The 54,343-nt window shown below is 72.3% G+C and carries 49 protein-coding genes, 4 tRNA genes and 3 pseudogenes; 27 read left to right on the top strand and 29 right to left on the bottom strand.

Features of this window, described 5'->3' with window-relative positions; all coding sequences use genetic code 11:
• Positions 1-306 (bottom strand): annotated as a pseudogene (locus BIV25_RS53690) (phosphatase); the annotation flags it as partial.
• Positions 307-795: 489 nt separating this feature from the next.
• On the opposite strand from BIV25_RS53690, the gene BIV25_RS39080 reads away from it, so the two are divergent.
• Both BIV25_RS39080 and BIV25_RS39075 read left to right on the top strand, forming a co-directional pair.
• Complete coding sequence (locus tag BIV25_RS39080; RefSeq protein ID WP_071377303.1) at positions 796-1,461, top strand: bifunctional DNA primase/polymerase; 666 nt, start codon at positions 796-798, stop codon at positions 1,459-1,461.
• Between the two features lie 174 nt (positions 1,462-1,635).
• The gene (locus BIV25_RS39075; RefSeq protein ID WP_071377302.1) at positions 1,636-2,277 is read left to right on the top strand and encodes a hypothetical protein; all 642 of its coding nucleotides are present in this window, start codon (positions 1,636-1,638) and stop codon (positions 2,275-2,277) included.
• Positions 2,278-2,543: 266 nt separating this feature from the next.
• On the opposite strand, the gene BIV25_RS39070 is transcribed toward BIV25_RS39075, so the two are convergent.
• From BIV25_RS39070 to BIV25_RS39060, 3 genes are all read right to left on the bottom strand, one after another.
• The gene (locus tag BIV25_RS39070; protein WP_071377301.1) at positions 2,544-3,506 is read right to left on the bottom strand and encodes a DUF5926 family protein; all 963 of its coding nucleotides are present in this window, start codon (positions 3,504-3,506) and stop codon (positions 2,544-2,546) included.
• Between the two features lie 165 nt (positions 3,507-3,671).
• Positions 3,672-4,322 carry an ATP-binding protein gene (locus BIV25_RS39065; protein WP_079177169.1) on the bottom strand — a complete coding sequence of 217 codons (651 nt, stop codon included), beginning with the start codon at positions 4,320-4,322 and terminating at the stop codon, positions 3,672-3,674.
• A 62-nt stretch (positions 4,323-4,384) separates the two neighbouring features.
• Entirely contained in the window at positions 4,385-5,224 is an 840-nt protein-coding gene (locus BIV25_RS39060) for a glycerophosphodiester phosphodiesterase (RefSeq protein ID WP_071377299.1), read from the bottom strand.
• Between the two features lie 260 nt (positions 5,225-5,484).
• Here BIV25_RS39060 and BIV25_RS39055 point away from each other — a divergent pair, with 260 nt between their 5' ends.
• Together BIV25_RS39055 and BIV25_RS39050 are read left to right on the top strand one after the other, a co-directional pair.
• Positions 5,485-6,963, top strand: a complete 1,479-nt coding sequence (locus BIV25_RS39055; protein WP_071377298.1) for a S1C family serine protease — start codon at positions 5,485-5,487, stop codon at positions 6,961-6,963.
• A 240-nt stretch (positions 6,964-7,203) separates the two neighbouring features.
• Positions 7,204-7,290: transfer RNA gene (locus BIV25_RS39050), tRNA-Ser, on the top strand.
• Positions 7,291-7,357: 67 nt separating this feature from the next.
• On the opposite strand, the gene BIV25_RS39045 is transcribed toward BIV25_RS39050, so the two are convergent.
• Positions 7,358-8,230 carry a bifunctional DNA primase/polymerase gene (locus tag BIV25_RS39045; RefSeq protein WP_071377297.1) on the bottom strand — a complete coding sequence of 291 codons (873 nt, stop codon included), beginning with the start codon at positions 8,228-8,230 and terminating at the stop codon, positions 7,358-7,360.
• Positions 8,231-8,587: 357 nt separating this feature from the next.
• Between BIV25_RS39045 and BIV25_RS39040 the strand changes: the two genes are divergently transcribed.
• The 8 genes and pseudogenes from BIV25_RS39040 to BIV25_RS39005 all read left to right on the top strand — a co-directional run bounded on the left by BIV25_RS39040 (position 8,588) and on the right by BIV25_RS39005 (position 16,783).
• Positions 8,588-8,893 carry a hypothetical protein gene (locus tag BIV25_RS39040; RefSeq protein WP_071377296.1) on the top strand — a complete coding sequence of 102 codons (306 nt, stop codon included), beginning with the start codon at positions 8,588-8,590 and terminating at the stop codon, positions 8,891-8,893.
• A gap of 225 nt (positions 8,894-9,118) precedes the next feature.
• On the top strand, positions 9,119-10,297 hold the full coding sequence (locus BIV25_RS39035; RefSeq protein WP_071377295.1) for an acyl-CoA dehydrogenase family protein: 1,179 nt from the start codon (positions 9,119-9,121) through the stop codon (positions 10,295-10,297).
• Positions 10,294-11,271: a bifunctional MaoC family dehydratase N-terminal/OB-fold nucleic acid binding domain-containing protein gene (locus BIV25_RS39030; protein WP_071377294.1), complete on the top strand. Its 978-nt coding sequence runs from the start codon at positions 10,294-10,296 to the stop codon at positions 11,269-11,271. Before BIV25_RS39035 ends, BIV25_RS39030 begins: the two co-directional genes overlap by 4 nt.
• Position 11,272: 1 nt before the next feature.
• Positions 11,273-12,369, top strand: a pseudogene (locus BIV25_RS39025) (acyl-CoA dehydrogenase family protein).
• Positions 12,359-12,844 (top strand): MaoC family dehydratase, encoded by a 486-nt coding sequence (locus BIV25_RS39020; RefSeq protein WP_071377293.1) that lies wholly within the window; start codon positions 12,359-12,361, stop codon positions 12,842-12,844. Before BIV25_RS39025 ends, BIV25_RS39020 begins: the two are co-directional and overlap by 11 nt.
• Positions 12,841-14,007, top strand: a complete 1,167-nt coding sequence (locus BIV25_RS39015; RefSeq protein ID WP_071377292.1) for a lipid-transfer protein — start codon at positions 12,841-12,843, stop codon at positions 14,005-14,007. The genes BIV25_RS39020 and BIV25_RS39015 overlap by 4 nt, the downstream gene beginning before the upstream one ends.
• Positions 14,008-14,390: 383 nt before the next feature.
• Positions 14,391-14,984, top strand: coding sequence for a SigE family RNA polymerase sigma factor (locus BIV25_RS39010; RefSeq protein ID WP_071377291.1), 594 nt, complete (start codon positions 14,391-14,393; stop codon positions 14,982-14,984).
• Between the two features lie 143 nt (positions 14,985-15,127).
• Positions 15,128-16,783 carry a long-chain fatty acid--CoA ligase gene (locus BIV25_RS39005; RefSeq protein WP_071377290.1) on the top strand — a complete coding sequence of 552 codons (1,656 nt, stop codon included), beginning with the start codon at positions 15,128-15,130 and terminating at the stop codon, positions 16,781-16,783.
• Between the two features lie 75 nt (positions 16,784-16,858).
• Here the strand turns inward: BIV25_RS39005 and BIV25_RS39000 are convergent, their stop codons facing one another.
• On the bottom strand, positions 16,859-20,995 hold the full coding sequence (locus BIV25_RS39000) for a PAS domain-containing protein (RefSeq protein ID WP_079177168.1): 4,137 nt from the start codon (positions 20,993-20,995) through the stop codon (positions 16,859-16,861).
• A gap of 431 nt (positions 20,996-21,426) precedes the next feature.
• The gene (locus BIV25_RS38995) at positions 21,427-21,870 is read right to left on the bottom strand and encodes an SSI family serine proteinase inhibitor (RefSeq protein WP_071377289.1); all 444 of its coding nucleotides are present in this window, start codon (positions 21,868-21,870) and stop codon (positions 21,427-21,429) included.
• Between the two features lie 243 nt (positions 21,871-22,113).
• On the opposite strand from BIV25_RS38995, the gene BIV25_RS38990 reads away from it, so the two are divergent.
• From BIV25_RS38990 to BIV25_RS38980, 3 genes are all read left to right on the top strand, one after another.
• Positions 22,114-22,204 (top strand) — tRNA-Ser (locus tag BIV25_RS38990).
• A gap of 202 nt (positions 22,205-22,406) precedes the next feature.
• Positions 22,407-22,479 (top strand) — tRNA-Arg (locus BIV25_RS38985).
• Between the two features lie 371 nt (positions 22,480-22,850).
• Positions 22,851-23,891: a zinc-dependent alcohol dehydrogenase family protein gene (locus BIV25_RS38980; RefSeq protein ID WP_071377288.1), complete on the top strand. Its 1,041-nt coding sequence runs from the start codon at positions 22,851-22,853 to the stop codon at positions 23,889-23,891.
• Positions 23,892-23,957: 66 nt separating this feature from the next.
• On the opposite strand, the gene BIV25_RS38975 is transcribed toward BIV25_RS38980, so the two are convergent.
• Entirely contained in the window at positions 23,958-24,224 is a 267-nt protein-coding gene (locus BIV25_RS38975) for a hypothetical protein (RefSeq protein ID WP_071377287.1), read from the bottom strand.
• 148 nt (positions 24,225-24,372) lie between these two features.
• Complete coding sequence (locus BIV25_RS38970; RefSeq protein WP_071377286.1) at positions 24,373-25,407, bottom strand: sphingomyelin phosphodiesterase; 1,035 nt, start codon at positions 25,405-25,407, stop codon at positions 24,373-24,375.
• A gap of 297 nt (positions 25,408-25,704) precedes the next feature.
• Between BIV25_RS38970 and BIV25_RS38965 the strand changes: the two genes are divergently transcribed.
• The 8 genes from BIV25_RS38965 to BIV25_RS38930 all read left to right on the top strand — a co-directional run bounded on the left by BIV25_RS38965 (position 25,705) and on the right by BIV25_RS38930 (position 35,431).
• A complete protein-coding gene (locus BIV25_RS38965; protein WP_079177166.1) occupies positions 25,705-26,577 on the top strand; it encodes a DUF2797 domain-containing protein in 873 nt (290 codons plus the stop codon).
• Positions 26,578-26,678: 101 nt separating this feature from the next.
• Complete coding sequence (locus BIV25_RS38960; RefSeq protein ID WP_071377285.1) at positions 26,679-27,047, top strand: antibiotic biosynthesis monooxygenase; 369 nt, start codon at positions 26,679-26,681, stop codon at positions 27,045-27,047.
• A gap of 107 nt (positions 27,048-27,154) precedes the next feature.
• On the top strand, positions 27,155-27,895 hold the full coding sequence (locus BIV25_RS38955; protein ID WP_071377284.1) for a response regulator transcription factor: 741 nt from the start codon (positions 27,155-27,157) through the stop codon (positions 27,893-27,895).
• On the top strand, positions 27,892-29,589 hold the full coding sequence (locus tag BIV25_RS38950; RefSeq protein ID WP_177235573.1) for a cell wall metabolism sensor histidine kinase WalK: 1,698 nt from the start codon (positions 27,892-27,894) through the stop codon (positions 29,587-29,589). The genes BIV25_RS38955 and BIV25_RS38950 overlap by 4 nt, the downstream gene beginning before the upstream one ends.
• A 14-nt stretch (positions 29,590-29,603) precedes the next feature.
• A complete protein-coding gene (locus BIV25_RS38945; RefSeq protein ID WP_071377282.1) occupies positions 29,604-31,031 on the top strand; it encodes a bifunctional glycosyltransferase family 2/GtrA family protein in 1,428 nt (475 codons plus the stop codon).
• Positions 31,028-33,166 (top strand): glycosyltransferase family 39 protein, encoded by a 2,139-nt coding sequence (locus tag BIV25_RS38940; RefSeq protein WP_177235572.1) that lies wholly within the window; start codon positions 31,028-31,030, stop codon positions 33,164-33,166. The genes BIV25_RS38945 and BIV25_RS38940 overlap by 4 nt, the downstream gene beginning before the upstream one ends.
• A gap of 57 nt (positions 33,167-33,223) precedes the next feature.
• Positions 33,224-34,609 (top strand): MFS transporter, encoded by a 1,386-nt coding sequence (locus BIV25_RS38935; RefSeq protein ID WP_177235571.1) that lies wholly within the window; start codon positions 33,224-33,226, stop codon positions 34,607-34,609.
• A 60-nt stretch (positions 34,610-34,669) separates the two neighbouring features.
• On the top strand, positions 34,670-35,431 hold the full coding sequence (locus BIV25_RS38930) for a TetR/AcrR family transcriptional regulator (protein ID WP_177235575.1): 762 nt from the start codon (positions 34,670-34,672) through the stop codon (positions 35,429-35,431).
• A gap of 94 nt (positions 35,432-35,525) precedes the next feature.
• Here the strand turns inward: BIV25_RS38930 and BIV25_RS38925 are convergent, their stop codons facing one another.
• The 4 genes from BIV25_RS38925 to BIV25_RS38910 form a co-directional block, all read right to left on the bottom strand.
• On the bottom strand, positions 35,526-35,996 hold the full coding sequence (locus tag BIV25_RS38925) for a PPOX class F420-dependent oxidoreductase (RefSeq protein ID WP_071377280.1): 471 nt from the start codon (positions 35,994-35,996) through the stop codon (positions 35,526-35,528).
• 51 nt (positions 35,997-36,047) lie between these two features.
• Positions 36,048-36,869, bottom strand: coding sequence for a YceI family protein (locus BIV25_RS38920; RefSeq protein WP_071377279.1), 822 nt, complete (start codon positions 36,867-36,869; stop codon positions 36,048-36,050).
• A gap of 104 nt (positions 36,870-36,973) precedes the next feature.
• Positions 36,974-39,562, bottom strand: a complete 2,589-nt coding sequence (locus tag BIV25_RS38915) for an MFS transporter (RefSeq protein WP_107486602.1) — start codon at positions 39,560-39,562, stop codon at positions 36,974-36,976.
• Positions 39,563-39,575: 13 nt separating this feature from the next.
• Positions 39,576-40,076, bottom strand: coding sequence for a MarR family winged helix-turn-helix transcriptional regulator (locus BIV25_RS38910; protein WP_071377277.1), 501 nt, complete (start codon positions 40,074-40,076; stop codon positions 39,576-39,578).
• A gap of 216 nt (positions 40,077-40,292) precedes the next feature.
• Here BIV25_RS38910 and BIV25_RS38905 point away from each other — a divergent pair, with 216 nt between their 5' ends.
• On the top strand, positions 40,293-40,499 hold the full coding sequence (locus BIV25_RS38905) for a hypothetical protein (RefSeq protein WP_071377276.1): 207 nt from the start codon (positions 40,293-40,295) through the stop codon (positions 40,497-40,499).
• A 188-nt stretch (positions 40,500-40,687) separates the two neighbouring features.
• Here the strand turns inward: BIV25_RS38905 and BIV25_RS38900 are convergent, their stop codons facing one another.
• The 9 genes from BIV25_RS38900 to BIV25_RS38860 all read right to left on the bottom strand — a co-directional run bounded on the left by BIV25_RS38900 (position 40,688) and on the right by BIV25_RS38860 (position 46,265).
• Entirely contained in the window at positions 40,688-41,443 is a 756-nt protein-coding gene (locus BIV25_RS38900) for a hypothetical protein (protein ID WP_071377275.1), read from the bottom strand.
• A 49-nt stretch (positions 41,444-41,492) separates the two neighbouring features.
• The gene (locus BIV25_RS38895) at positions 41,493-42,431 is read right to left on the bottom strand and encodes an RNA polymerase sigma factor SigF (protein ID WP_071377274.1); all 939 of its coding nucleotides are present in this window, start codon (positions 42,429-42,431) and stop codon (positions 41,493-41,495) included.
• Positions 42,432-42,820: 389 nt separating this feature from the next.
• Positions 42,821-43,681, bottom strand: coding sequence for an RNA polymerase sigma factor SigF (locus BIV25_RS38890; protein WP_079173089.1), 861 nt, complete (start codon positions 43,679-43,681; stop codon positions 42,821-42,823).
• Between the two features lie 174 nt (positions 43,682-43,855).
• Positions 43,856-44,149, bottom strand: a complete 294-nt coding sequence (locus tag BIV25_RS38885; protein ID WP_071377272.1) for a Dabb family protein — start codon at positions 44,147-44,149, stop codon at positions 43,856-43,858.
• 10 nt (positions 44,150-44,159) lie between these two features.
• A complete protein-coding gene (locus BIV25_RS38880) occupies positions 44,160-44,339 on the bottom strand; it encodes a hypothetical protein (protein WP_071377271.1) in 180 nt (59 codons plus the stop codon).
• A 194-nt stretch (positions 44,340-44,533) separates the two neighbouring features.
• Positions 44,534-44,618, bottom strand: a tRNA-Ser gene (locus BIV25_RS38875).
• Positions 44,619-44,663: 45 nt separating this feature from the next.
• Positions 44,664-45,095, bottom strand: coding sequence for a tRNA adenosine(34) deaminase TadA (gene tadA, locus BIV25_RS38870; protein ID WP_071377270.1), 432 nt, complete (start codon positions 45,093-45,095; stop codon positions 44,664-44,666).
• A 65-nt stretch (positions 45,096-45,160) separates the two neighbouring features.
• On the bottom strand, positions 45,161-45,697 hold the full coding sequence (locus BIV25_RS38865; protein WP_071377269.1) for a hypothetical protein: 537 nt from the start codon (positions 45,695-45,697) through the stop codon (positions 45,161-45,163).
• 325 nt (positions 45,698-46,022) lie between these two features.
• Positions 46,023-46,265, bottom strand: coding sequence for a hypothetical protein (locus BIV25_RS38860; RefSeq protein ID WP_071377304.1), 243 nt, complete (start codon positions 46,263-46,265; stop codon positions 46,023-46,025).
• Between the two features lie 105 nt (positions 46,266-46,370).
• On the opposite strand from BIV25_RS38860, the gene upp reads away from it, so the two are divergent.
• The gene (upp, locus tag BIV25_RS38855; RefSeq protein WP_071377268.1) at positions 46,371-47,006 is read left to right on the top strand and encodes a uracil phosphoribosyltransferase; all 636 of its coding nucleotides are present in this window, start codon (positions 46,371-46,373) and stop codon (positions 47,004-47,006) included.
• A 36-nt stretch (positions 47,007-47,042) separates the two neighbouring features.
• Here upp and BIV25_RS38850 read toward each other — a convergent pair whose 3' ends face one another.
• From BIV25_RS38850 to BIV25_RS38825, 7 genes are all read right to left on the bottom strand, one after another.
• Positions 47,043-47,690: a LytR C-terminal domain-containing protein gene (locus BIV25_RS38850; RefSeq protein WP_256257103.1), complete on the bottom strand. Its 648-nt coding sequence runs from the start codon at positions 47,688-47,690 to the stop codon at positions 47,043-47,045.
• Positions 47,691-47,788: 98 nt separating this feature from the next.
• Positions 47,789-48,085 (bottom strand): type II toxin-antitoxin system VapB family antitoxin, encoded by a 297-nt coding sequence (locus tag BIV25_RS38845; RefSeq protein WP_004943146.1) that lies wholly within the window; start codon positions 48,083-48,085, stop codon positions 47,789-47,791.
• A 396-nt stretch (positions 48,086-48,481) separates the two neighbouring features.
• Positions 48,482-48,607 (bottom strand): hypothetical protein, encoded by a 126-nt coding sequence (locus BIV25_RS53680; RefSeq protein ID WP_256257102.1) that lies wholly within the window; start codon positions 48,605-48,607, stop codon positions 48,482-48,484.
• Between the two features lie 59 nt (positions 48,608-48,666).
• The gene (locus tag BIV25_RS51700; RefSeq protein WP_071377266.1) at positions 48,667-49,020 is read right to left on the bottom strand and encodes a hypothetical protein; all 354 of its coding nucleotides are present in this window, start codon (positions 49,018-49,020) and stop codon (positions 48,667-48,669) included.
• A gap of 294 nt (positions 49,021-49,314) precedes the next feature.
• Complete coding sequence (locus tag BIV25_RS38835) at positions 49,315-49,995, bottom strand: HdeD family acid-resistance protein (protein WP_071377265.1); 681 nt, start codon at positions 49,993-49,995, stop codon at positions 49,315-49,317.
• A 63-nt stretch (positions 49,996-50,058) separates the two neighbouring features.
• The gene (locus BIV25_RS38830) at positions 50,059-50,652 is read right to left on the bottom strand and encodes an HhH-GPD-type base excision DNA repair protein (protein WP_071377264.1); all 594 of its coding nucleotides are present in this window, start codon (positions 50,650-50,652) and stop codon (positions 50,059-50,061) included.
• A 247-nt stretch (positions 50,653-50,899) separates the two neighbouring features.
• Positions 50,900-52,381 carry an FG-GAP-like repeat-containing protein gene (locus BIV25_RS38825; protein WP_256257101.1) on the bottom strand — a complete coding sequence of 494 codons (1,482 nt, stop codon included), beginning with the start codon at positions 52,379-52,381 and terminating at the stop codon, positions 50,900-50,902.
• Positions 52,382-52,758: 377 nt separating this feature from the next.
• Between BIV25_RS38825 and BIV25_RS48375 the strand changes: the two are divergent.
• Positions 52,759-52,854 (top strand): annotated as a pseudogene (locus BIV25_RS48375) (dehydrogenase); the annotation flags it as partial.
• Positions 52,855-53,040: 186 nt separating this feature from the next.
• A partial coding sequence (locus tag BIV25_RS38820) for a copper resistance protein CopC (protein WP_079177170.1) occupies positions 53,041-54,343 on the top strand: 1,303 nt, incomplete at its 3' end.

Here is a 54,343-nt window from a genome sequence, read left to right as displayed (position 1 = left end):
GTCCTGGAGGAGGGTGCCGGGGGCGGGGACGCCGGGGGAATCGGCGGCGGGGGAGTCGGGCGCGGGGACGGGTGCGGCGTCCGGGGCGGAGGGGGCGTCCGGGGCGGGGGGAGTGGGCGCGACAGTGTGTGTGGACGTCGGAACCGTTGAATCGATTCCAGCCACTTTCGGAGGGTGCGGGGCACTCATGGTGTCCGGCTTCCAGACCGGTGCGTATTGCTCAAAAGCATCGCAAACCCCCATGTCATTCTGCGCCGCTAGCAGTGTCTCCACATGTACACGCACTCGTGAGGGGATGTCCAGCATTGTCCTGCGGGGATTCCTGGTGTCCATGAGACGGACGAGGTTTCCCCCGAACCCCTTGCCTTACTGCCAAGTTGGCTTAAAACTGCCTCGGGTATCGGTTCATTGCGGTCGACTGGCCTTGCTCCACAGAGCGTCACAGCGGTCGTGATGGGTACGTACTCGGAGAAGGCCAGGGGTGGCTGGGGGTCACCCGGAACCTGGCGACGGACCCGGGCGTCATAACCACCGACGGCCGAGCCCCATCCTCCCTGGCGGAGGCGGAGAGAAATACGCGCGACGGCAAAAACGCCATACTTCGCCACCCCTCACGCCGCAGCCGTGCTTATGACCGACGCACTACGGACGCGGCCCATGCTCGACCCTTTGGGGACCCCCCTGCCGTGCACGGGGGTGTGATGCGCCAATAGGTACGCACAGTGAAGTGATCGACACATGGTGTGATGTGGACCACGGTGTTGCCAGCGGTGCAACGGAAAGGAACGAGCGCTCATGCGCGAGATCCTCGGAAGGCGACGCAGGCTCCTGTCCAGGCGGAACGGCGGGGGACCTGAGCTGATCGACGCGGCCCTGACCTTCGCGACCGAGTGGCAGTGGCCGGTGCTCCCGGGTGTGGCCCCGGCCCCGCGGGGGCGCGCCCGCTGCGGCTGCCCCGACCCTGAGTGCGCGGTGCCCGGAGCGCACCCCTTCGACCCCGGCCTGCTCGCGGCCACCACCGACGCGCGCATGGTGCGCTGGTGGTGGACCAACCGGCCGAGCGCGCCGATCGTCCTCGCGACCGGGGGCAGGGCTCCCTGCGCCGTGAGCCTGCCGGCGCTCGCCGCCGCGCACGCGCTCGCCCTGCTCGACCGCCGGGGCATGCGCCTCGGCCCGGTGATCGCCTCGCCCACCCGCTGGGCGCTGCTGGTCAAGCCGTACTCCATGGAGCAACTGGGCGAGCTGCTCTACGCGAAGGACTTCGTCCCCGGCTCCCTGCGTTTCCACGGCGAGGGCGGATACCTCGCCCTGCCCCCGTCCGAGACCGGCGAGGGTGCCGTCCGCTGGGAGCGCGCTCCGCTGCCCGGCTCGGCCGCGCCCTGGGTGCCCGATGTGGAGGCGGTCGTCGACGCCGTGGTCGACGCCCTCACTCGTACGGGTGTGAGCGCGCCCGAGTTGTAGGGCTGTCGGCGCGGGTGCGTCGGACGGGCCGCGCTCGATCGTTATCTTCCGCACATGCTGCCAATTTCCGGGGGAAACCGACCTTCCGGGGGAAACCGACCGTCCGGGGAACACCGACGCCGCCCGCCACAGCGCGGCCGGCCCGACCCGCACACCTTCCGCCTGCTCGCCCTCATGGGCGTCGTGACGGCCGCCGTCGCGCTGCCGCTGGCCGTGGCGTCCGCCGGGCAGGTGGGCGAGAAGGCCCACCACGCGGCGGCCGACGAGCCGCACGACGCCGCACACCCGGCGGTGTCGGGACAGGACGACGCCCTACGACTGACCGGTGACGGGCGTGCGGACGGGGCCGGGCACGGAGGAGGGGGCGGGGACGCCAAGGTCCCCTCGCCCGATGTCTCTCCCCGGCTGCTCGGGCTCGGTCTCGCCACCGCCGCCCGCTGCGGCCCCGCGCTCACCTCCCCCGACGGCGTCGAGGCACAGACCTGCGTGCTGACCCAGGGAGCGGAGACCTGGGCGCGCACCTACTACCGCAACGCCACCGGCAAGCCGCTCGACTCCGTGCTGAGCCTGATGGGCCCGGGCGGCCACAGTCTCGAGATGCGCTGCGTCACCGGCGCCGACGACGAGCCCGCCACCTGCGAGACACCCCGTGAGCCCAGCCGGGGCGGGGCGGACGCCTACACGGCCGTCACCGAGTTCGCGAAGCACGGGGCCGACAGCGGCCTGCTGCTGCGCTCGGGCAGTGATCCGGTGAACTCCGGGGACGGATCCACGGGCGACGCCGCTGTCGACTCCGGGGGGCCGAAGGGGAGTTGACGCCCGGCTGTGGAACGTCCACCGCATGGGGACGGAGCGGCCGGGATCACGCGGGCATGGAAAGACCCGGTTGCTGGCGACGGGGGATGCACCAGCAACCGGGATACGGGAACGGTAACAAGAGATCGCCCGTTCGCAAATTCCGACTAGGGCATTCGGCCACCGATTTCCCTGCTGGGACGGTGAGTTGTGACAGGAGTCACCCGTACCGGAGACCATCGTCACGGCTGACCGACCGGTCAGCCGTGACGACCGTGAGGGGGACCTCAGCTGAGCGTGACCTGCCGGTTGGTCAGACCGCCGCGGGCCCGGCGCTCGTCCGGCGTGAGCGGTTCGGAGGTGGCGAGGGCCGCGGCGAGCCGCTCGGCGAACTCGGCGGCCGGCTTCTCCACGTCCTCGGCCGACATCCCGCTCGGCAGGTCCCAGACCGGCACCGTGAGCCCGTGAGCACGGAAGGAGCCCACGAGCCGGGTACCCTCGCCCAGGCTGGAGCGGCCCGCGGCGTGCAGCCGCGCGAGAGCGTCCAGAAGCTGCTCCTCGGGGTGCGGCATCACCCACCGCAGATGGTTCTTCTCCGGCGTCTCGCACCAGTACGCCGCGTCCACGCCGGACAGCTTCGCCGTCGGGATCGCGGCGGCGTTGGCCCGCTCCAGGGAGGCGGCCACGTCAGGAGCGGCGTTCTCCGCGTCCGGCACCCAGAACTCGAAGCCGCTGTGCACGACCGGCTCGAACGAGGCGTCGGCGACGAGCAGGTCCTGGAGCCGGGGGCTCTCGGCGGGGGCGCGGCGGCCCTGCACGGGCGTGCCCGGCTGTGCTTCGAGCGCCCGCAGGAGCGTGTCGGCGAGGTCGCGGCTGATGTCGCCGGACGCCGTGTCGTTCTGCAGGCCGAGCAGGATCGAGCCGTCGTCGCGGCGCAGCGCCGGCCAGGCCATCGGCAGCACCGTGGCGAGCGTGACCGACGGAACGCCCTCGGGCAGGCCGTCCTTGAGGGTCAGCTCGACCGTCGCGGCCGGGACCAGCTCGCGCAGCGCGACCCAGTCGCCCTCGCCCGCGAGGCCCTCGAAGGGGCGGTGCACCAGCTCGGTCACCGCGTGTGCGGCGGCCCGGCCGTGGCACGCCTTGTAGCGCCGGCCGCTGCCGCAGGGGCAGGGCTCGCGGGCGCCGACAACCGGGATCTCTCCGTCCGTGATCTGTGGCTTGGCCTTCGTCTGAGGTTGCTTCTTGGCCATCGTGGGTGTCTCCCGGTTACGGCTCTTCTCGTACGGGCGCGAGCCTAGCCGCTTCGGCCATCACCGACGGGAACCTGTGGACAACGCACGCGCGCTCGACGCCGGTGGTGTGAACCTGCGGAGGGCCAAAGGGACCTGACGGGCCGGATCCCGGCGGTCCGGAGCTCAGTCCAGATCGTCGAAGGCGTCCGCGAGGTCCAGGCCGGCCATCTCCATGTCCATGCCGGTGAGCACGGGGGCCGTGACGCGCGTAGCGAAACCGCCGTGCCGGCACCCGGCATCGGGATCGTGGACGTCCTCGTGGACCACCACCCAGACCGTCACCTCGCCCCGGATGTCGTCCCGCACGCCCCAGTCGTCGGCGAGGGCCGTGATGATGTTGAGCCCGCGGCCGCCGTGCGCCGTCACCGACGGCGTGGCCGGCGCCGGGCGGGTCGGACCGCCGCCGTCCGTCACCTCGACGGTGAGCCGCCCGCGCGGGTCGACGCGCCACGCGGCACGCACGTCGCCGTCACCGGCCGGTGCGTCACCGAGGGGCCGCCCGTGTCTGCAGGCATTGCTGAGCAGTTCCGAAAGGATCAGTACGGCGTCGTCGATGACCGTCTCCGACACGCCACCGCTGCGCAGCTGCGCGCGCATCCGGTGCCTTGCCTTCCCCACGCCCGCAGGGCCATGGGGTACGGCCATGCTCGACGACGTGGGCACCTCCTGTGCCACCACCAACGCCACCCCCGAGACCTCCTTCGCCCCACGCCACGGTGTGGATGCCCCCTGGACCTGTAGGGGAAACCGGCCAATCCCCTTCCGGTGACGCATTCGTAACGCTCATGCACGGAGCGGATGCGCCGGTGCACCCCCTGTGACGAAAGTGTCCGGAGTCACCCGCGGTTCAGCTGTCGCAGCACCGCGCGCGGGCGGTTGGTGATGATCGCGTCGATGCCGAGCTCCACGCAGAGATCGACGTCCTCGGGTTCGTTCACGGTCCAGACGTGCACTTGATGCCCGGCTCGTTTCAGTCGTTCCACGTACGCGGGGTGGTTGCGCACGATACGGATCGAGGGGCCCGCGATCCCCACGCCCGCGGGCAGCCTGCCGTCGCGCAGTCGCGGTGTGAGGAACTGCACGAGGTAGACCGTCGGCAGGGTCGGGGCGGCGGCACGCACGCGATGGAGCGAGCGTGCGGAGAAGCTCATGATCCGCACCGGGGACTCGGCGGCGGAGGCCGGCGCGTCCAGTCCGAACCGCTTCAGCAGCGTCAGCAGCCGTTCCTCGACCTGCCCGGCCCAGCGCGTGGGGTGCTTGGTCTCGATGGCCAGTTCAACCCGCCGCCCGACGTCCGCGACCAGTTCCAGCAGCCGCTCCAGGGTGAGTACGGACGTCTCCGCGCGGTCCTCCGGGCGGTGCTCCCAGTCGGGCTCCTCGGTGTCGGAGGTCCGGCCGCGCCAGGCCTCGCGGGTCTTGCGGGAGCCGAAGTCGAGGGTGGCGAGATCGGCCAGTTCCAGGGCGGAGACGGCGCCGCGGCCGTCGGAGGTACGGTTCACCCGGCGGTCGTGGACGCAGACCAGGTGGCCGTCGGCGGTCAGCCGTACGTCGCACTCGAGGGCGTCGGCGCCGTCCTCGATGGCCTTCTTGTAGGCGGCCAGGGTGTGTTCGGGCGCGTCCTCGGAGGCGCCCCGGTGGGCGACGACCTGGACGGAGCGCTGTGGTGCGTGGGTCACCGCGTCATCGTGCCACCGTCGGGGGGTGCTCGGGGTGGCGTGGGCATCCCTGATGACAAGTTATGTAACTTTTGTCGGAAAAACCTTATATAAAGACTGGCCCTGGACCCACAGCCACCGCTTATGGTGCTCTGACGGCCCGTGGGAAAAGCTGTCTCCATACAAACGGAACAGCGAAGACTGACCACAGCACCACGCAGAGCTGCCGAGCGTGACCGAGTGCGACCGACAACAACAGCCGTGGATCGAGGAGAAGAGCTGTGAGCACCGAGAACGAGGGCAACGAGGTACCCCCGGCCCCGTCCGCACCTCCCGTGCCGGTGGCCTCTTCCGCGGCTTCCCCGCAGAGCCCCGAGCCCGACGGGAACGCGCCGACCACTCCCCTCCCGCCGGTCCCCGGCGACGCCCCGGCCGGCCCGGCCGCCGAAGCGGGCGCCGGGCACCCCTCCGGCCCCGCCCCCGACGGCGCCTGGCCGCCCCCGCGGCCCGCCGCCCCGCCGCACCCCGAGACCCCGTCCTACGGCGACGCGGGCGCGGGCGCCGCCGGCGGCTTCGGCGGCCCGGGCGTCCCCGTCTGGGGCGCGGCCTACCAGCAGCCCGCCCCGAAGCCGCGCGGGCGCGGCGGTCTGATCGCCGCGGTCCTGGTCGCCGCGCTGGTCGCGGGCGGTCTGGGTGGCGGCCTCGGCTACACCCTGGCCAAGAACCACGACGACAGCGGCTCCACCACCGTCTCCGCCTCCGACAGCGGCGGCGCCACCCAGGTCAAGCGCGCGCCCGGCACGATCGCCAGTGTGGCCGCCAAGTCGCTGCCCAGCACCGTCACCATCGAGGCCGAGGGCACCAACGGCGACGGCGGCACCGGCACGGGCTTCGTGTTCGACAGGCAGGGCCACATCATCACCAACAACCACGTGGTGGCGGACTCGCTGGACGGGGGCAAGCTGACCGCGACGTTCCCGAACGGCAAGAAGTACGACGCCGAGGTCGTCGGCCACGCGCAGGGCTACGACGTGGCGGTGGTCAAGCTCAAGAACCCCCCGTCGGACCTTGAGCCCCTCCCGCTCGGCGACTCCGACAAGGTGGCCGTCGGCGACGAGACGATCGCCATCGGCGCCCCCTTCGGTCTGTCCAACACGGTGACGACCGGCATCATCAGCGCCAAGAACCGCCCGGTGGCCTCCAGCGACGGAAGCGCCAGCAGCAAGGCGTCGTACATGAGCGCCCTGCAGACCGACGCGCCGATCAACCCGGGCAACTCCGGCGGCCCGCTGCTGGACGGCTCGGGCGCGGTCATCGGCATCAACTCCGCGATCCAGTCGACCAACAGCGGCGGCGGCTTCGGCGGCTCCGGGCAGTCCGGCTCGATCGGCCTGGGCTTCGCCATCCCGATCAACCAGGCCAAGTACGTCGCGCAGCAGCTGATCAAGACCGGCAAGCCGGTCTACGCCAAGATCGGCGCGTCCGTCTCGCTGGAGGACTCCAGCGACGGCGCGAAGATCACCGACCAGGGCACGGCCGGTTCCGCCGCGGTCGAGTCGGGCGGCCCCGCCGACAAGGCGGGTCTGAAGCCCGGCGACGTGATCACCAAGCTGGACGACATGGTGATCGACAGCGGCCCGACCCTGATCGGCGACATCTGGACCCACAAGCCCGGCGACAAGGTGGCGATCACCTACAAGCGGGGCGGCCAGCAGCACACGGTGGACCTGACCCTGGGCGCCCGGGTGGGCGACAGCTGACCCACCGCCGACACCGGCACGCGCGCGTAAGGGGCGCCTCTCCACGGAGGGGCGCCCCTTCGCCGTTCACGAAGGACGGGGCCCGGCACGCACGCGCGTGCGTGCCGGTGGCCGCTGCCCCCGGGACACGCCCCCCGGGGCCCGTGACCGCCCTCCCGGGCCCTGTACCGGACCACGGCGCCCGCCGAACGCCCGCTCCCGGTACGCTGTTACCCGCTCCGTCCCAGGTGGACGGCGCGAGGAGGCGTGCCCGAGCGGCCGAAGGGAACGGTCTTGAAAACCGTCGTGGCAGCGATGTCACCGTGGGTTCAAATCCCACCGCCTCCGCACAGGTAGTGGATGTGCTGGTCAGAAGGGGTGTCCCGGTTCGGGGCGCCCCTTTTCCTTGCTCGGTTCACGGCCGGTGTCCCGTCATCCGGGCTGCCGAGGCGATCGTCGCACGGGCCTCGCGCTCGGTCAGGCCGGTGCTACGGGCCGCCTCGGTCAGGGCGTCCGCGAGGGCGGGACCGAGGCCGTTCTCGTAGGCGCGGCAGGCCGCCCAGAACAGGCGGGTGTTGCGCTGGCCCTCGTGGGCGGAGAGGACGAACTGGACCAGGCCGCGGCCGTGGTCGCCGGGGACGGCCGGGGCCGGGTGCGGGGTGCGCGGCGGGGGCAGGAGCAGGCGCAGGAGGGACGGCGGGCAGGGGGCGGGGGCCAGGTGTGCGGTGCCCGGCGCGGCGGTGTAGACGCCGTGGTCGGTGCGTGAGCCGGGGCCCACGAGGTAGCCGCCGGCGCCCCTGATGTCGATGCCGGGGGCGAGACGGCCGGCCGAGTTCGGTACGACGGCGTCCGGCGGGCCGGTGAGCCACAGATGGCGGCCGCCGCTCGGGGTCCGGACGACGACCGTCTCCGGAATCGTGAACAGATGCCGCAGGGCCAGTTCGCGCAGGGCGGCCGAGGAGTCCGTGCCGCACTTGGTGTCCAGGTCGACGCCGATCAGATGGTACGGGGGCAGCCCGCAGGCGATGCCGTAGCCGGTGGCCCAGGGTGCGGCGGCGAACAGTTCGCGGATGCGGGCGGGGTCGGTCGAGGCGTCGTACACGCCGTGGCCGAAGCGGCCGCACGCGCCGTGGCAGCGCGGTCCGGCCGGGTCGGGGTCGTCGCGGTGGGGGGAGCGCAGGGCCGGGAGTTTCGTCCGGGACAGGGGGATGACGGCCAGGCCGCGTTCGGCGGCGGACAGCGCGTGTGCGAGGGCCAGGGTCGTGGCCTGCCGGTCGGTGGTGGCCATGGATCCATGTTCGTACGTACGTTCGAAAAAGGGAAGGGGGCGCGTTCGGTGTGCGGGGCGAGCCGGGGGCGCGGCGGGCGTGCGGCGGAACGGTTCGCCCCTTGTGTCGCTTGGGGTGTGAAAGTCCAGCGCGCGCCTCCCGGGTGGAGAGGAGGCAAATCGTGGCGATAGAGGTTTATCGACTTGTCCTCACGCTTGAGTGCTAATCAGGGCATCCCGGGTGGTTCGCCGGGGATTCGGTGGGCAACTCTTGATGCGCGACGTCGTCCACGAAGTCGAGGCAGTCGGCCAACTGCCCTGACACCAGCTGTAGTTCATAAACTTCTGGCCTCTCGGGCCGCTTTCTGGAGGAACAAGATGGCAAGCATCCGTACCGCCCGCGTTGTCGCCGCCGTCGCTGCTCTCCCGCTCGCCGCCGCCCTGTTCAGCGGTGTCGCCGCCGCAGACAACGGCGCCATCGCGGGTCACGGATCGAACGCCGGTGTGGCGAGCGTCATCGGCAGCGGTGTCGGCCACGACAATTTCGGCAACTCCTCGACCACCCAGCAGAGCGCGGTCGGCAACGGCGCGTCGAACCAGAGCAACACCGCTCAGGTCAACGGTTCCGCCTTCACGGCCATCCGGCAGGAGAACGTGTCCGTCAACTTCGCCAACCTCTGGTGAGCCCGGGACGAGGTCCCTCCCGGTGAGGGCCCTCGTGGGGTGTGCTTCGGGGTCGTAACACGTCGCGCGGCGGCACTTCGGTGCCGCCGCGTCGGCGTTTTCCCGGGCCGCGCGGCGCCCGGGACCCCGGCCGTGGAGTCGTCGTCGGCGACCTTGACACCTCCCCCTATCTGACGGACAGTCAGAAAACTTCCCGGGAAGGTCCGCGAGGCAGGGAGGCCCGCCGTGCACCTCGCCCCCACGCAGCGACAGGAGAGCCTGCGCGCCGAACTGCGCGCCTATTTCCGCACCGTGCTGCCCGAACGCGGCGAACCCGCCGACCCCCGTGCCCTGTTGCGCCGCATCGGCGCCGACGGCTGGCTGGGGCTCGGCTGGCCGGTCGAGTACGGCGGCCAGGGCCGGGGCGCGGACGAGCAGTTCGTGTTCTTCGACGAGGCCCACCGGGCCGGCGCCCCGGTCTCCATGGTCACGCTCAACACCGTCGGGCCCACCCTCATGCGGTACGGCAGCGAGGAGCAGAAGGCCCGCTTCCTGCCCCGGATCCTCAGCGGCGAGGCCGACTTCGCGATCGGCTACACCGAGCCCTCGGCCGGCACCGACCTCGCCTCGCTGCGCACCCGGGCCGTGCGGGAGCGCGACGGCTGGCGCGTCGACGGGCAGAAGATCTACACCTCGGGCGCCCAGCACGCCGACTGGATCTGGCTCGCCTGCCGCACCGACCCCGAGGCGCCCCGGCACCGCGGCATCTCGATCCTCCTCGTCCCGACCGACGCTCCCGGGTTCTCCTGGGCGCCGATCGAGACGGTGGGCGGGCAGACGACCACGGCCACCTACTACGACGGCGTCCGTGTCCCCGCCGGGAACCTGGTCGGGACCGAGCACGAGGGCTGGTCGCTGATCACCGGCCAGCTCGACCACGAACGGGTCGCGCTCGCCGCGCTCGGCATGCAGGCCGAGGAGTGTCTCGAAGCCGCGCTCACCGCCGCCCGTACACCCGATCCGGTGAATCTGCGCCGCCGGATCGACGAGCCCTGGGTGCGTCTGCGGGCGGCCGAGGCGCATGCCCGTCTGGCGGCGAACCGCCTGCTCAGCTGGCGTTTGGTGGCGGACGTCGGGGCGGGCCGACTGGCTCCCGGCGAGGCGAGTGGCGTGAAATTCGCGGGAACTGAATCGACTGTCGCGACGTATCGCATGTGTCAGGAGATCGCGGGCGAGGCGGGACTGGTCCGCGCGGGTTCCCCGGGGGTCTTCGGGGACGGCGAGCTGGAGCGGCTGAACAGGGCGGCACAGATCAACACGTTCGGGGGCGGGGTGAGCGAGGTGCAGCGGGAGATCGTCGCGACGATGCGGCTCGGGATGGCACGGACGGCACGGGCGGCCGGGACGCGGAGGGAGCAGCGGTGAGCGCGGGGGTTCCGGAGGCGGACGAGCCGGGCGCGCGGCTCGCGGGGTACGAAGGGCGGGCGGCCACGGTCGCCGGCGTGGGCAAGGACCCGGTGAACCTGCCGATGATCCGGCACTGGTGCGAGGCGATGGGCGACACCAACCCCGGGTACGCGGGCCCGGACGCCGTCGCCCCGCCCACCATGCTTCAGGCGTGGACGATGGGCGGCCTGTCCGGACACGCGGGGCGCACGGGAGCCTACGACGAACTGGTCGGCCTGCTCGACGCGGCGGGCTGCACGTCCGTGGTGGCCACCGACTGCGAGCAGGAGTATCTGCGGCCCCTGCGCCCGGGCGACGAGGTGGCCTTCGACACGGTGATCGAGGCGGTGTCGGAGCGGAAGACGACGAAGCTGGGCACGGGCTACTTCGTGACGACCCGCACCGACGTCCGGGTCGCCGGCGAGCTGGTGGCCACGCACCGCTTCCGCATCCTCAAGTACGCCCCCGCGCGCCGGAAACCGCCCGCTCCACGCCCCCGGCGCCCCCGCCCGGTGGTCAACCGGGACAACGCGGGCTTCTGGGAGGGCGTGGCCGGCCACCGGCTGCTGATCCAGCGCTGCGCGGACTGCGGCACCCTGCGCCACCCCTGGCTGCCGGGCTGCAACGCCTGCGGCTGTCCGGAGTGGGACACGGTCGAGGCGAGCGGCGAGGGCACGGTCCACTCGTACGTGGTGATGCACCACCCGCCCTTCCCGGCCTTCGATCCGCCGTACGCGGTCGGCCTGATCCAACTCGCCGAGGGCGTGCGGATGGTGAGCAACGTGGTCGGGGTGCCGTACGACAAGGTGCGCATCGGGCTGCCGGTCCGGGTGGAGTTCCGCCGCTACGAGGACGACGGGGACGACGGGGACGACGGTGCTGTCGGGGGAGGCGGGGACAGCGAGGGCGCGCTGGTCCTGCCGGTCTTCCGGGTCGTCGAGGGCGAGGGCTGACATGGACTTCACACCCACCGAGGCCCAGGCCGGGGCCCGTGACCTGGCCGCGCGGATCTTCGGCGACCTCGCCCGCCCCGACCGGCTGAAGGCGGCCGGGACCGGCAGCGACCCGGAGCTGTGGAAGGCCCTGTGCGCGGCGGGCCTGGTCGGCGCGGTGACGGACCTGGGCCTGCTCGGGCTGGTGCTGCTCCTGGAGGAACAGGGGCGGACGACGGCCCAGGTGCCGTATGCGGCCAGCTGTGTGTACGGCCTGCTGGCCCTCACCGCGCACGGCAGCGACGAGCAGCGCGGCGCACTGCTCCCCGTGGTCGAGGACGGCTCGGCGGTGGTGGCCAGGGCGCTTCCCGCGCAGGGCGCGGTGCGGATCTCGCCGCGGGCCTCGGCGCGGGAGGGTGCGCGGGCCCCGGCGCGCGGTGAGCTGACCGGCACGGTCCCGGTGGTGCCGTGGCTGCGGGACGCCACCCATGTCCTGGTCGCCGACGCCGGCCGGGGGCTGTGGCTGGTCCCGCTCGGCCCGGGCACGGCCGTCACCCCGGTCGAGCTGACGGCGCCCTGGTCGGCGGGGAGGCTGACCCTCGACCGGGCACCCGCCGAGCCGGTGGGCGGCCCGGAGGCCTACGCCGACGTCCTCGCCACCGCGCGTACTGCCTTCGCCGGGCTGCAGGCCGGGGTGTGCGCGGGCTCGCTGGCGCGGGCCGTGGCGCATGTCGGCGCCCGGGAGCAGTTCGGGCGCCCGCTCGCCACCCGGCAGGCCGGCCAACTGCGCGCCGCCGACGCCCACATGGACACCGAGGCGATCCGGGTGACGGCCTACGAGACGGCCTGGCGGCGGGAGGCCGGGCTGCCGTACGCCACGCACGCGCTGAACCGCCGCCTGGTGGGCGTCCGAGGCGGGGCTGGGGGTCCCCCGCTCGAGCGAAGCCGAGAGTGGGGGAGGGTGGTCCCACGGGCCAGCATCTGCACGGCCGGGCGGGCGCCGACCTCGACCATCCGGTGCACCGGCACTTCCTGTGGGGCCGCCAGCTGGACGCGTATCTGGGCTGCGGGGCCGAAGTGCTCCAGGAACTGGGGGAGTTGATCGCACATGACGAGTGAGGTCGCGGCGGAGCCGCGGGTGGGTGCCGAGCTGCCACCGCTGGAGATCCCGGTCACGCGGACGCTGATCGTGGCGGGGGCGATCGCGTCCCGGGACTACCAGGACGTGCACCACGACGCCGAGCTGGCCCGGCAGAAGGGCTCGCCGGACATCTTCATGAACATCCTGACGACGAACGGCCTCGTCGGCAGATACATCACCGACCACTTCGGGCCGACGGCGGTGCTCCGCAAGGTCGCCATCCGGCTGGGCGCGCCCAACCACCCGGGGGACACGATGGTGTTGACCGGCCGGATCGAGGAGGTCGTCGAAGAGGACGACGGCGCCACGGCGACCGTGCGGGTCGTCGGCGCCAACGGCATCGGCCGGCATGTGACCGGGACGGTGACGGTCACCCTCCCCGGCGCGGGCGCGTCTTCCGGCCCAGCCGCGTCTTCCGGCACAGACGGGTCCCCCGGCGGAGGCGCGTCATGAGCGGGCGGACGCGGGACACCCTGGGCGGCCGTGCGGCGATCGCCGGGATCGGGGCCACCGCGTTCTCCAAGGACTCGGGGCGCAGTGAGCTGCGGCTGGCGGTGGAGGCGGTGCGGGCCGCGCTGGACGACGCGGGCCTGGCGCCGGCCGACGTGGACGGGATGGTGACGTTCACGATGGACACGAGCCCGGAGATCACCGTGGCCCAGGCCTGCGGGATGGGCGAGCTGTCCTTCTTCTCGCGGGTCCACTACGGCGGCGGCGCGGCCTGCGCGACGGTCCTGCAGGCGGCGCTCGCGGTGGCGACGGGCATGGCGGAGGTGGTGGTCTGCTACCGCGCCTTCAACGAGCGCTCGGGCCGCAGATTCGGCGCGGGCGTGCAGCACCGGGAGCCGTCGGCGGAGGGGGCGGCGCTCGGCTGGATGCTGCCGTTCGGGCTGCTCACCCCGGCCTCCTGGGTGGCGATGGCGGCCCAGCGGTATCTGTACGCGTACGGACTGACGCCCGAGGTGTTCGGGCACGTGGCCGTGGTGGACCGTAAGTACGCGGCGACCAACCCGGCGGCGTACTTCCACGGCCGCCCCCTCACCCTCGCCGAGCACGCCGCGTCCCGCTGGATCGTGGAGCCGCTGCGACTGCTCGACTGCTGCCAGGAGACCGACGGCGGACAGGCGGTCGTCGTCACCTCGGTGGAGCGGGCCCGGGACCTGCGGCATCCCCCGGCCGTGGTCACGGCGGCCGCGCAGGGCGCCGGGCGGGCGCAGGAGCAGATGACGAGCTTCTACCGGGACGAGCTGACCGGCCTGCCGGAGATGGGCGTGGTGGCCCGCCGGCTGTGGCGGTCCTCCGGCCTCGGCCCGGCCGACATCGACGTGGGGATCCTCTACGACCACTTCACACCGTTCGTGCTGATGCAGCTGGAGGAGTTCGGCTTCTGCGGCAGAGGGGAGGGGGCCGGCTTCGTCGCCGAGGAGCGGCTGCCGCTGAACACGCACGGGGGCCAGCTGGGGGAGGCGTATCTGCACGGCATGAACGGCATCGCGGAGGCGGTGCGCCAGCTGCGCGGCACAGCGGTCAACCAGATACCGGGCGCGTCCCGCACCCTGGTGACGGCCGGGACGGGGGTCCCGACGTCGGGGCTGGTCCTGACGTCGGACGGCTGAGCCGAGGGACACCGGTGACCGCGGGCCTGGGTGCCGACGGCCCTGGCTGGGGCGCGGACGACTCGGGCTGGGGTGCCGCCGACCGGGGCCGGGGTGTCGGCGACTCGGGCCGGGGGGGCGGCGGCCTGGGCCGGGGTACTGGCGGCCGACCACGGGACGGTTACCGCAGGTCACGGCGGGGGCCACGGGTGGAGACCGCCGAACCCGTGCGATCGCCCCCGCCCCGCCTCGGGGTGCGCCTCAGGGTCGAACCCGCAGATCGGGTGGACCCGTACTCCACCTTCAGGAGGTGGAGTACGCCCCACCCCTACAACCTGAGGGGGACGACGCTTCGGGACCTGCGGGCGATCCGCCGGAGCGGCTCCCACTCCTAGCGTGGAGCCATGACCACACCCGTCTGCACCAGCGCCTCGGCTGCCGCCGCACCAGCGGGACAGACCCTCCCCCACGCCCGAGTGCGCCAGGGCGGCGCTGCCCCCACGTACCCGTCGTTCGCCTCGTACGTCCGGGCCCGCCAGCCGGTCCTGCTGCGCACCGCACGCTCGCTGACCGCGAACCCGAGCGATGCCGAGGATCTGCTGCAGACCGCGCTCGCCAAGACGTACGTGGCCTGGGACCGGATCGAGGACCAGCGGGCGCTGGACGGCTATGTGCGCCGTGCGCTGCTGAACACCCGGACCTCGCAGTGGCGCAAGCGCAGGGTGGACGAATTCTGCTGCGACGAGCTGCCCGAGCCGGAGCCGGTGCCCGGTGACGACGACCCGGCCGAGCGGCAGGCGCTGCGCGACGCCATGTGGCGGGCGATCACGAAACTGCCGGCGCGACAGCGGGCGATGGTCGTCCTGCGGTACTACGAGGACCTCAGCGAGGCCCAGACCGCCGAGGTGCTCGGCGTGTCGGTGGGCACGGTGAAGTCGGCGGTGTCCCGTGCGCTCGGCAAGCTGCGCGAGAACACCGAGCTGGGCCTCATCCGCTAGCCGGCACCCCACCCGCACCCCGTCGGCGTCGAGTTCCCGTTCTCGTGGTGACGTACTCCCTAGTGACATACCGCGCGGTATGTGAGCAGAATCTGCCCTACCCCTACTGCCGCGCAGGGCAACGCCGCCCCGGGAGGACCGCCGTGCTGAGCACCATGCAGGACGTACCGCTGACCGTGACTCGGATCCTCGAACACGGAATGAAGATCCACGGGCAGTCCCGGATCACCACCTGGACCGGGGAGGGCGAGCCGCAGCGCCGCACCTTCGCCGAGGCGGGCGCGCGCGCCGTACAGCTGGCGAACGCCCTGCGGGACGAGCTGGGCGTCCGGGACGACGACCGGGTCGCGACCCTGATGTGGAACAACGCCGAGCACGTCGAGGCGTACTTCGCGGTCCCGTCCATGGGCGCCGTGCTGCACACGCTCAATCTGCGGCTGCCCGCCGAGCAGCTCGTGTGGATCGTCCACCACGCGGCCGACAAGGTCGTCATCGTCAACGGCTCGCTGATCCCGCTGCTCGCGCCGCTGCTGTCCCAGCTGCCGACCGTCGAGCACATCGTGGTCTCCGGCCCGGGCGACCGCTCCCCGCTCGCCGCCGCCGGTGCGCGGGTGCACGAGTACGAGGAACTGATCGCGGACCGGCCGACCACGTTCGACTGGCCCGAGCTGGACGAGCGCCGGGCCGCCGCCATGTGCTACACCTCCGGCACGACCGGCGACCCCAAGGGCGTGGTCTACAGCCACCGTTCGATCTACCTGCACTCCATGCAGGTCAACATGACCCAGTCCATGGGCCTGACCGACCAGGACACCTCCCTGGTGGTGGTTCCCCAGTTCCACGTCAACGCCTGGGGTCTGCCGCACGCCACCTTCATGACCGGTGTCAACATGCTGATGCCGGACCGCTTCCTGCAGCCGGCTCCGCTCGCCGAGATGGTCGAGCGTGAGCGGCCGACCCACGCGGCCGCCGTGCCCACCATCTGGCAGGGGCTGCTCGCCGAGCTGACCGCCCGGCCCCGCGACGTCTCCTCCCTCACCCAGGTCACCATCGGCGGCGCGGCCTGTCCGCCCTCCCTGATGACGGCCTTCGACCAGCTCGGCATGCGGGTCTGCCACGCCTGGGGCATGACGGAGACCTCTCCGCTCGGCACGGTGGCCCGTCCGCCGGCCCATGCGGTCGGCACCGACGAGGAGTTCGCCTACCGCCTCACCCAGGGCCGCTTCCCGGCCGGCGTCGAGGCCCGGCTCAGCGGCCCCGACGGCGAGCGCCTGCCCTGGGACGGGGAATCGGCGGGCGAGCTGGAGGTGCGCGGCAACTGGATCGCCGGCGCCTACTACAACGGCCCGGACGCCGAACCGCTGCGCCCCGCCGACAAGTTCAGCGAGGACGGCTGGCTGAAGACCGGCGACGTCGGCACCATCTCCCCCGACGGCTTCCTCACCCTCACCGACCGCGCCAAGGACGTCATCAAGTCCGGCGGCGAGTGGATCTCCTCCGTGGAGCTGGAGAACGCGCTGATGTCCCACCCGGACGTCGCCGAGGCCGCCGTGGTCGCCGTACCCGACGAGAAGTGGGGCGAGCGCCCGCTGGCCACGGTCGTCCTCAGGGAGGGCGCGCACGCCGACTTCACGACCCTGCGCACGTTCCTCGCCGAGGAGGGCCACATCGCCAGGTGGCAGCTCCCCGAGCGCTGGACGATCGTCGAATCGGTGCCGAAGACGAGCGTGGGCAAGTTCGACAAGAAGGTGCTGCGCAGGCAGTACGCGGACGGCGCCCTGGACGTCACCCGCCTCTGACCCGGCGGGGCGGGATACGCCGGCTGGGCAGGGACGAACGGTTCCTGTCCGGCCGGTGACGTGCGGGGTGCTACGTCAGTTGGTGCCGATCCGCGCCAGCAGGTCCACGATCCGGCTCTGGACGTCCGCGCTCGTGGACCGCTCCGCGAGGAACAGCACCGTCTCGCCCGAGGCCAGCCGGGGCAGGTCGGCCTGGTCGACGGCGGCGGTGTAGACGACCAGCGGGGTGCGGTTGAGCCGGCTGTTCGCCCGCAGCCAGTCGATGATCCCGGCGAACCCGGCTCCGGGCTGCCGCGGCTGCACCTGCATCAGGTCCATCACCACGAGGTTCGGCCGGAACTGCCCGGCGAGCGTCACCGCGTCGTTGTCGTTCGCGGCGCGCGCCACCTGCATGCCGCGCCGTTCCAGCGTCGCGGTCAGCGCCAGCGCGATCTCCGCGTGCTCCTCGATGAGCAGGACGCGCGGCGGGTGCTGCTCGCTGTCGCGCGGCGCGAGCGCCTTCAGCAGCACGGCGGGATCGGCGCCGTACGCCGCCTCGCGCGTCGCCTGCCCGAGTCCGGCCGTGACCAGCACCGGAACCTCGGCGGCCACGGCGGCCTGGCGCAGCGCCTGGAGGGCCGTGCGCGTGATGGGCCCGGTCAGCGGGTCCACGAACAGCGCGGCGGGGAAGGCCGCGATCTGCGCGTCGACCTCCTCGCGGGAGTGCACGATCACCGGGCGGTAGCCGCGGTCGCTCAGCGCCTGTTGGGTCGTCACGTCGGGCGCGGGCCACACCAGCAGCCGGCGCGGATTGTCCAGCGGCTCCGGGGGCAGCTCGTCGTCCATCGGCTGCGGCCGCGGCGGGTCCGCGACCTCGACGGCTCCGCCGGGACCGTCGAGCGGCTCGGGTCCCTCGGCGGCGTCGGCGTCCGGGGCGCCTATGGCGTACGACCGTCCGGCGCCCTCGGTGCCCGGCGCGGGCCGGGACTGTCCGCCGAGCGACGGCTGCGCCACGGCCGGCTGTGCGGTCGCCGCCTCGGCCCCCGGCTCCGGGCGGGCCGCCGGGTCGGGAGGCGTGCCCAGCTTGCGCCGGCGGCCGGAACCGCCGGGCGCGTGCGGCGGCGGGGTCTGCGTCTGCGTCGGCTGCTGCACCTGCGCCGCCTGCCGCGCGAACGGCACGCCCTGACCGAGGGTGCGGACGCTGATCGCCCGCCCCTGCGCGGAGTTCGGGTCGGCCGAGGCGTCCTCGGCGGGCAGCGGCTGCGCGGCCCGCGCCGCGGAGGCCACGGCGGTACCCGCGCCGGACGTGTCGTCGGCACCGGGCCATTGCTGCGGGACGGCGGCCGCGGGCGCCGGGACCTGTCCGGCACCGGCGGCGGCCGCCGCGGCGTCCTCGGCGGGCAGCGGCTGCGCGGCCGGGGCACCGCCGGCCGGGGTCGGGGTCTGCGCCGGGGCCGCCTGGGCGGGCGCGGCCGCGGCGCCGCTCTGGGCCGGTGCCGCGGTCTGCGCACCCGGCCGCGTACCGGACGCCGCCTCCCCCGGAGCGACCGGCTGAGCCGACACCGGCACGGGGGCGGGAACGGGAACGGGAACGGGAACGGGCTGGGCCTGCGCGGTCTCCGGCGTGGGCGCACCCTGGGCCGGCGGGGCCACGGCACGGCGGCGCCGGCCGGTCGGCGCGCTGGTGGGATGCGGTTGCGGCGGGGTGTGGTCCTCGGACTGGTCGAGCGGTACGGCGTCGTGCCGGCCGACGTCACCTGGCGCCGCCTCGTGCGGCTGCGTCTGCGTCTGAGGTTGCGGCTGCGGCGGGGCCTCAGGGCTCACCGGCTCGGCGGACTGCGGTGCGCGGTCGGCCTCGGCCGGCGGGAGGGCGAAGACCGGACGCGGGCCGGCCGCCTCCTGCGCGGCGGCGCGCTCGGCCGCCGCGGCCAGCGCCCGCCGGCGCCGCCCGGTCGGCTGCGCGCCCTCGCCCGGGGCGTCCTCCGCGGTGTGCTGCGAGGTACCAGGAGCCTGCTGCCCCGTGCCGCTCCCGGCGGGGAGGGCGGCCGGCAGCGCTGCCTGGGCCGGCGCCCCGGCATCGGGGCGGACGGGCACGCCCTGCGGCGGCACGGCGGCGCCGAGTCCCGTACCGGCGGCGGCCGCGCCCGCGGCATGCTCCGCCGCGGTCACCACGGCGCCCTCGCTGACGCCCGCACCGTCACCGGCGTCACCGGCGCCGTTCTCGGCGGGCCGGCCACGGCGCCGCCCGGAGCCGCTGGACGATGCCGATGCCGATGCCGATGCCGATGCCGATGTTGGTGTCGGTGCCGTCTGCTCGCCCTCGGCCGGGACCACGGCGACGGCCGTCTCCTCGGCGGGCGCGGCGGCACGCCGACGCCGCCGTCCGGTCGGCGCGGGCGCGTCCGCCTCATCGGTCTCGGCCGCGCCGGGCACGTCACCGCTCTCCAGGAAGGCGTCCGTGGAGGCCCGCCGGGCCCGCCGCCGTCCGCCACCGCCGACCGTGTACCCGTCGGCCTCGCCGTTCTCCTCCGCGACGGTCTCGGCCACCGCCGGCAGGGCGGCCACGGACCCGGCGCCCCCGCCGATCGGCACCTCCAGCACATACGCGCTGCCGCTCATGCCCGGCACCTCGTGCGTCTGGAGCACCCCGCCGTGGGCCCGCACGATCCCGCGCACGATCGGCTCGTGCACCGGGTCTCCCCCGGAGTACGGCCCGCGCACCTCGATGCGGACGACCTCGCCGCGCTGGGCGGCGGCGACCACGACCGTGTTGTCCAGGTAACCGCCCGTGGAGGCGGGCGCGTTGCCGGTGGCGTCGACGCCGGCCACGTCCGCCACGAGGTGCGCGAGCGCGGTCGCGAGCCGCCGCGGGTCGACCTCGGCCTCGATGGGCGGCGCGTGCACGGCGAACTGCACCCGGCCGGGGCCGATCAGCTCCACCGCACCGTCGACACCGGCGGCGACGACGGCGTCCAGCATCACCTTCGTCCGGGTGATGTCCTCGGTGCCGGCGTCCAGCAGCTGGTAGCCGAGGACGTTGTCGATGAGGGTGGTGATGCGCGCGTACCCGGCGGACAGGTGGTGCAGCACCTGGTTGGCCTCGGGCCACAGCTGCCCGGCGTCGTCCGCGGCCAGCGCGGACAGCTCGCGCCGCAGTTCGTCCAGCGGCCCGCGCAGCGACTGCCCGAGCAGGGTCAGCAGTTGGTCGTGCCGCCCGGCGAGCGCCTCGTACCGGTCCTTCTCACGCTCGGCGAGCGCCGCGTACCGCTCCTCGGCCGCCGCGGCGTCCTCCGTGTGCGCCTCGCGCAGCTCCTCGACCTCGGTGACGTGCTTCTGGCGCAGCGCGGTCAGATCGGAGGCGTGCTCCTCGGAGAGCCGCTCGATCTCCGCCGCGTGTGTCTTCTCCTGGGTGGCCTTCTCCTCGGCCAGCGCCTCGTACGGCCGCCGGTCGGTGAAGGTCATCACGGCGCCGACCAGCTGGTCCCCGTCGCGCACGGGGGCGGTGGTGAGGTCGACGGAGACTTTTTGCTCTCCCTTGGACCACAGCACCTGCCCGCGCACCCGGTGCTTGCGCCCGGAGCGCAGGGTGTCGGCGAGCGGCGACTCGTCGTACGGGAAGGGGGTGCCGTCGCCGCGCGAGTGCAGCACGAGGTCGTGCAGCTCCTTGCCGCCCAGCTCACCGGCCCGGTAACCCAGTATCTGCGCGGCGGCCGGGTTGACGAGCACGATCCGCCCGTCGGTGTCGGTGCCGACGACACCTTCCGCGGCCGCGCGCAGGATCATCTCGGTCTGCCGCTGCGAGCGCGCCAGCTCCGCCTCGGTGTCCACGGTCCCCGACAGGTCCCGGACGACGATCATCAGCAGCTCGTCGCCGGTGTAGCCGTAACCGTCGTAGGCCTGCTGCCCGTTCTCCAGGTTCGCGCTCGTGACCTCGACGGGGAATGACGAGCCGTCGGTCCGCCGGGCGAGCATCCGGGTCGGCTTGGTCCGACCGTGCGGGTCCATGTGATCGGGTCGCCGCATCGAGCCCGGGATCAGCCGTGAGTCGAACTCGGGCAGCAGATCGAGCAGCCCACGCCCCACGAGAGCCGTACCCGGCGCCTCGAATGCCTCGAGCGCGATGGTGTTGGCGTTGACGACGGTTCCGTTGGCGTTGACCAGGACCAACGCGTCCGGCAGAGCGTCGAGTATGGCTGCGAGGCGAGCAGCGCCTCGGGATGGCCTGCTGCTCACGAGACGCCTTCCTCCCTGTTACCGCACCTTGCCGACCGCTCGGGCCATCTTGCCAACCGGCCCGCGACGTGTCACGCGAGGGAGTCTATGCGCACGTGTTGCGCTCGCGGCGCCGGATGAGAGGGAGGTCCCACGAGGAAGTGACACCGAACCTGTGCACGACCACCGGCCGGGCCCCCGGCTCCGGCCCGGCTCCGCCTCTGGCTCCGGCCCGGCTCCGCAAGACCTTCGCGGGACCTTTACCACCGGTACGGCCTGGGTGACGCGGGAGTGATCCGACCGGGAGGCACGGCGGGCACCGCGGCGACTTCCGCGCGCCGGGCCGCCGGCGGACGGCTATGGGGTGTCGTCGGGACCAGGCCGGCCGTGACGAGCGGGGCCGGACGCACGTGCCAGGGCCCGCGACGCCGGCATGATCCGAACGACACCCCCTACGCCGATCCCAGACCGGGCAGCAGCGGCACCATCCGGTCCCACCGCCCGATCTCGCACCCGTTGCTGCGGTCGTACACGGCGTCGACGGGCCGGCCGGCCCAGGTGCCGGTGACATGGGCGGTGGCCGGACCGCCGTAGATCATGGTGCAGACGGAGCCGGGGGGCACCGGGGCGAAGGGGTCCCGCCCCCATTCCGTCGTCCCGTCCAGCGCCCGGCAGGTCCCGGCCGGGTCCAGGTGGCTTCCGCCGTCCGGATGACAGAACAGTTCGTACGTCCCGTCCTTCCCGGACCCGGCGTGCGCCACGGCGACGGTCAGATGGTCCCCGGCCCGGTCCTCGGGCCGCACGGGCGGCGGCCCGCCGGGCGCCGCGACGGCGGGTACGGCGGCGAGGGAGACCAGGGCCGAGACGGCGGTGAGGGAGGACACGGCGCAGGACACGGCGAGGACGGGGTGCGCGCCGTCGCGGCGCCCGTGCCGGAGGGGGACGCGTGACCCCCGTCGAGAGAGAAAGACCATGCCCTGCCCAACGGCTGTGCCGTCAGGACGTTGCGCCCCGCCGGGCGGAAGCCCTTTGCCCTGCGGCCCCCGTGCCTAGTACCGTGGAGCTCGATTGGTGACAGGCCGCGAGGCTGTGTCATCATCTGCACGCACCACTCGCGCGCTCGCGTGAGCGGTTGTGCTGGAGGCGTCGCCTAGTCCGGTCTATGGCGCCGCACTGCTAATGCGGTTTGGGCCTTAAAGCCCATCGAGGGTTCAAATCCCTCCGCCTCCGCACCGAACCCGAAGCCCCGGTCCTCAGGACCGGGGCTTCGGCGTTCCCGGATCATCGTCGCCCACTGCCCCTGTTTGCCGTTTTCGCAGGTCAGGTGGGGTGGGGGGAACGGATTTCACATGGCGGCGGCAGTCATGTAATGTTCTTCCTGTCGCCGGGACGGGCCGAAAGGACCGAAACGAAGACAAGAACAAAAGAACAAGCACTCGTAGCTTAACGGATAGAGCATCTGACTACGGATCAGAAGGTTGCAGGTTCGAATCCTGCCGAGTGCACATAGATCAGAGGCCCCGTGGAGAGATCCACGGGGCCTCTGGCTTTTGCTGAAGTGTTTGTTCCGGTCTCCGGCATCGCCTGCACGTCCTCTTCGAGTGGTTCGGGTCCGGTACCACGACGTTGCGTCTGCCGTCCGTGCTTGCCATGGCCGCAGCCGCGGCTTGTGCGGCCGTCGTAGGAAGACAACTGGCGGGGTTCTGGGCGGGCCTGGGGGCATGCACCTGATCTCCCTCGACCTGAAGAGCTGAAGGACTCAGGAACCGCCGCCGGGAATCCTTCCGGGGTCGGGCGTAGCGTGAGATGACGGACGTGCAATGACGGATTCGTCGTTCGAACGCAGAGCAGTGCGAGGTCACTCATGCCTCGATCCATGCGCGCGCTCGTCGCCGTAGAGGTCGGTGAGCCTGCCGAGGTGCTGCGGCTGGAGTCCCGGCCCGTTCCCGCGCCGCAAGCCGGTCAGGCGTTGATCCGTGTGAAGGCGACGCCGGTCCACGCCAGTGATCTGCACGTACTGCGTGGCCGCTACGGTTTCTCCCCCGAGTTCCCCGCTGTCGGTGGCCGCATGGAATGCGTGGGCCGCATCGAGGCCCTGGGCCCGGACACCGGGGGACCGCCGATCGGCGAGCGTGTGGTGGTCGCCGCCGTCCCGGCGGTGCCCGGACCCCCGGTGGCCGGGACGTGGCAGGAATACCTTGTCGCCGACACACGGAGGCTCCTGCCGGTTCCCGACCGGCTGAGCGACTCCAGCGCCTGCCAACTCGTCGTCAACCCGTTGACGGCGCTGCTCCTCGTGACGCGCGAACTCGACGTACAGCCCGGTGAATGGCTGCTGCAGACGGCCGCGGGTTCCACCGTCGGCCGGCTCGTCATCCAACTGTCCGGGCATCTGGGTGTGCGCACGATCAATGTGGTGCGGCGGCGTACTGCCGTCGAGGAGATCACGGCGCTCGGCGGTGACGAGGTCGTTTGCACGCAGGACGAGGACCTGGTGCGGCGTGTGGCGGAGATCGCCGGACCGGCCGGTGTGCGCAAGGCCGTCGACTGTGTCGCGGGCGAGGTGGGTGCCCAGGCGTCCCGGGCGCTGGCGCCGGGCGGAGAGGTCGTGGTCTACGGCGCGCTCTCCACGCATCGGCAGACCGATCCGGCTGCGCTGACGATCCCGCTGCAGGCACGCTCGGTCATCTACGAGACCAAAGCGGTCCGTGGCTTCTGGCTGAACCGCTGGTTCGCCGCCGTCCCGCCCGAGGACGTGCTGCGGTCGCTGTCCCGCGTTCGCGGTCTTGTCGCCGACGGGGTCCTGAGCGTCCCGCCGGGCCGGCCGTTCCCGCTCGAACGCTTCGCCGAGGCCGTCTCGCTCGCCGAAACACCCGCACACGGCGCCAAACCACTCTTCGTCTTCGAAGACGCCTGACACGCCTGAGACGGCTGGGATGGGTGAGACGGCTGGGACGGCTGGGATGAGTGGGACGGCCCGTCGTCACGTCGGTGAGATGAAGCCCCGGTCGGTGAGCCACCGGTCCAGCGAGTTGCGTTCGACCTCCCGGAGGGCCCGCGCGGTGTCGGACCTGCCGGGTCTGAACGCGGCAAGGGTGCGGTTGGCGGCCCACATGCGGATCTGGGCGACGGTGAGCGGGTCGAGTTGTCCGCGCTCGCGCCAGCGGGGGCCGGCCCCGTCGTCCACGGGCAGACTCCGGTCGAAGAACTCGTCGATCAGGCCATGCGCCTGGAAGTCGCGGTCATCCATGACGACCTCCCTTGCCGGTCTGACCAGACTGGTCGGCCCCGGCCCGGGGCGGTAGGGCCGAACGGCACCCCCACAGGGCCGAACGGCCACCGGCACCGACGGGACGCCGGCGGCCCCGAGAGTTCCGGGGCGGCCGGCGTCGTGCCCCCTAGTTCAGCTGGAACGTCGCCTCGACCGGGTAGTGGTCGCTGGGGGCGTTGGTGTCGGTCTGGCCGGTGGTCCAGCCGGACTGCGGGTCGAAGTCGACCTTGACCGTGGACACCGCGGCCGGGACCGGGCGGCCGGTGGCGTTCAGGTAGCCGATGTAGTCGAGGTCGTCGCGGTAGTCCTTCGGGAAGGACTCGACGCCGGACATGTACTGGCACCAGGCGGAGACCGGGCAGTCCATGGTCCGCAGGCTCTGGGAGGAGTCGGTGGCGGGGGTGCCGAGGACGCCGTTCACCGCGCTCTGGGCATTGGCGTAGTCGCCGCGCGACTGGCCGCCGTAGTACTCCACGTTCATGTCGCCGCCGATCAGCACCGGACCGCTGGTGCCGGCGATGCCGTCCGCCCAGGAGCGGATCTCCTTGAGCTGGGCGAGGCGGGTGGCCTGGGTGGTGTCGGTGGAGGTGTCGGACTCGTCGGCCTGGAGATGGGTGCCGACGACCCAGCTCCTCACCCCGCCCTTGTCGATCTGCGCCAGCGCCGCGCCCTTGTTGGCGTGGTAGTCCCAGGTGCCGTAGGTCGAGTTGCTGAAGACGTGGGCGTACTGGGCGGTGATCGGGTACTTGGAGAGGATCATCGTGCCGCCGTTGATGACGAACAGCGAGTTGGAGCAGTCGCCGCTGATGCCGTTCCAGCCGCCGCCGGAGCACGTCTGGCCGACGACCGGGGTGTGGTACGGGTACAGGTCGGCGAGCTTGCTGGTGATGTCGGCGGTCGAGGTGTTGTTGAAGTCCTCGTCCAGCACGACCACGTCCGCGCTGTGCTTGCGGATGATCGACTCGATGACCGGGGTGCGCTGGGCCGCCTTCTCGTTCTGGGTCGTGTCGACGATCGGGGTGCCGAGGTCGACGTTCCAGGCGAACACCGACAGGTTGGTGCCGGTGGCCGCGCTCGCGGCGGGGGCCGTGTAGCCGCCGGCGCCGAGCAGCAGGGCCGCCGCCGCGGAGGTGAGGGCGGTAGCGGTACGACGCGAGACCATGCGCTCTCCAGGAGGAAGGGGGAGGGGGCCCCGGCCGGCCGGTGTGCGGCCGACGATCGGGGCGCGTCCATGACAGCGCGACAGACTCTAGGTACTCACCGGTACGGCGGAAAGAACATCGACGCGAACAACGATGGATCGATCCGTGGAGAAAAGGTGTCTGGACAAGTTGGAGGGTGGGGGAGTCGAACCGTCCGGTTGTCGCAGGGGTGGCCGCTCGTACGGTGTGCGCACCGCGTGCTCTGACGTCGGCCGCTCCCGGCCCGCTGTCAGACCCTCCCCCTACTCTCGGGAGGGATGGCACGTGAATGGAGATGCTCGGGACTGCGCTGGTCGGCGGACGGGCCGGTGCTGGTCTGGGACGGTGGGCGGCGCAGCGTGCCGGTGTGGGGGAAGCGGGTCTCCTTCGCCGTGCCCGAGGGCGGGGTGCGGACCTGCGTCGGGGCGCGGGGGAACAGCTGCCCGGTGCGGGCCGGCATGCCGGGCAGGAGCACGGGGGCCCGGTGCGAGGAGTGTGCCCGGCTGGACCGGGCCCACTCCGTGGCCGCCGACACGATCGCCGACGACCCCCGGCCGTACCGGGTGTATCTGGCATGGTTCGGACCCGGACTGGTCAAGGTCGGGATCACCGCGGCCGAGCGCGGGGACGCCCGGCTGCTGGAGCAGGGTGCCGTCTGTTTCAGCTGGCTCGGCACCGGCCCGCTGATGGCCGCCCGGCGCACCGAGGAGCTGTTGCGGGCCGCGCTGCGGGTGCCGGACCGGATTCCGTACGCGGAGAAGCGGGCGGTGCGGGCGGCGCTGCCGAAGGCCGCGGCGGAGCGCGCCGCCGAGGTGCGGGAGCTGCATGCGCGGGCCGTGGCGCTCCCGGCCTGGCCGGAGTCGCTGCGGCCCGCCGAGTGCCGGGTCACCGATCATCTCGGCGTGTTCGGGCTCGACCGGGCGCCGGGTGCGTTCGGTGAGGTCGTGGAGCTGGCGCCGGGCGGCACCGTGACCGGGAACCTGGTCGCCGCCGCCGGGCCCGACCTGCATCTGGCGGTCGGCGGGCGCGGGGTCGTCGTGCTGGACACCCGGCTGATGGCGGGGTGGGGGCTGGTGCCGGGCGAGTCCCGGGAGCTCCGACTCGGATTTCCCGTGCGGGAGTTCAGACAGGAGCCGGACATGTTGTTCTGACCGAACGTAAAGAAACCGAACGTAAAGAATCGGATCCCGGACGGATCCCCTTCGGCAAGATCCATGGACACGCGGCAGGGCGTGCGCCGACGGTTGTCGTCATGAGCGAACAACCCGACACCACTGTCGTTCCCACTCCCGCCCACGAACCCCCTTACTACGCCGTCGTGTTCACCTCCGTACGCCGCGGCGACGACGAACCCGGTGCGTACGAGCGGACCGCCGCCCGGCTCTCGCGTCTCGTCCGGGAGATCCCCGGCTTCCTCGGAGAGGACTTCGCCCACAGCCCGGGGCCGGGCGGACTCGCCGTATCCGTGGCCTACTTCCGGGATCCGGCCGGGATCGAGCGGTGGCGGGACCATCCGGAGCACCTCGACGCCAAGCGGCACGGACGGGAGCGGTGGTACGAGCGGTACACGATTCACATCGCCCGTGTCGAGCACAGTCACGCCTTCGCACGGGGGGCCTGACGCCGGGGCGCTTCCCAGGTGCCGCCTGAGAGCCGCCTGTGCGTTTCTCAGGCAAATCACAGATTGCGGAAAGCGTCTTCTCAGAGGGCCCGGACAAGGTGTGCACCATGACCACGACCTCGCCCCAGGGGCGCACCGAACTGCTGAGGCCGGACGGGAGCCCCGTCCGCGTGCTTGTGGTGGACGACGAGCTGTCGATCACCGAACTGCTGAGCATGGCCCTTCGTTACGAGGGCTGGCAGATCAGGAGCGCGGGCGACGGGCAGGGCGCGATACAGACCGCCCGGGAGTTCCGGCCCGACGCCGTCGTCCTGGACATGATGCTGCCCGACATGGACGGGCTCGCCGTCCTCGGCCGGATGCGCCGCGAACTGCCGGACGTGCCCGTCCTGTTCCTGACCGCCAAGGACGCCGTCGAGGACCGGATCGCCGGGCTCACCGCGGGCGGGGACGACTACGTCACCAAGCCGTTCAGCCTGGAGGAGGTCGTGGCGCGGTTGCGAGGGCTCATCCGCCGGTCCGGTGCCGCCGACCGGCGCTCCGACTCGGTGCTCGTCGTCGGGGACCTGACCCTGGACGAGGACAGCCACGAGGTGTCGCGGGCCGGTGACAACATCCACCTCACCGCCACCGAGTTCGAGCTGCTGCGCTTCCTCATGCGCAACCCGCGGCGCGTGCTCAGCAAGGCGCAGATCCTGGACCGCGTGTGGTCGTACGACTTCGGCGGACAGGCCAACGTGGTCGAGCTGTACATCTCGTACCTGCGGCGGAAGATCGACGCCGGACGCGAGCCGATGATCCACACGCGGCGTGGGGCCGGTTACCTCATCAAACCCGCCGTGTCATGAGCAGGCGACGACGGCCGGCCCCGCAGAGGAAACAGCAGCAACAGGGCCAACCGAAGCGGCAGCAGCGGCAGCGGCGACGCGCCGGGCAGCCGCGCACTCTGCGGACCCGGCTCGTCGTCGCGTCGGTGGTGCTGATCGCGGTGGTGTGCGCGGTGATCGGCACGGTCACCACGCTCGCGCTGCGCCAGCATCTGTACCAGCAGCTGGACTTCAAGGTGAGGGACATCGGCATGCGCGCGGTCGGCCATCCGCAGCTGCCGGACGGCGGCGACGGGAACCTGAGCGGTCTCGGCGGTCCGGGCTCCTCCCCGGCCGACGACACCACGCCGGGCGAGAAGGTCGTCAACCTGCTCACCAAGGGCCCGACGCAGCCGAAGACCATCGCCGCGTACGTGCGGAGCGGCTCGATCGTGAGCGCGGCCGTCGCGGAACAGCAGAACTACACCACCGGCTTCTTCAAGCAGATGAAGGCCGACGGCCTGAACACGGCGCAGAAGAACGTCCTGAACTCCGTGGCCAAGGACAATGATTCACACGTCGTGGAGATCCCCGGGCTCGGGGACTACCTCGTCAAGTACATGACGAGCCGGGACGGCAGTGACGCCTTCTACGTCGCCCTGCCGACCCAGGACGTCGACGACAACATCAACGCGCTGATCCTGATCGAGGTCCTGGTCACCGTGGCCGGTCTCGTGGCCGCCGGTATCGCCGGTTTCGTGCTCGTCGGTGTCGCCACCCGCCCCCTGCGCAAGGTCGCGGGCACCGCCACCCACGTCTCCGAACTCCCGCTGCACACCGGCGAGGTGAAGCTCAGCGAGCGGGTCCCGGAGTCCGAGTGCGATCCGCACACCGAGGTCGGCCAGGTCGGCGCCGCGCTCAACCGTATGCTCGACCATGTGCACGGCGCCCTGCACGCCCGGCAGCAGAGCGAGACGCGGGTACGGCAGTTCGTCGCCGACGCCAGCCACGAGCTGCGCACGCCGCTCGCGTCGATCCGCGGCTACGCCGAGCTGACCAGGCGCGGACGCGAACAGGTCGGGCCCGACACCCGGCACGCCCTCGGCAGGATCGAGTCCGAGGCGGGCCGGATGACCCTCCTCGTCGAGGACCTCCTGCTGCTCGCCCGGCTCGACGCCGGACGGCCGCTCCAGTTCGAGCAGACCGATCTCGTGCCGCTCGTCGTGGACACCGTCAGCGACTCCCGCGCGGCCGGCATGGACCACAACTGGCGCCTCGACCTGCCCGACGAACCCGCGCTCGTGTCGGCGGACGCGGCCCGCGTCCAGCAGGTGCTGGTCAACCTGCTCGGCAACGCCCGCAAACACACGCCACCGGGGACGACCGTCACCGCGCGCGTGCGGCGGCGCGGAGCCTGGATGTGCGTCGACGTCGAGGACAACGGGCAGGGGATTCCGCCCGAGTTGCTGCCGCACGTCTTCGAGCGGTTCGCGCGCGGCGACTCCGCGCGCTCGCGTGCCACCGGGTCCACCGGGCTCGGGCTGGCCATCGTGCAGGCCGTCGCGACCGCGCACGGCGGTGCGGTGACCGTGGACAGCGTGCCCGGGCGGACCGTGTTCACCGTGCGTCTGCCGGCGCTTGCTCCGGCCAGCCCCCGGCCGGCCCCCGAAACGGAGTGGCAATCGCTTTCACAGGCGCAGCACAGTGCCACCACATGGGTGCGACAGGGGGCCTGAGTTGAGTCGGTTCCATGCGAACCGACTCTTCTCCCGGCACTCTGCCGGCGCGGGAGCACCTCCCGGCCGCAGCCGCCGGTACGCCTGTCCTGGACGTAGTGATCCCCGTCTACAACGAGGAGAAGGACCTCCAGCCGTGCGTCCGTAGACTGCACGACCACCTCAAGCGCACGTTCCCGTACGCGTTCCGCATCACCGTCGCGGACAACGCGTCGACGGACACCACCCCCCAGGTGGCGGCGCGCCTGGAGCAGGAGATCCCTGAGGTCAGCCACTTCCGCCTGGAACAGAAGGGCCGCGGCCGGGCCCTCGCGACCGTGTGGTCCGCGTCCGACGCGCCGATCCTCGCCTACATGGACGTCGATCTGTCCACCGACCTCAACGCCCTGCTGCCGCTGGTGGCGCCGCTGATCTCGGGCCACTCCGACCTCGCGATCGGCTCCCGGCTCGCCCGCAGCTCGCGCGTGGTGCGCGGCCCGAAGCGGGAGTTCATCAGCCGCACCTACAACCTGATCCTGCGCGGCTCGCTGCAGGCCCGCTTCTCGGACGCCCAGTGCGGCTTCAAGGCCATCCGGCGCGATGTGGCCCAGGTGCTGCTGCCACTGGTGGAGGACACCGGCTGGTTCTTCGACACCGAGATGCTGGTGCTCGCCGAGCGGGCCGGCCTGCGGATCCACGAGGTGCCGGTGGACTGGGTCGACGACCCCGACTCCACCGTGCACATCGTGAAGACCGCGACCGACGACCTCAAGGGCGTCTGGCGGGTCGGCAAGGCCCTGGCCACCGGTTCGCTGTCGCTGGACCGGCTCACCCGGCCGTTCGGCGACGACCCGCGCGACCGCGACATCCAGGACGTGCCCAAGGGCCTGGCCCGCCAGCTCGTCGGCTTCGTCGCCGTCGGGGTCCTGTCCACCCTCTTCTACCTGCTGCTCTACAGCCTCTTCCGGCAGTTCTCCGGCTCCCAGGTCGCCAACGCGTTCGCCCTGCTGGTCTCGGCGGTCGCCAACACGGCCGCCAACCGGCGGCTCACCTTCGGGGTGCGCGGCCGGGGCGGCGCCGTCCGGCACCAGGCGCAGGGCCTGGTCGTCTTCGGCATCGGTCTCGTCCTGACCAGCGGCTCGCTGGCCGCCCTGAACGCGGCCGGCTCCAACCCGGCGCACTCCACCGAGCTGGCGGTGCTCATCGCCGCCAACCTCGCCGCGACCGTGCTGCGCTTCCTGCTCTTCCGCGCCTGGGTCTTCCCGGACCGCGGCGACTCCGGCCCGGGTCCGGGCCCCGGCTCCGGTCCCGGTTCTGTTTCGACCGTGGTCGCCGGGCACACCCCGTACCCGCCGCTGCCGCACCGGCAGCCGTACGAAGCCGGGGACGGCACCTGGCCGGACGCCACCCTGCGGTTGCAGCCGGTGCGCCCCCACGACACCGATCCGAGGGACCCCCGATGAGCGTCGACCAGCAGAGCGGTACGGCCGCGTGGCTGCCGTCCGCCATGGCTCCCCCGCCGGCCCTGCGGGCCGGTGAGCCCCGGCGGCCCTTCTTCCACCGGCTGTGGCACGGCCGGCCCGAGGACCCTCGCTGGGCCCGCCCGGCCCTCCTCGGCCTGCTGGCCGCCACCCTGGCCCTCTACCTCTACGGCCTCAGCGCCTCCGGCTACGCCAACTCCTTCTACTCGGCGGCCGTCCAGGCGGGCAGCAGGTCCTGGAAGGCGTTCTTCTTCGGCTCGCTGGACGCGGGCAACGCCATCACCGTGGACAAGCCGTCGGCGTTCCTGTGGCCGATGGAGCTGTCGGTCCGGGTCTTCGGCCTGAACTCGTGGGCGATCCTCACGCCCGAGGTGCTGATGGGCGTGGGCTCGGTCGCGGTGGTCCACGCGGGCGTACGGCGCCGGTTCAGCCCCGTCGCCGGTCTGATCGCGGGCGCGGTGCTCGCGCTCACCCCCGTCGCCGCGCTGATGTTCCGGTTCGACAACCCGGACGCGATGCTGGCCCTGCTGATGGCGCTGGCCTGCTACTTCGTCGTACGGGCCGTGGAGGACGACCGGACGAGGTGGCTGGTGTGGGCCGGGGCCGCGGTCGGCTTCGCCTTCCTCGCCAAGACGCTCCAGGCGTTCCTGATCCTGCCGCCGCTGGCGACCGTGTACGCGGTGTGCGCCCCGGTCCCGGTGAGGAAGCGGTTCGCCCAGCTGGCCGCCGCCACCCTCGCGCTCGTCGTCGCGGGCGGCTGGTGGGTCGCGATCGTCGAACTGTGGCCGGCCTCCTCGCGCCCCTACATCGGCGGTTCGCAGCACAACAGCTTCCTGGAGCTGACCTTCGGCTACAACGGCCTCGGCCGGATCAACGGCGACGAGACCGGCAGCGTCGGCGGCATGGGCGGCGCGGGCGGCACCGGCCAGTGGGGGGAGACCGGCTGGGACCGGATGTTCGACTCCGAGATCGGCGGCCAGATCTCCTGGCTGCTGCCGGCCGCGCTGATCCTCCTGGCCGCCGGTCTGGTGGCCACCCGCAGGCTGCGGCGCACGTCCGTCACCCGGGCCTCGTTCCTGGTCTGGGGCGGCTCGCTGCTGATCACCCTGGTGGTCTTCAGCTACATGGCGGGCATCTTCCACCAGTACTACACCGTGGCCCTCGCCCCCTACCTCGCGGCCGTGACCGGCATGGGCGCCGGGCTGCTGTGGGAGAAGCGGCAGGAGCTGCGGGCGTCGATCACGCTGGCCGCCTCCGTGGTCGCGGCGGCGGTCTGGGGCTACGTCCTGCTCAACCGCACCACCGACTACCTTCCCTGGCTGAAGTGGCTGGTGCTGACCGGCGGTCTGACCGCCGCGCTGGGCCTGGCCTTCGCGGGCCGGATCTCCCGGCAACTCGCCCTCGGGGCGGCGGCGGTGGGCCTCGTGGCCGCGCTCGCCGGTCCGACGGCGTACACCCTCAGCACGGTGGACTCCGCGCACACCGGCTCCATCCCGACGGCCGGTCCGGCGGGCGCGGGCATGATGGGCTTCGGCGGCGGTCCGGGCGCCGGCAAGGGCGGCATGCGCGGCGGCTTCGGCGGTGGCATGCCCGGCGGGCAGGGCCGGCAGGGTCAGCAGGGCCGGAACGGCAACGGCCTCCCGGGCGGGGGAATGCCGGGCCGGAACCGGCAGAACGGCAACGGCTTCCCCGGCGCGGGCCGGGCGGGCGAGGGCGGCATGCGCGGCGGCATGGGTGCCGGCGGCCTGCTGAACGGCGCGAGCGTCTCTTCCGCCGCCCAGAAGCTGCTGACGCAGGATGCCTCGAAGTACACCTGGGCCGCCGCGTCCATCGGCTCCCAGAACGCGGCCAGTTACCAGCTCGCCACCGGTGACCCGGTGATGGCGATCGGCGGCTTCAACGGCACCGACCCGTCCCCGACACTCGCGCAGTTCGAGAAGTACGTGGCGGACGGCAGGATCCACTACTTCATCGCCGGCGGCGGCACGGGCGCCGGCATGGGTACCAGCAGCAACGGCGCCGCCTCGCGGATCAGCGCGTGGGTCCAGAAGAACTTCACGAAGGTCACGGTCGGTTCGGCCACCTTCTACGACCTCACGCAGAGGAAGAGCGGCTGAGCGAGCGGCCGGGAAATGTGTCGTACACCGTATAGTGACTGCTATACGGTGTACGGCATGTCCACCTCCCAAGGCCATCCCCAGCGGTGGCTGATCCTCGGCGTCATCTGTCTCGCGCAGCTCACCGTGCTGCTCGACAACACCGTCCTGAACGTGGCCATCCCCTCGCTGACCTGCGAGCTGCACGCGGCCACCTCGGACATCCAGTGGATGATCAACGCGTACTCCCTGGTGCAGTCCGGTCTGCTGCTCACCGCGGGCAGCGCCGCCGACCGCTACGGCCGCAAGAAGATGCTCATCGCCGGCCTCGCCCTGTTCGGCATCGGCTCGCTCACGGCCGGACTCTCCCACTCCGCCGGGCAGTTGATCGCCGCGCGGGCCGGCATGGGCATAGGCGGCGCGCTGCTGGTGACCACCACGCTCGCGGTGGCGATGCAGATCTTCACGCCCGAGGAGCAGCCCAGGGCGATCGGCATCTGGAGCGCGGTCAACGCTCTCGGCTTCGCGACCGGCCCGCTGATCGGGGGCTTCCTGCTGGGCCACTTCTGGTGGGGCTCGATGTTCCTGGTCAACATCCCGGTCGCGGCGCTGGCCCTGGTCGCCGTCGTGGCCCTCGTGCCGGAGTCGAAGAACCCCCGCGGGGACCGTCCGGACCTGCTCGGCGCGCTGCTGTCCACCGTCGGCATGGCCGCGGTCGTCTTCGCGATCATCTCCGGCCCGCTGCACGGCTGGACCTCGCCGCAGGTGCTCGCCACCGCGGCCGTGGCGGTGCTGGTGCTCGGGGCCTTCGCCCGCTGGGAGAGCAGGGTCGAGGAGCCGATGCTCGACCTGCACTTCTTCCGGGACCGCCGGTTCACGGGTGCGGTCGCGGGGGCCGTACTCCTCAGCTTCGGCATGACCGGTTCGCTGTTCCTGCTCACCCAGCACCTGCAGTTCGTGCTCGGCTACGCGCCGTTGGAGGCCGGGCTGCGCACCGCTCCGCTGGCGCTGACGGTCGTGCTGCTCAACTTCACCGGTGTCGCGGCGAAGTGGTCCACGAGGCTCGGCACGCCGGTGTCGATCGCGCTCGGCATGGTGCTGATGGCGGCGGGACTGGTGACCATCGCCGAGATCGACACGAACGGCTACGCCGGTACGCTGCTGGGCCTGCTGCTGATCGGCGCGGGCTGCGCGATCGCCAACCCGGCGATGGCCCACGCCATCATGGGCGCGATCCCTCCGGAGAAGGCGGGCGTGGGAGCCGGGATCAACGGCACCCTCGCCGAGTTCGGCAACGGTCTCGGCGTGGCCGTTCTGGGCGCCGTCCTCAGCTCGTCCGTCGCGTCGGGGGCGTCCTTGTCCTCCGGTCTGGGCGCCGGTCAGCTGGTGGGCGCGGTGGCGGTGCTCGCCGGGGGGTTCGTGGCGGCGGGGCTGCTGCGCAGGGCGGAGCGGGTGGCGGCGTAGGGCGCGGTCGCGCCCCTAGAGTTGGACCACTTGGCCGAAGTCGCAGAGGGAGAGGCGCCGATGGTGGAGCAGGGTGCGCGGTCGGCGCGGGGCAGCGTGTGGTTCCAGGGGGAGAAGGCACAGCGCAGCGGACGCGGCGGCCAGCCCGCGGGGCTGGACCGGAAGCGGATCACCGACGCGTCCGTACGGCTGCTGGACGCCGAAGGGCTGGCGAAGTTCTCCATGCGGCGGCTGGCCGCCGAGCTGAACGTCACCGCGATGTCCCTGTACTGGTACGTCGACACCAAGGACGACCTGCTCGAACTCGCCCTGGACGCCGCCTTCGGAGAGCTGCCGCTGCCCGATCCGGACACCGGGGGCGAGGACTGGCGCGAGCAGTTGCGCAGGCTGGCCGCCGAGTACCGGGCGCTGCTGGTACGGCATCCCTGGCTGTCACCGCTGGCGGGCAGCTATCTCAACATCGGCCCGAACTCGCTGGCCTTCTCACGCGTGGTCCAGCGGGTCGTCCGCCGGGCCGGGCTGCCCGCGCACGGGGTGATGGGGGCGATCTCGGCGGTCTTCCAGTTCGTCTACGGCTACGGCACGATCGAGAGCCATTTCAGCGCCCGGATCGCGGACACGGGGCTGAGCGCCGACGAGTACTACGAGCAGGCCATGGCCAGGGTGGCCGAGACCCCGGAGACCGCCGGGGCCATCGAGGAGTCCAGGGACCTCGTGGCGGCCCGCGGCGGTGACACGGTCGCCGAGATGCTGGACCGCGACTTCACCTTCGCCCTGGACCTGCTGATCGCGGGCATCGAGGCAATGGTCAGCCGCGGCTGACCCCCTCCTCACCCCTCATCCCTCGTCGGCCGGCCGCGCGGGAAGGCCTCCGGTCGCCACGGGGCCCTGCCGGTCGGGTGGGGGCGGGCGGTGCTCATCGGTCGTCGGTCAGCCGCGCCGGAAAGCCTCCGGTCGCCACCGGGCCCCAGCGGTCGGGGGTGATGCGGATGATGGACTTGCCCTGCTTGAGCATCGCCTCGCGGTATTCGTCCCAGTCGGGGTGTTCCCCGGCGATGTTGCGGTAGTACTCGACGAGCGGTTCCACGGAGTCGGGGGTGTCGATGACCTCGGCGGTGCCGTCGACCTGGACCCAGGGGCCGTTCCACTCGTCGCTCAGGACGAGGACGCTGACCCGCGGGTCGCGCTGGGCGTTGCGGGTCTTGGCGCGCTCGGGATAGGTGGAGACGACGATCCGGCCCGCGTCGTCGACCCCGCAGGTCAGCGGGGAGGCCTGCGGCCCGCCGTCGGCGCGGCGCGTGATGAGCAGCGCGCGATGGCGGGGGCGTACGAAGTCGAGCAGTTCGGCGAGCGATACACGGGTGTTGGTCGCGATGTTCGGTGCCATGACGAGTCAGCCTAGGGGCAACCCCCGCCCCTGTGGCTGACCCTGCTGTGCCTACGCCTGGGGCAGTGAGTCGCCCTGGACCGCCTGGATGTCCAGCTCGACCTTCAGCGTCGTGCCGATCGCGGCGATGCCGGCCTGGAGGACCTGGTTGTAGTTCATGGCGAAGTCCTCGCGGCGCAGCTCGGCCGTCGCGCGGAACGCGGCCCGCGTGCCGCCCCAGGGGTCGGCGCCGGTGCCGAGGTAGGCCAGGTCCAGGTCGACCGGCCGCACGATCCCGTGCATGGACAGCTCGCCGTGCACCGTCCAGCGGTCCGAGCCGGCCGGCGACAGGCCCGTGGAGCGGTACGTGATCTCCGGGTACTGCTCGACGTCCAGGAAGTCCCCGGACTTCAGGTGCGTGTCCCGCATGCCGTTGCCCGTGTCGACGGACGCGGCCTTGATCACGGCCTCCACCCGGGACTTGGCGATGTCGTCGGGCGCGATCTCGATCGTGCCGCCGAACTCCGCGAACCGGCCGTGCACGCTGGAGATGCCCAGGTGCTGGGCGACCGCGGCGACGGAGGAGTGCACCGGGTCGATCGTCCAGGGGCCGGGCGGCGGCAGCTCGGTGCCGCCCTGCCGGGCCAGCGTGACCGTGCCGACCTCGGCCCGGCCGCTCGCGGTGACGATCGCCGAGGAGGCCGCGGGCGCGTAGCCCACGGCGGTCACGATCACGGTGTACGCCCCCGGCACCAGCTCGGTGGCGTCCCGTACGGTCCCCTCGGCGTCCGTCTCGGCGCGCAGCACCTGCGAACCGGTCATGTCGGTCACCGTGACGACCGCGTGCGACACGGCCCACCCGTCCCGCGTACGGATCTTCGCGGTCAGTCCCATCCCGTTTTCTCCCTGCAAAGCCTTGCCCATTGGTCTCAAGCGAACCGGCCCGTGGCACACGCACGACGTCTACGACCGTACGTGTGCCACGGGCCGGGGTGGAACTACTCGCCGGGGTGAGCGAGCTCGATCTGGTGCCCGTCGACCCCGGCGCCGGCCACGGTCAGGGCCGTCGCCACCGGCGGGTAGCCCGTCGCGATGACGGTGTACTCGCCGCTGTCCAGGTCGGTGAAGGCGTACGCGCCGTCCGCACCGGTGGTGGCGGTGCCGACCACGTTGCCGGCCTGGTCGACCAGGGTCACCCGGGCGTCGGCCAGCGGGCCGTGCGGGGCCCGGACGACACCCTGGAGCTGGGCACCGGCGTCCAGGTCGATCTCGATCCGGGTGAGCCCGGTGGTGCCGACCTCGATCGGCAGGGCGCGCGGCCGGAAGCCGCTCGCGTTGACGGCCAGGGTGACCGTGCCCGGCACCAGGTCGGTGAAGGCGAACTGGCCCTGCTCGCCGGTGGCGGCGGTGGCCAGCAGGTCACCGCGGACGTCGGTGACGATCACCATGGCGTCCTTGACCGGCAGCGCGCTGCCCGCGGCCCGGACCACACCGGTCAGCCCGCTGGTGCCGCTGAGCAGGATGTCGTACGACAGCGGCTCGCCGCCCACCACGATGGTGGAGGCCTGCGGCTGGTAGCCGTCGGCGGAGGCGATGAGGACGTACGAGCCCGTGCCCGGGGCGTCGACGGAGTAGGAACCGTCGCCCTGGGCGACCGCGCGGCCCAGCTGGCGGCCGGTCAGCGAGATCAGGGTGACCGCGGCCTGCGGGACCGGGGCGCTCTCGGCGCCGCGGACGAAGCCGTGCACCGGGGTGCCGCCGCTGCCGCCCGAGCCGGGCTCGGCGAGCGCGACGGCGGTCGCCACCGGCGCGGCGGCCGTGGCGGCGGCCGTGGCGACAGCCGGGGAAACAGCGGAGGCGTCCGAGACGACGGGCGTGGCCCAGCTGGGCACCTTCTGCTGTGCGGGCTGCTCGGCGTTCATCGCGTTCTCCACAGTGGTCACCACGCTCTCCACGGGGGCGGCGGCTTCCGTGACCGCCACGCTCTTCTCCTGCGCGGCCTGGGCCAGCGCGCCGGACGTCCGCAGCGGGACCTCCTTGATGAACAGCACCGTGATGAACGCGATCAGCGCGAACGGGGCCGCGTAGAGGAAGACGTCCGCGATGCCGTGGCCGTAGGCGCCCTCCAGCCAGGTGCGCACCGGCGTCGGCAGCGCGTTCATGTCGGGCAGGTTGCTGTTGCCGACGGCCTTGGCCGCGGCCTGCTGCGCCTGCGGGCTCAGCTGGGTGATCGTGTCCTTGGCGTGGTGGGTGATCCGCTCGGACATGACCGAGCCGAGCACGCCGACGCCGACCGCACCGCCGAGGGAGCGGAAGAAGCTCACCACGGAGGAGGCGGCGCCCAGCTCGTGCGGGGCGACCTGGTTCTGCGTGGACAGCACCAGGTTCTGCATCATCGTGCCGACACCGATGCCGAGCAGCGCCATGTAGATCGACAGCTCCCAGTACGGGGTGTCGTAGCGCATCAGGCCGAGCAGGGCGAGGCCCGCGGTGAGGGCGACGCCGCCGCCGACCAGCCAGCCCTTCCAGCGGCCTGTGCTGGTGATGAAGCGGCCGGAGACCATCGACGCGACGAACAGGCCGCCGATCATCGGGATGGTCATGACGCCGGACATCGTCGGCGACTTGTCGCGGGCCAGCTGGAAGTACTGCGAGAAGAACACGGTGCCCGCGTACATGCCGACACCGACGAACAGGGAGGCCAGCGAGGCCAGCGTGATCGTGCGGTTGCGGAAGAAGCGCAGCGGGATGATCGGCTCGGCGGCCTTGGTCTCGGTGAACACGAACAGCAGCGCCAGCACGATCGTGCCGCCCACCATCGTGTACGTCTGCCAGGACAGCCAGGCGTACTTGTCGTTGGCGAAGGTGACCCAGACCAGCAGCAGCGAGGCGGCCGCGGTGATGAAGAAGGCGCCGGTCCAGTCGACCTTGACCTTCCGCCTGACGACCGGCAGGTGCAGCGTCTTCTGCAGGACGACCAGCGCGATCAGCGCGAAGGGGATACCGACGAACAGGCAGTAGCGCCAGCCGAGCCAGGAGGTGTCGGTGATGACACCGCCGAGCAGCGGGCCGCCGACGGTCGCGAGGGCGAAGGTGGCACCGGTGTAGCCGGAGTACCGGCCGCGCTCGCGCGGGGAGATCATCGCGGCCATGATGACCTGCACCAGGGCGGACAGACCGCCGGCGCCGAGGCCCTGGATGACACGCGCGCTGATCAGCATCGCCGGGTTCTGCGCGAGACCGGCGACGACCGAGCCTATGACGTAGATGACCAGGGATATCTGGACGAGGGCCTTCTTGCTGACCAGGTCGGCGAGCTTGCCCCACAGCGGCACGGAGGCGGTCATGGCGAGCAGTGCCGCCGTGACGACCCAGGTGTAGGCGGACTGGCCGCCGCCGATGCTCTTGATGATCGTCGGCAGTGCGTTGGTGACGATCGTCGAGGAGAGGATGGCGGCGAACAGGCCCAGGAGCAGGCCGGACAGCGCCTCCATGATCTGCCGGTGCGTCATCGGGGCGTGCTCGGCCGAGGAGCCTCCCCCATGCTTGGCATGAGCCCGCACACCGGCTGGTGTGGTCGTTGCCATGGGCTTCCTTTGCTTACGTGTTTGCGGGTGTACGGGTGGTCTCTTCGAGCACGGGGGCGGGGATGCGGCACGCCGAGGAGGCGGACCGGCAGTCGCCGAACGAGTCGCGCAGGCGGGTCATCAGCCGGATGAGCTGGCCGACTTCTTCGTCGGTCCAGTCGGCGAGCCGTTCCGCGAGCAGGTGCGTGGTGCGCCGGGACAGCTCGTCGAGCTGTGCCAGCCCGGCGGGTGTCAGACGCAGGATCCGCGAGCGCTTGTCCGCGGGGTCCGGCAGCCGTTCGATCCAGCCGCGCGCGGCGACGTGCGCGACATGCCGGCTGGTGACCGACATGTCCACGGAGAGCAGCTCAGCGAGCTTGCTCATGCGCATGTCGCCGTGGCGCCCCAGCAGGGTCAGCACGGCGGCCGAGCCGGTCGGGCAGTCGGGCGGAAGGATCCGCCCCAGGTCCCGCTTCACGGCTCCGACGGCACTGAGCTGACGCGCCAGCTCTTCGAACTGCGCCTGCTCGGCCATCACACCTCCCGTATTCGTTGCTTGGGGCAACCATAGGGATGATTGGTTGCTGCAGGCAAACGAATCGGGGCCCGATGATGCAAAAACTTGGCAAAGACATGCATGGCAAGCGTAAATATGCAGGTGGGGGTGGGTGGCGTGCCCCCCTCTGTCCCGTTGGGGCCGTGATGGACCCCACTTGGGCGGCCGGGGCCGTCTTCGCTAAGGTCTCGGGCCATGGCTAACACCCAGGGCCCCGAGGGCAACTACGACCCCGCCGGCAGCACCCAGATGTTCCGCGCGTTCGTCGACGAGGCCCCCCAGGGGCGCCAGGCGCAGACGACCGCGGCCTCCTCCTCCGGCGGTCCGCGCGTCGGCCTGATCATCGGCGTCATCGTCGCGATCGCCGTGGTGGCGGGCGTGGCCTGGCTGGCGCTGAAGTAGCTGCCTGAGGGGGGCGTTCGGATCATCCCGGCGTCGCGGGATCCGGCACGCCCTCCCCCCGGGGGCACCTCCCGGCGGCGTTGTCGTCACACCCGGCGCGGCGCGACCCCCGTGACCCGGCTCGGGTCGGCCGGCAGGCGTCGCTCCTCACCGCCCGCCTGATCCGAACGACACCCCCTGCGCCGGGATCACTTCCACCGGACGGTGACGTCCCGCGTCTCGATGTGCATGCCGAGCGGCACGCGCCAGGCGTCGACGCACACCGTCCAGGAGGGCTGCACCCGCGCGCCCGGCGCGATCGGCACCGGGAGGCCGGCCGCCGAGTCGATCGTCCCCCAGTCGATGCCCAGCGCGCCGATGACGTGCGTCCCGAGCGTCACCGACCCCGAACGCACCGCCGTGCCGCCCGAGTTGCGGAACTCGACGGTCACCTTCTGGCACCAGCGCTGATCGGTGTCCTGCGTCGCCGGCTTGTCCCAGGAGAGCTCGGCAGGGCCGACGGTCGTGCCGGTGCCGGGAGTTGGGGTGGGGGAGGCGGTGGGAGCGGACGGCACGGGCGACGTGGACGTCGTGCCGGACGGGCCTGCTGTGTCCGGCGCCGGTGCGCTCTGCTCCGGGCTGCTCGGGGAGCCGGGCGTGCCGGGAGCGGCTGACGCGCCGCCCGGCCGCGGCGAACCGGGCGTACCCGTCGGCGAGTTGCCGTCGAGCGGGGTCAGTGAGACCGGGCCCGTCGGGGTGGCCGCGGCCGTACCGGCCGGGTCCGGGCCGCCCACCGCGCCGACCGCGACGTAACCACCGCCGGGGCCCTGGTCCGCGCACGCGGCGAGGACCCCGCCCAGGACGACGACGGCCGCCGATGCTGCCGTAACGGCGCCTCGGCGGCCACGCGTCCATGTCGCACGGGTTGTTGGAGCGGTGTCGTCCGGCCCTGTCGCGCGCAGCATCGGGCCAGTGTCACTGACGAACCGTCAGAATTGAACCCTCAGTCGGCTCTCAGTCGGAGATCAGCCCTTCGCGCAGCTGCGCCAGCGTCCGGGTCAGCAGCCGGGAGACGTGCATCTGGGAGATGCCGACCTCCTCGCCGATCTGGGACTGGGTCATGTTGGCGAAGAAGCGGAGCATGATGATCCGGCGCTCGCGCGGCGGGAGTTTGGCCAGCAGGGGCTTGAGCGACTCGCGGTACTCGACGCCCTCCAGGGCCGTGTCCTCGTAGCCGAGGCGGTCGGCCAGCGAGCCCTCGCCGCCGTCGTCCTCGGGGGCCGGGGAGTCGAGGGAGGAGGCGGTGTAGGCGTTGCCCACCGCGAGGCCGTCGACGACGTCCTCCTCGGAGACGCCGAGCACGGCGGCCAGTTCCGTCACCGTCGGGGAGCGGTCCAGCTTCTGGGAGAGCTCGTCGCTCGCCTTGGTGAGGGCGAGGCGCAGCTCCTGGAGGCGGCGCGGGACGCGCACCGACCACGAGGTGTCCCGGAAGAACCGCTTGATCTCGCCGACCACCGTCGGCATCGCGAAGGTCGGGAACTCCACGCCCCGTTCGCAGTCGAAACGGTCGATCGCCTTGATCAGGCCGATGGTGCCGACCTGGACGATGTCCTCCATCGGCTCGTTGCGGGAGCGGAAGCGCGCGGCCGCGTAGCGGACCAGCGGCAGGTTCAGCTCGATCAGGGTGTCCCGGACGTAGGCCCGCTCCGGGCTGTCCTCACCGAGGGCGGCGAGCCGCAGGAACAGCGAGCGGGACAGGGTACGGGTGTCGATGTCCCCGGTGGCCGGCAGGACCGGGACGGGCGCGGCCTCCTGGGCAGGCGGGGACGGCACGGCGTCGAGGGCCGTGACGGCCTCGATTCCGTCGAGGACGTCGAGAGCGTCGAGCTCCTTGGGCGCTGCCTCGCTCTTCGCGGGCGTCAGCACCTTCGAGCTGCCCTGGTCTGCGGACATGCCACCCCCTTTGGGTCGCGGGACGGTCGGGGCGGCGTCGTCTTTCGAGCAACGCAGCCTTCACCTGAATACCGGAGCCGAGGGCCCGGCAAACGCGTCTCCCGCAGAATGTCACATGTCGGCAACACGCTGTAGTGACATGTCGACATGCCAGATCCGAATCGGCCCTGGAGAGAAGGGGTCTGACGCTATTTCGGGCCCCAACTTCCGGCATCGGCCCAGGTGAGCGATTCGCCCGCGACGGTTACCGCTCGCTCGGGTATGCGATGCAGAACCGCTTGAGGCGTGCTTCCGTGCGCCCGCTATGCATCGACCGAACGCCCCCCGCGCTTCGGCCCGTACCGATTCTTATCGCGCCCTTGAGCGCGGCCCTCTAATGCGCGGGGTCCTTAGGCGTCGATGCGATTCGCGGAGCGCAGCCGCTGGAAGCTGCGGGCGAGGAGCCGCGAGACGTGCATCTGGGAGACGCCCAGCTCCGCACTGATCTGTGACTGGGTGAGGTTGCTGTAGTAGCGCAGGAGGAGGATGCGCTGTTCGCGCTCGGGGAGTTGGACGAGCAGATGCCGGACCAGGTCGCGGTGTTCCACGCCGTCGAGGGCCGGGTCCTCGTAGCCGATCCGGTCCAGCAGGCCGGGCAGACCGTCGCCCTCCTGCGCGGCCTCCAGCGAGGTCGCGTGGTACGACCGTCCGGCCTCGATGCAGCTCAGCACCTCGTCCTCGCTGATCCGCAGCCGCTCGGCGATCTCGGCGGTGGACGGGGAGCGGCCGAAGAGCGTGGTGAGGTCCTCGGTCGCGCTGTTGACCTGCACCCACAGCTCGTGCAGCCGGCGCGGTACGTGGACCGTGCGGACGTTGTCCCGGAAGTAGCGCTTGATCTCGCCGACGACGGTCGGCATCGCGAAGGTCGGGAACTGCACGCCCCGGTCCGGGTCGAAGCGGTCGATGGCGTTGATCAGGCCGATGGTGCCGACCTGGACGACGTCCTCCATCGGCTCGTTGCGGGAGCGAAAGCGGGCGGCCGCGTAGCGCACGAGCGGGAGGTTCGCCTCGATCAGCGCCCCGCGCACCCGGTTGTGCTCCGGCGTGCCCGCGGTGAGCTGCTTCAGTTCGGCGAAGAGCACCTGGGTGAGGGCTCGGGTGTCGGCGCTGCGCCGCTTCTCGGGGGGGACGGGCACGGGATCGGGCGCCGGATCGGGCGCGGGGGGTGCCTCCTCCTCCTGGGGTGGCGCAGTACTGGCCGGCACGGTCAACGCCACCTCTTCGTCGCTCAATCATCGGTCAAAAGCGGTCATAGCATCACAAGACATGTGCACTGTGTGCAAGCACCGCATAACGCCGTGTTGTGTTCAAATTTCGACAAGTTGGGGCGTGCGACGCACGAAAGCCCCCCGCCGTCGTGGCGGAGGGCTCGGGTGGCGCGGGGGTCAGAACGCGTAGTCGGCGATCACCCACGTGGCGAACTCGCGCCACGCGGCGACGCCCGCCTGATGGGCCGGGTGCTCCAGGTAGCGCTGGAGGGCCGCGGTGTCCTCGACGGCCGAGTTGATCGCGAAGTCGTAGGCGATGGGCCGGTCGCTGATGTTCCAGGCGCACTCCCAGAACCGCAGCTCCTCGATCTGGTCGCCGAGCGCCCTGAAGGCCTCCACGCCGGCGACGACCCGCGGATCGTCGCGTTCGGCGCCCTCGTTGAGCCTGAAGAGGACCAGGTGCCGGATCATGCGATGTACCTCAGCTCTTTCCGCCGTTGGCGAGCCACGTCATGAAGTCGCCCACGGACTTGGCGGCGTCCGATATGCCCTCGAAGACTATCTGGACGTAGTGCGCCGCCTTGGGCGGGTCAGTGATGATCACGTACAGCGCGAAGACCACGAGCGCGTACACGGCGATCTTCTTGGCGTTCACCGCCACCGCGGCCTCCCCTGTGCCTGTCCCTGTGGGCCTGTGCCTGTCCCTGTGGGCCTGTGCCTGTCCCTGTGGGCCCCTGTTGCCGGCCGCGAGTGTAACCTTCACGTCTCCTTGTAGGACCAACGGCCCGCCGCCGGAGGTTCATTGCCCCGTACGACGAGAAGGGCCCCGTCGTGAGACGGGGCCCTTCTTCGAAGCGGTAGCGGAGGGATTTGAACCCTCGGTGACTTGCGCCACACTCGCTTTCGAGGCGAGCTCCTTCGGCCGCTCGGACACGCTACCGAGGGAGACCCTACAGCACGGCGGGGCGTGGTTCGAAATCGGTATTCAGCGGTCCCGGAAAAACTCCGTGAGCAGCTGGGCGCACTCCGTCGCGAGGACGCCCTCGATCACCTCGGGCCGGTGATTGAGCCGCCGGTCGCGGACCACGTCCCACAGCGAGCCCGCCGCGCCGGCCTTGTCGTCCCGGGCGCCGTAGACGACCCGGTCGACGCGGGACTGGACGAGCGCGCCGGCGCACATCGTGCACGGCTCCAGCGTGACCACGAGTGTGCAGCCGGTCAGCCGCCACTCCCCGAGCCGAGCCGCGGCCCGCCGGATCGCGAGAACCTCCGCGTGGGCCGTGGGATCACCGGTGGCCTCGCGCTCGTTGTGCCCGGCGCCGAGCACCGTCGTACCGTCCGGGGACAGCACGACGGCGCCGACGGGGACGTCGCCGCCCCGGACGGCCCGCCCGGCCTCGTCCAGGGCGAGCCGCATCGCGGCCCGCCAGCGGTCGCGTACCGGGTCCGGTGCGGCGGCCCGGATCCCGGAGTCCTCGGTGGTCAGCGGACGGTCTCCAGGACCTCCGCGGCGCCCAGGGCCTCGGCGATCGAGCCCAGCGCGTCCTCGGCGTCCAGGATGCGCAGTGCCTTCTCGCTGATGCCCAGGTCGTCGAGGATCCGGCTGTCGCCCACCGGGCTGTGCGGGACGGCGTCGGCGCCGGAGTCGCCGGCAGCGTCGTCGTCCTCCTCCGACTCGCCGTCCTCCGTGCCGTCGAGGTCCAGGGAGTCCAGGTCGGGGCCGTCGTCCGAACCGGGCTCCCGGCCGAGCAGTTCGTCGGTGAGCAGCAACTCGCCGTACGCGCTGCGCTGGGCGGCGGCGGCGTCGGAGACGTAGATGCGAGGGTCGTCCTCGCCGTCGATGCGGACGACGCCGAACCAGGCGTCCTCCTGCTCGATCAGGACGAGCACCGTGTCGTCGTCGGGAGAGGCTTCCCGGGCCAGGTCGGCCAGATCCGACAGGGTCTCCACATTGTCGAGCTCTGTGTCGCTCGCTTCCCACCCGTCTTCGGTGCGCGCGAGCAGTGCGGCGAAGTACACCGTGACTCTCCCACTGGTCATAGGTGTGCCGGTTGGGGGTCCCCCCGGCGGAGGTACGTGGGTGGAGAGAGCTGGGCTCCGAGCCCCACCCACTCGGAATCGTGGCAGAAACAAGACGTTCAGGGGACGTCTTCGGCTCCCTGTGTCTCGCAGCCGCCTTGCGGATCGTACGCGGCTTTTCGCAGCGCTCACGCACGCCCATCGCGCAAACACCGCCCCGGACGTGGATCTTCCTCACCAAGAACTTTCTCACCGGGCCGCGCTCCGGACGCTTCCTCCCCGCGGGCGGTTCCACCCTGTGCGGGTACGACGGACCACGGACGGCCTACCAGCGGAATGTCCGCATGCGCTGCGCGTGGCGCAGCCGGGCGGCCTTGGCGCGCCGGGGCTGGACCCGGGCGCGCAGCTCGCAGGCCTCGGCGAGATCGCGCAGGAACTCGGCGCGTCGGCGGCGCCGTTCGGCGTCGCTCCCGGGGGCGCCGGCCCCGCCTACCGGGGGCTCGCCGGTGTCCGCGGCGTCCCGGGTGTCCCCGGGCGCGTCCTCGGGAGGGTCAGGCAGATCAGACAGGTCAGGCACGTCGCACCACCCCGGTTCCGTCCCTCCCACTTTCCCCCGTACGGCCCCCTCGACGCCAGGGTCGAAGGGCGTTCGGGCGCAGGTACCGTTAGGGGCATGCGTCTCCACGTCGTCGACCACCCCCTGGTCGCCCACAAGCTCACCACGCTGCGCGACCAGCGCACCGACTCCGCGACCTTCCGCCGGCTGGCCGATGAACTGGTCACCCTGCTGGCCTACGAGGCCACGCGGGACGTGCGCACCGAAGCCGTGGACATCGACACCCCGGTCACGCGGACCACCGGCGTCAAGCTCGCCCGCCCGCGCCCGCTGGTCGTGCCGATCCTGCGCGCCGGTCTCGGCATGCTGGACGGCATGGTCCGGCTGCTGCCGACCGCCGAGGTGGGCTTCCTGGGCATGATCCGCAACGAGGAGACCCTCCAGGCCTCCACGTACGCCTCGCGCATGCCGGAGGACCTCTCGGGCCGCCAGGTGTACGTCCTGGACCCGATGCTGGCCACGGGCGGCACGCTCGTCGCGGCGATCCAGGAGCTGATCAGGCGCGGTGCGGACGACGTGACCGCCGTGGTGCTGCTCGCCGCGCCCGAGGGCGTCGAGGTGATGGAGCGCGAGCTGGCGGGCACGCCGGTGACGGTCGTGACGGCGGCGGTGGACGACCACCTCAACGAGCACGGCTACATCGTGCCGGGGCTGGGCGACGCGGGAGACCGGCTGTACGGCGCGGCGGAGTAGTTCCCGGCCGCGTGGCTCTTCGGCCCTACGGGGCCGTCAGCACCCCTTCTTGGGCGTCGCCGCCGACTGCGGCGACGTCAGGGCCGTCAACGCCTGCTGGGCGTCCGCGGGCTTCGCCAGTGCCGTGAAGCCGTCGCCCAGGATGAGGTCCAGGTCGGCGCCCTTGCGGCCGGCGTCGGTGCGGCGCTCGGCGCCGGCCAGTTCGGTGGCCAGCACCGGCAGTGAGCTGTTCTGGGCGGCGGTGGGGCCGAGCAGCACCCCGGTGCCCTTGACCTTCTTGTCGTAGTCCTTGCTCGCGTTGCCCACGTCTCCGATCTTGAAGCCGCGCTTCTTGAGTTCGTCGGCGGTGGACTTGGCGAGCCCGCTGCGGGCGGTGGCGTTGTAGACGTTCACGGTGATCTGGCCCGGCTCGGGCAGGGCCTTCAGGTGTGCGGCCGGCGTGGCCGTGGCGGCGGCCCGGGGCCGGCAACCGGCCTTCGCGCCCGTCGCCGCGCTCTTCTTGGTGCCGCCGGAGAAGACGTCGATGAGCTGCAGGGTGCCCCAGGCGATCAGGCCGAGCGCGCAGGCGGACGCGACCACGGCGGCCACGAGCCGGGCACGTCGGCGCGGCGGACGCATCCGAGGGTATTTGTCCCCCGTGATCCGGTACTGGCCGCCCATGCCAGGGGGAGTCAGCATGCTCATGGGCGCAGCGTAGTGCGCCTGAGCGGCGATGCCTATTAGATGATCAGTCGATCCCGCTCAGCGGAACCCGAAAGGGCCAACGGCCGTCCCGGGCCGGGTCAGTCGAGTTCGAGTACGCGCGCGTGGAGCACCTGGCGCTGCTGGAGGGCGGCGCGGACCGCGCGGTGCAGGCCGTCCTCCAGATAGAGGTCGCCCTGCCACTTCACGACGTGCGCGAAGAGGTCGCCGTAGAACGTCGAGTCCTCCGCCAGCAGGGTCTCCAGATCGAGCTGCTGCTTGGTGGTCACGAGCTGATCGAGGCGGACCGGGCGCGGCGCGACGTCCGCCCACTGCCGGGTGCTTTCCCGGCCGTGGTCGGGGTACGGCCGGCCGTTTCCGATGCGCTTGAAGATCACACGGAAAGCCTACCGGCCCAGACGTTCCGGGCGCAGCCATGGCGGCGGAGTGTGCCCCTTTGAAAGCTCTGAAAAGATGGAGCGAAACGGGCAAATGGGCTGCTACTGGGGCCGGGGGTAGCGGTGAGTGACCGCCGGCCGGACCGGACCGGGCGGTCGGCTCCGCGTTCCGAGCGCGTTATGCACAGGCTGTGGACCGCACGTCGGCGTGCGAGAAGGCGGCCGCCGCCGAGGAGCGAGGAGCCCTCGCCCGCCGAACAGGTCGTCGGCAGCCCGGTGTTCGGACCGCCGGCCCGCTCGGTCGGCACGCGGCCCGGCCGCGAGACCACCCGCTCCCTGTTCGGCACGGCCCGGCCCGGCGGAGGCCATGGGGCGGCCCCCGCCGGGCCGGTGTGTTCAGCGGTCCCGTTCCTCGGGCTTGGGCTGCGGTTCCGGACGGTTCTCGTCCGGCTTGCGCGCCATGGCGCGCCTCGCCTCCGCGCGCAGCAGGGCGCGCAGGACGGCGTACGGATCCTGGGGCATGGCTGTGCTCCTTGCGTCGAGCCGACTGACCTTGCGTGATGTCGTGGAACGCGGGTCCGTCAGCAGCGCAGGACCACCGTGCGCAGCAGGAGAGTCGTGTACGGCGCCCGGCACGCGGCGGGGCACGGGCGGCGCGCCGGCGCGGCCGGGCCGGGCAGCGGCGCGGGGCACTCGGGGGCGTCGGCCCGGTGGACGGCACGGGCGGCCGGCCGCAGAAGGAGATCGAGGCCGTCGAGGCCGTCGAGGGCGTCGGTGACGTCGTGGCCGTCGTGGTGCTCGGAGGTGTCCGCCGAGACGGCGCAGGCGGGGGCCGCGTGGGCCTGTGCGTGCGCGACCGGCACCCACAGGGCGAGGAGCAGCACGAGCACCCGCAGCCAGATACGGCTGCGCGGGCGGCGCGGGGTCCTGCTCACGAGGGGTTTCTCCCCGGTGCGGGCGGTGGGTGCAGCACCGGGGGCCGCAGATCCGCCCGGTCGGGGGAGGAGAGGGGCGTTCCGTTGACGGCGTCGGATCGCCGTCGGTGCGAGGTGACGGCTCAGGCGGTCTGCGGGATCCGCTTCGCCCGGCTGCGGATGCCGAGCGCGGTGATGATCTCCGTGATCCCGACCACGACCAGCCAGATGCCGCCGACGAGGGTCAGCACGGCGACCGAGTGGAACGGCGAGTCGATTGACGGCGTCGGATCGCCGTCGGTGCGAGGTGACGGCTCAGGCGGTCTGCGGGATCCGCTTCGCCCGGCTGCGGATGCCGAGCGCGGTGATGATCTCCGTGATCCCGACCACGACCAGCCAGATGCCGCCGACGAGGGTTAGCACGGCGACCGAGTGGAACGGCGAGTCGATGAGCACGATGCCGGCGATGAAGGTGATGATCCCGAGGAAGACCTGCCAGCCCCGGGCGGGGGTGCGCGGGTCGGAGGCGGCGGCCAGGGTCTGGGTGATGCCGCGGATCAGCCAGCCGATGCCGATCCACAGGGCGAGCAGCAGGATCGACTGCATGGGCCCGCGGAAGCAGAGCAGGCCGAGCAGGATCGACAGGGCACCGCTGATGAAGGCCAGCACGCGCAGCGAGGTCGCCATGTGCGTGCCGAACGCGGCGCCCAGCTGGAAGATGCCGCTGATGAGGAGGTAGAGGCCGAAGAGGACGCCGGCCGCGAGCAGCGAGGGGCCGGGCCAGACCAGGATCAGGATCCCGAGGATCAGCGAGGCGATCCCGGTGACCAGGACCACCTGCCAGGCGGCCCGGGACAGGGCGTGCAGCGGGCCTTCGAACGGCGGCTCGGGCTCGTGCCGTCCGCCTGCCGCTCCGCCCGCCTGCCGGGCCGCGTGGACTTTCTGGTCGTCGTACTCAGGGCTCCGGTCGGAGCCACCGCTCGGTGCCTCGGTCATGGTTCATGCTGTGACCCGCGGAGCGGGGCGTGCCATCGGGGTGGGCCGGTCAGGTGAACGGGTCTACTTGCCGGAGGCCTTCGCCGCCGCCTTCAACTCCTGTTTGTGCGCCCGCACCTTGGCCAGTGACTCGGGGCCGGTGATGTCGGCGACGGAGCGGTAGGCCTTCGGTTCGCCGTACGCGCCGGCCGCCTCCCGCCACCCCTGGGGCGTGACGCCGAGCTGCTTGCCGAGCAGCGCGAGGAAGATCTGGGCCTTCTGCTTGCCGAACCCGGGCAGCGCCTCCAGCCGTTTCAGCAGCTCGGCACCGGTCGGAACGTCCCGCCAGACGGCCTCGGCGTCCCCGTCGTAGTGCTCGGCGAGGTACTGGCACAGCTGTTGGATCCGCTTGGCCATCGAACCGGGGTAGCGGTGCACGGCCGGTTTGTCGGAGAGCAGCGCGGCGAAGTCCTCCGGGTTCATCGCGGCGATCTCGTGCGCGTCGAGGTCTCCGGCGCCCCCGGCGCCGAGCCGGTCGGCGATGGTGCGTGGGCCCTTGAACGCCCACTCCATCGGAACCTGTTGGTCGAGCAGCATGCCCACCAGCGCGGCGAGCGGAGAGCGACCGAGCAGCGCGTCGGCCTCGGGGTCCTGGGCGAGATGCAGGGTGACGTCCATGGCTCGATGATCGCCCGGCCGTGCACGTGCCGCAGCCGGGGTGTCCGGCAACGGACCGGCCGCGGACGTAACGGACCGGCAGCGGCCGGACCGGCGACGGCCCGAGAATGTCCGGGAACAGCCGGGAGTGTCCCGGAGCCGCGCGGGGCTGCTGCGTCGGGGACACTTCCGTGCGACTCCGTGCGACTCCGTGCGACTCCGTACGACTCCGTACGGACCCGTGCAGGCCCGTGCAGGCCCGTGCGGCTCACATCTCGACGTGCGCGCTGGTGGTGGCCGCGCCGAAGGAGCCCTTCACGCCGGACACATGGATGCCGGCGCCCTTGCCGCACACGCTGGCCGAGCCCTTGGCCACGGGGCCGGCGGCCGAACCGCGGGCGACCCAGACGCAGCCGTCGGCGTTCTCCGTGGGCGCGCCGACGACGGTCTCGGCCCTGCCGTCCCGGTTGAGGTCCGCGAGGTGCACGGCGGCCCCGAACCGGTCGCCGGACTCGACCGCGCCGGGCACGTCGGCCGTGTCCTGGGTGTAGCCGACGGACTTGGTGGCCGTCAGACCGGTGCCGGAGCCGCGCAGCAGGACGGCCGCGCCGGCCCGCTGACGGGTGCCGACAGCCTCACCGGGGGAGCCCACGAGGACATCCGCGTAGCCGTCGCCGTTCATGTCGCCCACGCTGAGGGACTGGCCGAACTCGTCGCCGTTCTCCGCGGTGCCGGGGACGCCCGCCGTGTCCTGGTGGAAGACCTTGGGGTGCTGGTCGGCGGTGATGCCGTGCGGGCCGCCGTAGAGGACCTGGATCTCGCCGCCGCGGTGGGCCGCGCCGGTCGCGCCCGCGAGGTGGTCGTCCTCGGCGATGCCGGTGACCAGGTCGCCGTAGCCGTCCCCGTTGACGTCGCCGATCTGCCCGGCGTGGCCGTCGGCGTAGGGGAGTTCGGTGGGCGCGTTCACCGAGCCGGTGCCGTCGGCGGGGGCGCCGTTGTCCAGGTACACCGTGCCGCGCAGGTCGTCGTCGGCGGGGCCGGACAGCCAGAAACGCTCGGCCTTTCCGTCGCCGTTCACGTCGCCCATCACCACACCGCGGGAGTTGAGCCGCCAGTCGAGGTACCGGGAGGCGGAGGCGCCGGTCCGGGTGAACGGGCCGGTGTAGGCGGAGGCCTCGCAGCCGGAGCCGATCCCCAGCTCGGGCGCGCCGTCGCCGTTCATGTCCCCGGTGGCCAGGGACATCCCGAAGCGGCAGGACGTCATCCCGTCGCCGAAGCCCGTGGGCGGCTCGATGCTCGTACCGCCGCTCAGCCCCTTCGGCCCGCCCCACACCACGGTCACCAGGCCTCGTGACACCGTGCTGCCGACGTCCTCGTACGGCGTGCCGACGATCAGGTCGGCGTAGCCGTCCCGGTCCAGGTCGGCGCTCGCCACCGAGGTGCCGAAGCGGTCGTACGCCTCCGGGGCGCCGGGGATGCCGGCCGTCGACTGGGCGATCACCGTGCGACGCGTGGCGGCGACCGTCGAGGACGAGCCGTACAGCACTACCACGGCGCCGGCCGCCTCCACGCCGCCGTCGGCCGCGTCCGGGGCTCCGACGACCAGGTCCCGGTATCCGTCGCCGTTGAAGTCGTCCTGTACGGCGGCCGTGTTGGCCCCCTTGTAGGGCGTGGCGGCGGACGCCACCGGGGTGAGCGGTACGGCGACCACTGCGGCGACCAGGACGGCGGTCATGAGGGTTCTGCGCAACGCGGCTCCTTGAGCGAGACGAGCGAGATGTGCGTGACGTACGAGGCATACGAGGCGTACGAGATGAGCGTGACGTACGAGGCGTACGACGGCGTACGAGATGCACGAGACGCACGAGACGCACGAGGCGTCGGGATGCAGCACTGGACTCGCGGGCCGCGGAAATGGTTGTACGTCCCACCCCGTCGCCCGGCATCGTCCACCGGCGCCGGCAGGACGTTCCCGACCCACTGGAGACATGCGCCCAACTCGCCCTCCCGGAACGGACGGTGGCCCTCCGTCCTGGCCGGCCTTCTCCCCATGACGACGCCCGACGAGCTGATCACCCTCCCCCCATGCTCGTCTTCGCTCGCGCGGGGGGATCCTGGGGACTCGCCGGCGCCTGCGTGTTCCTGGCCTCGCCGCTCGCGAGCCGGATCACCGGGCGCGACCCGGTCGTGGACGGCGGCGTCTCGGCCCGGCCGACGTGGTGAGCAACGGAGCCGAACCCTCCGTACCTATAAGGGACATGGCGGGCTGACGGAGGGGAGCAGGTGCACGTGCACGACGGACACCGAGGGCCGGGCCGACGCCTGAACGCAGGGCCGGACGGACGACCGAGCGGAGGGCGGAGCGGACGGCCGCGCGGCCGGCTGAACCGCTGGCCGCGGCGCCTGGCCCTGCTCTGCACCGGCCTGTTCCTGCTCCTCCTCGGCGCGGCGGCCCCGGCCTCGGCCCACGCGGCCCTGCGCGCGACGGACCCCGCCGACGGCAGCCTCCTGCGTACGGCCCCCCGCCAGGTGACCCTGACGTTCACCGAGTCGGTCGGCCTGCTCACCGACTCGTTCCGGGTCTACGACCCGACCAACCACCTCGTGCGCACCGGCGCGGCCGGCCACGCCCCCGGCCGCGCGGACACCGCCCGCGTCCCGCTGCCCGCCAGGCTCGCCCAGGGCACCTACACGGTCGCCTGGCGGGTGGTCTCGGCGGACAGCCACCCGGTGTCCGGCGCGCTGACGTTCTCGGTCGGCACCCGCACGGCGACGGCCGCGAGCACGGCCCCCGACACCACGGAGAACCCGGCGACGGCAGCCCTCTGCAGCATCGCGCGCTACCTCGCCTACCTCTCCGTGGCCCTCCTCCTCGGCACGGCCGCGTTCGTGGCGTACTGCCGCCCGCCGAAGGCGGCCCCGCTGCGCACCCCCGTCCTGGCCGCGGCCTGGACCCTCATCGCGTCCACGGCGGTCCTGTTCGCCCTGCGCGCACCGTACGAGGAGGGCACGTCCCCGGCGCAGGCGCTCTCCCTCACCGCCCTCGCCCGTACGGCCACGACCCGCCCCGGCGAACTCCTCCTCGCCCGCTTGGCGTTGCTGCTGCTGGCCGCCGCGGTCGTGCTGGTGCTGCGGGCCCGCCGCACCCGGCTGCCCCGCCGCGCGACACTGACGGTGGCCGCGGCCGTGTCCGTCCCCCTGGCCCTGACCTGGTCGGCGGCCGAACACGCCGCGGCGGGCATCCAGGTCCCGCTGGCGATCACCTCCGCCACCCTCCATCTGCTGGCCATGGGCACCTGGCTGGGCGGCCTGGCCGCGCTCCTGCGCATCCTGTCCCGCAGCACGGCGCTCCCGCTCTCGGTCCCGGTCCGCTTCTCCCGCCTGGCCCTCGCCTCGGTGACGGTCCTGGCCGTGACCGGCGTGTACCAGTCCTGGCGGGGCCTGGGTTCCTGGCAGGCCCTGACGGACACGACGTACGGCCGCACCCTGCTGGCCAAACTGGCCGCGGTGGCCGCCCTGCTCCTGGCAGCGGCCTGCTCCCGCACCTGGACGACCCGCATGGCAAGGGCACGGACACAGACGCAGGTACGGACGACAACCCCGGCCCGGATCCCCGAACCGGCGACGGGCCCCCCACTCCCCGAGCCCCCTCCCGCCCCCACACCCACTCCGCCCCCGCCCCTCCCCCTCCACCACCTGCGCCGCTCGGTAC

Origin of the sequence: Streptomyces sp. MUSC 14 (assembly GCF_001866675.1) — a bacterium.
In the GTDB taxonomy this organism is placed as follows: Bacteria; Actinomycetota; Actinomycetes; order Streptomycetales; family Streptomycetaceae; genus Streptomyces.
The sequence above is the reverse complement of the archived record's forward strand: the minus strand, read 5'-3'. Positions and strand labels throughout refer to the sequence as shown.

Excerpts from the sequence above, each read along its gene's own strand:
- BIV25_RS39080 (WP_071377303.1), top strand. The coding sequence starts at position 796 with ATGCGCGAGATCCTCGGAAGGCGACGCAGGCTCCTGTCCAGGCGGAAC.
- BIV25_RS39075 (WP_071377302.1), top strand. The coding sequence starts at position 1,636 with ATGGGCGTCGTGACGGCCGCCGTCGCGCTGCCGCTGGCCGTGGCGTCC.
- BIV25_RS39070 (WP_071377301.1), bottom strand. The coding sequence starts at position 3,506 with ATGGCCAAGAAGCAACCTCAGACGAAGGCCAAGCCACAGATCACGGAC.
- BIV25_RS39065 (WP_079177169.1), bottom strand. The coding sequence starts at position 4,322 with ATGCGTCACCGGAAGGGGATTGGCCGGTTTCCCCTACAGGTCCAGGGG.
- BIV25_RS39045 (WP_071377297.1), bottom strand. The coding sequence starts at position 8,230 with ATGGCCACCACCGACCGGCAGGCCACGACCCTGGCCCTCGCACACGCG.
- BIV25_RS39040 (WP_071377296.1), top strand. The coding sequence starts at position 8,588 with ATGGCAAGCATCCGTACCGCCCGCGTTGTCGCCGCCGTCGCTGCTCTC.
- BIV25_RS39020 (WP_071377293.1), top strand. The coding sequence starts at position 12,359 with ATGACGAGTGAGGTCGCGGCGGAGCCGCGGGTGGGTGCCGAGCTGCCA.
- BIV25_RS39015 (WP_071377292.1), top strand. The coding sequence starts at position 12,841 with ATGAGCGGGCGGACGCGGGACACCCTGGGCGGCCGTGCGGCGATCGCC.
- BIV25_RS39010 (WP_071377291.1), top strand. The coding sequence starts at position 14,391 with ATGACCACACCCGTCTGCACCAGCGCCTCGGCTGCCGCCGCACCAGCG.
- BIV25_RS38980 (WP_071377288.1), top strand. The coding sequence starts at position 22,851 with ATGCGCGCGCTCGTCGCCGTAGAGGTCGGTGAGCCTGCCGAGGTGCTG.
- BIV25_RS38975 (WP_071377287.1), bottom strand. The coding sequence starts at position 24,224 with ATGGATGACCGCGACTTCCAGGCGCATGGCCTGATCGACGAGTTCTTC.
- BIV25_RS38970 (WP_071377286.1), bottom strand. The coding sequence starts at position 25,407 with ATGGTCTCGCGTCGTACCGCTACCGCCCTCACCTCCGCGGCGGCGGCC.
- BIV25_RS38965 (WP_079177166.1), top strand. The coding sequence starts at position 25,705 with ATGGCACGTGAATGGAGATGCTCGGGACTGCGCTGGTCGGCGGACGGG.
- BIV25_RS38960 (WP_071377285.1), top strand. The coding sequence starts at position 26,679 with ATGAGCGAACAACCCGACACCACTGTCGTTCCCACTCCCGCCCACGAA.
- BIV25_RS38955 (WP_071377284.1), top strand. The coding sequence starts at position 27,155 with ATGACCACGACCTCGCCCCAGGGGCGCACCGAACTGCTGAGGCCGGAC.
- BIV25_RS38950 (WP_177235573.1), top strand. The coding sequence starts at position 27,892 with ATGAGCAGGCGACGACGGCCGGCCCCGCAGAGGAAACAGCAGCAACAG.
- BIV25_RS38945 (WP_071377282.1), top strand. The coding sequence starts at position 29,604 with ATGCGAACCGACTCTTCTCCCGGCACTCTGCCGGCGCGGGAGCACCTC.
- BIV25_RS38940 (WP_177235572.1), top strand. The coding sequence starts at position 31,028 with ATGAGCGTCGACCAGCAGAGCGGTACGGCCGCGTGGCTGCCGTCCGCC.
- BIV25_RS38935 (WP_177235571.1), top strand. The coding sequence starts at position 33,224 with ATGTCCACCTCCCAAGGCCATCCCCAGCGGTGGCTGATCCTCGGCGTC.
- BIV25_RS38930 (WP_177235575.1), top strand. The coding sequence starts at position 34,670 with ATGGTGGAGCAGGGTGCGCGGTCGGCGCGGGGCAGCGTGTGGTTCCAG.
- BIV25_RS38925 (WP_071377280.1), bottom strand. The coding sequence starts at position 35,996 with ATGGCACCGAACATCGCGACCAACACCCGTGTATCGCTCGCCGAACTG.
- BIV25_RS38920 (WP_071377279.1), bottom strand. The coding sequence starts at position 36,869 with ATGGGACTGACCGCGAAGATCCGTACGCGGGACGGGTGGGCCGTGTCG.
- BIV25_RS38915 (WP_107486602.1), bottom strand. The coding sequence starts at position 39,562 with ATGGCAACGACCACACCAGCCGGTGTGCGGGCTCATGCCAAGCATGGG.
- BIV25_RS38910 (WP_071377277.1), bottom strand. The coding sequence starts at position 40,076 with ATGGCCGAGCAGGCGCAGTTCGAAGAGCTGGCGCGTCAGCTCAGTGCC.
- BIV25_RS38905 (WP_071377276.1), top strand. The coding sequence starts at position 40,293 with ATGGCTAACACCCAGGGCCCCGAGGGCAACTACGACCCCGCCGGCAGC.
- BIV25_RS38900 (WP_071377275.1), bottom strand. The coding sequence starts at position 41,443 with ATGCTGCGCGCGACAGGGCCGGACGACACCGCTCCAACAACCCGTGCG.
- BIV25_RS38895 (WP_071377274.1), bottom strand. The coding sequence starts at position 42,431 with ATGTCCGCAGACCAGGGCAGCTCGAAGGTGCTGACGCCCGCGAAGAGC.
- BIV25_RS38885 (WP_071377272.1), bottom strand. The coding sequence starts at position 44,149 with ATGATCCGGCACCTGGTCCTCTTCAGGCTCAACGAGGGCGCCGAACGC.
- tadA (WP_071377270.1), bottom strand. The coding sequence starts at position 45,095 with ATGCGGCTCGCCCTGGACGAGGCCGGGCGGGCCGTCCGGGGCGGCGAC.
- upp (WP_071377268.1), top strand. The coding sequence starts at position 46,371 with ATGCGTCTCCACGTCGTCGACCACCCCCTGGTCGCCCACAAGCTCACC.
- BIV25_RS38850 (WP_256257103.1), bottom strand. The coding sequence starts at position 47,690 with ATGAGCATGCTGACTCCCCCTGGCATGGGCGGCCAGTACCGGATCACG.
- BIV25_RS53680 (WP_256257102.1), bottom strand. The coding sequence starts at position 48,607 with ATGCCCCAGGATCCGTACGCCGTCCTGCGCGCCCTGCTGCGCGCGGAG.
- BIV25_RS38835 (WP_071377265.1), bottom strand. The coding sequence starts at position 49,995 with ATGACCGAGGCACCGAGCGGTGGCTCCGACCGGAGCCCTGAGTACGAC.
- BIV25_RS38830 (WP_071377264.1), bottom strand. The coding sequence starts at position 50,652 with ATGGACGTCACCCTGCATCTCGCCCAGGACCCCGAGGCCGACGCGCTG.